The organism is Streptococcus sp. CCUG 71758, assembly GCF_011714815.1.
Lineage (GTDB): Bacteria > Bacillota > Bacilli > Lactobacillales > Streptococcaceae > Streptococcus > Streptococcus halitosis.
Genome location: NZ_RXXO01000002.1, coordinates 288,358 through 346,028, shown reverse-complemented (window position 1 = coordinate 346,028; position 57,671 = coordinate 288,358). Strand labels below are relative to the sequence as shown.

Sequence of the window (57,671 nt, the reverse complement as noted above, 5' to 3'; positions counted from 1 at the left end):
AATCGTCGCTTTCACGCCAAATGAGCGAACCCATGCTTTGACAATCAAGTCTGAAGCTGCCTTTGTTGATGAGTAAGGCGAGCTTGGATTGTACTTGGTTTCAGCTGTAAACTTCTCACCTGGACCTTCTCCATGACCTGGCAAATCTTCACGTAGAGGCAGATCCCCATAGACTTCGTCAGTCGACACATGGTGGAAACGAAGGTCATATTTACGAGCTGCTTCCAATAGAGTGTAGGTCCCAATGAAGTTAGTGTAGATAAAGGGGCTCGGGTCATTGAGCGAGTTGTCATTATGGCTTTCTGCAGCGTAATGAACGATAGCATCCGCTTCAGCCGCTAACTTGTCTACCAAGGCTGCGTCAGCAATATCTCCAACAACCAACTCAACACGATCACCTAAAATTTCTTCAATGTTGGCACGATTCCCCGCATAAGTCAGCTTGTCCAGCACTGTCACATGGACGTCTGGAAAGTTCTTGTAAACATAATGAACAAAGTTAGAACCGATAAAACCAGCCCCACCTGTCACGATAATATTCTTGTATTCAGTCATTTTTATTCCTTAACTTTTTTACAAATCTTCTTTTCTTAGTGGTTTTACATCCTTAAGTAATGGATGATGTTTATCAGCTTCTGAGACTTCTGCTTCTGCTAGATTTTCCCACTGGATTCCCAAAGCTGGGTCTGCATAGTTGACAAAAGCATATTTAGGCTTGAGTTCAAGTGCCCAGTAGTCATTGACCAGATAGCTATAAGAAACTGTATCCGAGAGTACTTGGAAACCATTGGCTACGCCACGAGGGACAAAGATTCCCTTACTTGCATCAATCTCGGTCTGATAAACATTTCCAAAAGTCTCACCTTCACGTAGGTCAACCCAAGAACCCAGAACCTTGCCACCATCTGCTACTGAGATGTACTTGTCCCAAGGTTCAGCATGGAGGCCTCGGAGAACATTTTTGCGAGAAAAGCTGACGTTGTTTTGCAGTTTCCCTTCAGCAAAGAAGCTCTCAGGAAAACCAAGCGGTAGCATCTTTTCCTTCTGGAAATTTTCTTTAAACCAGCCACGATTGTCACCATGAACTGGAATGTCAAACTCTAACAAACCTGGAATGGCATCAATCTTGCGCACTGCAAGTGTTTTGCCGAAAAAATTATCTGTCATCTAGATTTCTCCAATCAAACGAAGCAAGTATTGTCCGTATTCATTCTTCTTGAGAGGTTGCGCCAACTTCAGCACATCTTCGCGGCTGATATAACCCATTCGGTAGGCAATTTCTTCTAGGTTGGCAACCTGAACATTTTGCATCCTTTGAACCGTTTCGATATATTGGGATGCTTCTAACAGACTCTCATGCGTCCCTGTATCCAGCCAGGCAAAACCACGTCCCATAAGCTCAACAGACAAATCCCCACGTTTCAAATAAGCATTGTTAACATCTGTGATTTCCAACTCGCCACGAGCGCTTGGTTGGATATGTTTGGCAATCTCTACAACATCATTATCATAGAAATAAAGACCTGTCACTGCATAGTTAGAGCGAGGATTCTCCGGTTTTTCTTCTATGGAAATGGCATTCATGTCTTCATCAAACTCGACCACACCAAAACGCTCTGGGTCCTTCACTTGATAACCAAAAACAGTCGCACCCTTCTCTTTCTTGGCTGCCTTTTGAAGCATTCTGCTCAAACCAGGTCCATGATAGATATTATCGCCTAAAATCAAGGCAACACTATCGTCACCGATAAATTCTTCACCAATAAGAAAAGCCTGAGCAAGTCCATCTGGACTTGGCTGTTCCGCATAAGAAAGTTTAATCCCAAATTCGGAACCATCCAAGAGCAGATCCTTAAAGCGGGGTAAATCCTGTGGTGTTGAGATGATTAAAATGTCCTTAATCCCAGCCAACATCAAGGTTGACAAAGGATAGTAAATCATGGGTTTATCATAAACCGGCATCAGCTGTTTTGATGCAGCTCGTGTAAGGGGGTACAGTCGGGTACCTGAGCCACCCGCAAGAATAATACCTTTCATAATAGAATAACCTCTCTTCGTTATTTTTCAATTACTAAACTCTTCCTCTACCACATTCAGAGCACGTTCGATTACCACATGCATATCATAGTATTTATAATCTGCTAAACGTCCACAGAAAATCACCTTATCATTCTGTGCCGCTTCTTCTTGATATTTAGCAAATATAGCATTGTTTCTCTCATCATTGATTGGATAATAAGGCTCATCACCTCGCTTCCAGTCAGCAGGATATTCACGCGTAATAACTGTCTTTGGTTGCGCTCCGTATTCGAAGTGCTTGTGTTCAATGATGCGAGTATAAGGAATTTCACGCTCTGTATAGTTAACAACTGCATTTCCTTGATAGTTTTCTTCATATAGAACTTCATGCTCAAAACGAAGACTACGGTATTCTAACTCACCATGCTTATAATCAAAGTATTGGTCAATCATCCCTGTAAAGACAACTTTTTCAGCAGAAGTCTCTAATTCTTGACGATTGGCAAAAAAGTCAACGCCAAGTTCTACTTCTAAATCCTTCAGCATATTTTCGATGATAACGTTGTAACCCCCAATTGGAATCCCTTGATAACGGTCATTAAAATAATTATTATCAAAGGTTAAACGAACTGGCAAGCGTTTAATGATAAATGGTGGGAGGTCTGTTGCAGAACGTCCCCATTGTTTTTCAGTATATCCCTTAATCAACTTTTCATAGATATCCGGACCAATCAACTTAATAGCTTGTTCTTCCAAGTTTTTAGGCTCAACATCTTTCATATGAGCCGTTTGTTCAGCTATCTTATCTTTCACTTCTTGAGGAGTCTTGGTTCCCCACATAGCATAGAAAGTATTCATGTTAAAAGGAAGATTGTAAAGACTGCCCTTGTAATTGGCTATAGGCGAGTTGATATAGTTGTTAAATTCAGCAAATTGATTTACATAATCCCAGACTTTTTTGTTTGAAGTATGGAAAATGTGGGCACCGTACTTGTGAACGTTAATACCTTCAACGTCCTCACAGTAGATATTACCACCAATATGATTACGCTTATCAATCACTTTTACTTTTTTCCCACGCTTGGTCGCTTCATAAGCAAAAATTGCTCCCGACAAACCAGCACCAACGATTAGATAGTCGTACATTTTGTTCTCCTTTTTATAATTTAACAATTCGATTGAAATAAGGGATTTTCATTAACATTCCAACAATAATGAAACTAACACTTAAAGTAAATATAGCAAAAAGTAAATATGCTCCTACAAAACTAAAACCAAATAGTTTTTCCCACAACTTCATAATGTAAGTGTGTATTATAAAAACTCCCATGGTTTGATTAGAAAGAAAAACAATCCATTTGTTGTTATCTTGATTCAATGCAAGTGAGAATATAGTTAGAAAAATTCCTAAACTTACAACTTTTACAAATAGAAGATCATAAAAATATTCAGCAAAAAAATTATGGTAAGTGGTTCTTCCTAAGAAAAATAATATTAAAGGCGAAACCAGGAACAAAAGTACTACGATTATTTTCATCCATCTCTTAAACCTATTTTTGATAGTATCTTTGTCAAATTGAGCTATAAAGCCACCTAAAAGATAATAGAAAAACCAAGTCCATAACCTAAAGGTTTGTATAACATATGTTTGTATTGGCATTTGAAGTACAATATTTGTTAACTCAAAAATCAAGCCAACAACTAGTAATACAGATAGGATGTATAAATAACTTCTTTTTGAATTAAGGAATTTTTTCAAAACAGGCAAACATATATAAATAATTATGAGTGCACCAAAAAACCAAAACTGGAAGAAATACCCCTTTTGTATCAAAGAACCTATAATTTTTTTAATTGGATTAACTGTAAAGTCATGTTTAAAAAGCCAAATGATTACTGACCATGACGATACTGTTATTAGAATCCACTTTACTTTCTGCAGTATATAGGAATAGGTAATCTCTCTCTTTCCTAACAATAAATAACCATTAACCATAAAAAATAAAGGAATAGAATAGGTTCCTAAATAGTATAAATATGTCGAAAAATTCCATGAACCTGTCTCTTTAAATCCACCCATCGCTGTATGGAGTAGAACAACACCAACACATGCAAGTACTTTTAGTAGATCTAAGTTAATATTTCGATATTTGCGCATTCTAATTCTTCCTAATTATTTGTTTTAATTCTTTCACATCTACCACTTTTAGAGATAGAATCGCAAAAAGGTAAATGATTCCACCAATCACAGCAAATGCTAAAACATTTACGATTGGCGAAAAATGTATAACTGTTTTTGAAACTAGTAGGAGGCCATACATAATAGCTGATGCTAGAATGATCTTCATCATCGATCCGATAATCGGAACATCTTTTATATATTTGCGAGTAAAGAACAGTTGAATTGCCCAAACAAAGGCTTCAGTCAAGACCGAGACAATTGCAGCCCCCATATAACCAAGTTTGGGAAGAAACAACAAATTTAATCCCACACTGGTAATTGCGGGAACCGTTGTTGAAATCATAAATTCTTTATTTTTATTATGTGGAATTAAAATCTGAATTCCCATAATATTGGTCCAGCCGATAAAGAACATCCTAAAGATCATGATTGCTATCGCGAAACGTGCATCTTGAAAATCTTGACCAAGGAAAAATTGAACAAAATCGTCATTAACAATCAACATACCTGTCATAATCGGAAAAATAATCAAATTATAAACTAGGAATGAAATCTCATGCATCTTATTGACTTCTTCATGATTGTTTGTTGCTAATAAATTAGCAACTCGAGGCAACATGACGCTCCCCAATGACGTTACCAAGGTTAATAAAATATTCACCAATTTAAGTGCCTGATCATAGATTCCTACATCTTTTGTAGAGGCTAAAACTCCAAGCATCGTACGATCTAAAGTAACGTATAAAGAGATTGCTATCTGAGGAAGAAATAATAAAATAATTGGTTTCAAATGGTACCTAGCGTATTCTAAATCAACATGGGGCTTCCCAATAAACTCTCGGGCCGGCAACCACATACTTAATTGTCCCAATAGCTCAAATATTGTTAATAAGAACACATAAAGGTAAAGGTCGTTAGTAGATTTGACAAACAGGAAAATCGAGATTACCCCAACGAGTTTTACCGTAATATTTCGAACAGTAATTTTACGAAAATCCTCTAACCCTTGAAAAAGCCAGGAAATATCTAAACCTTTAGAAACTAAACTCAATCCCAAAATATAGGCTACTGGGTTTTGCATTGAAGGAAGGTTAACGCAAAAAATACAATATAAGGAGATTGAAAGGATTGTAGCACCTAATTGTAAAAAGTAGATACCCCAAAAGTTTTTATTAATCTCATTACGATGTCCAGAAATCACCTTGGTCCCATAGTTGGCGACACCTAAAGTAGCGAGCAATATAAAGTAAGTTACTATAGAACTATAATATCCATAATCACCTAACTCTTGAGAACTAAAGATTCTAGTAATATAGGGTGTAGTTATTATTGGGAGAACAACTACTAGTATCTGATATGACAAATTATAAACATAATTCTTTAAAATCTTCATCTTTAATTAACTTAGTCTTTCTAGGAGTATTTATAAGGACAGTGCAATAAAACTTAATTAGAAAAGAGGGAATAGCGCCTTGAAAGATTTATTAACAATCTACTTTTATAAATAAACTACTACTTATTAAATAGTTTCTTCTGAATTCTTTGTAAGAATCCTGGTTCTTCTGTTGAAAAAACTGGAAACTCTTTTACAGTTAGTTGTTTCTTACGTACCCATACGTTAATTAAACGTTCAGCAACAAAACCAATCATACGAGTATTGTAACTATCATATCTTGAATAATCAATCTTCTTATCTAGTTCAAAAAGAATCGGAAATAACCAACTGCAATATTCATCCATCATTTCTCTAGACATTATAAACATATTATAACAGTATCCTGTTTTTTCTTTAGAAAACCAATTAAAAGCATCAAGGTAATCTTTATTGTTTTCTGAAATAATCTGTCTACACATTTCCCAAACTTCATGATCGTGATTCTTGTTAAAAAACTCTTCAGCGGTATACCCATTATACTCGTTCATACCCTTTGATGGTAATATTACATCATAATCATTTAATTGTTTTAGAATATCATTCTTTGTTAAAATAGAATTCTGTTTAAAAAAACGCTTGTTTTTCCCAAAATAACGTCTATAATGGCATAAACCAACAATATCATCTTTAGAATTTTTCCAAATCCAATACAATCCTGTTAATTCACAAAATGTAAAGTTTCTATCAGAAATATTATTATCTCCCTGATTATCTCTTAAATAATTCTTTTCTCCAATATTCTTATTCGCGCCCACCAATATAGGGATATATAGGTCCTGGTCTTGAACTTGATTATAAGATTTATGTGTTGCGACGTATAGCTTCACTTCCATTACACTCCCTTAATATAAAACCTTAATTTTCTATAAAGACATTTAAATTTTAATAGAATAGGATTACTTGGCCAAACTCCAAAAAAAGTGTATATTACTGAATAATTTTTAGAGTATTTTTTCAATAACCATTGTATCGCATCAAAATAATTAAGGTTTAAAGATTTCCCATCTGACACATGCCATAACTCACTTGGAAAAACTAATACTGGCAAATTAATTAACTTCATCTGTAATGCATAGTCTGTTCCATATAAATGCCAGGTAGGACCGATTATACTAAATTGATTCGTACTAAAAACTTTTTTCGGAATAATAATCAAACACTCATCAATTGCATCAACTTCAACAGGGGTACTTATAGATTTACTAGCCGCCTTTGTTTTCGGGTCCCCATGGAAGATATTTGAAAAACTGACGACCTTTCCCTCAATATTCTTTACTCCTGCTACTCCTGCTACTCCAAATATGAAATTTCTACAATAAGATTCTAGTTTTGCTAACTCAAAGTCATCTTGAAAACTAATATCTTGATGAACAAAAAATAGATAATCACCTTTTGCTTGTTTGCCTCCAAAATTCAAAGCCTCAGCAGCAGAATTAAATCCATATTTATTGGAATCCACTATAATAAGTTCATATTTAACATCTTTTTGTCTAGATAAAGATGATTTAAGAATTGTATTTAACTTATCGTAATTATTCGATACGCATATAAGTGATATCATCTCCAATTCCCTCTCTTTCATCTAAAAACGTTCTCGCAATTAAAAACAAAAATGGATTAAACCACAATAAAAATAATTGTGGGTCAATACAAGCTCTTACTGACCAAAAAATTAACACAATCAATAAAGTTTTATTTTGATTAATTATAACTTTTCTCATTATAATTGAATAGCTTATTAACATAAGGAAAAAAATTATTGTTCCATAGCTTATAAGTATATTGATGTACGACGAATCTACATAAAAATAAGAATTTGCCGAAGTATCCCATTGAACATGAGTTCCAAATAATCTTAGAGGGTATCTCCTTAAACCTTCTTGACCAAATCTCAACCTTTGACTCAATAAGTTATTTATTAAAGATAATAAACTATTTCTACTATCAAATTTTGCTGTCAGCCAATAAGTCATATACGCCATAATTGGATAAATAAGAGTAAGTAAATATTTCAGAAATTTAAAATTCATATTGATTGATATAAATCTTCTCGAAAACGATATCAAAAGAAGGATAAATACCATAATAAAAGTAAGACGGGTATCTGTGTATTTATAAATAACTATATTTAATAGTACACAAATAAAAAGCTCTTTTATTGTCCAATATTTTTCACCTTTTAAATACACATATTCCAGCAATATACTCAGGAAATAATTCGGAGTAAATGATGTGTAATTAAAACCTAGCCCATACCGTGAGCGGATCACACCTCCTGAATATGTTAAGGTTAGCTCGTTTGGAATAATACCAAGTAAAGAGCTTACTACAACAGTTCCTACAACTCCAATCTGGCAGAACATTGTATTCCTTACCAAATTACGAAAATTAATATCCCTTGAAGAATATATAAGAGTCAAAGTATATGCTACAAAGGAGGCGTTACCATTATCATAACTTACAATAAAACCTATAAGAAGTATAATTGGAGTAATGATTATCGATTTTATCTTAGATTTACCTAACATAAATTTAAGTAACAGAAAAAACAACCCCACATACTCCCAAATTTTTATTATTCCATAAGGATGTATAAAATCTTTATAAAAGGTCGAAGTAAACAGCCATGCTATTAGCCAAGGATAAAAAGCTAATCCAAAAAGAAACTCATTCAATTTTACATCAGTTTTAACTCTTGATGGACTCACTTTGAATCCCCCCTTTACTTTCACTAATACTCTTTAACATTACTAGAATTACTCCTTCATATATAACACTATAAAATCAGTAATATATGACCTGAACGACCAATACAACTTATGATATTTAAATAATTTAAAAAATATAAATACATTCTTTTTCATAAATAGTTCTCTTCGATTTTTTCCCCATAGAATGTAGTCGTTCAAAACACTAATTTGTTCATTTGAAAGTGATAAATTATGTTGTTTACTAAATTTATCTAATCTCTGAAGCAAATCATCATAATAAATAACCTGCTCTTTTCTCCTTAGGAAACTTCTTTCTCTGCTACCAGTCGCGTTGCTATCGTGTCTTCTAAAATCGATAGTAGAGTAGGAGTAAATGTATAACCCATTAAGAAGCGAAGCTAGCCTCCATAACAAGGCATCATGTGCATCTTCGTTACTTCGGATTTCTAAAAAATATGGAATAATCTTTTTGTTCACCGCATAAACACACCCTGGCCTTCTAATATGAAAGAAGTTATCTAAAAAATTTGGTTGATACACTGCCTCACTATTATCCAAATCACTTTTATCCAATTTAATCTTGACACCATCACCAACATAAAAAGGTGTGTAATTAGAGGCTAACAACAAAATCTTATCATTATTTTCCATAATCTTAGACATTTTTTGAATTTTATCTAAATGCCAAATATCATCTTGATCACAAAGAAAAACGATATCTCCTTTCGCCTCCTCTAATAACATGGCAAAATTATTCTTCCATCCTTGATTCTCTTTATTTTTTTTTATAGACCAATTATCCAACTTATATTTAGCAATATAATCTTCAATTATTTGAACAGTATCATCTGTAGATGCATCATCACTAATCAATACTTCCTCAGCAAGGCGGGTTTGATTTCTTAGAGTATCTAACTGTTCAACAATATATTCATCACCATTAAATGTTGATAATACAATTGATATATTCATTGTATTCTTACTCCCCAATCAACTTTTTATACTCATTCTCTAATTTTTTAGCCTCAATTCTGATATCATAGTTTGATTTTTGAGCTAGGTCAATATTTTCTCTAGATTTTTCCAATCTGTTTATATATGAAAAATCTTCAATAGCTTTTATCCAAGTACTTACGTTATCAATTGGTAATTGTTGGATACTATTTGTGAAGATGCACTCATCAGAAATTGTCGTTGAAAGAATAGATTGAATTCCATTAATTTGCCACTCAATAGCAACTAAAGGCAACCCCTCGTATAAACTCGGTAATAGCATTATATCCATAGCAGAGATAAACGATTGCATATCCGAATACCGATTCAAAAAAACAATTGAATTTTCCAATTTTCGTTCTTTTACATATCTCTTAACATCCTCTACTTTTTCTCCTTCACCGACCAAAAACAATTTTACATCCTTCTGCTTACATTTCATTTCATCCATTAAATCCAAAAGAAATGTATGATTTTTTTGAATATTGAATCTACCTACATGTCCTAATGCAAGTGTATTTTCTTTTAATGAATGCGTTGTCCGAAATACTCGGCGAAGATGAGGATTAAAACTATATTTTTCTACATCCCTGGCATTATGTATAACTTTAAATCGTTTATCCTTAAAAAGCCATTCTCCTGCCTTTTCACCACACGCCCAAGATTGAGTATATAAAGTGTAAAAAAAAGGACGTAGCATTCTGTCTAGTAGAATATGATTACACGTTGTATTATGACTATGCGCTATTCTTACAGGAACTCCCATAATTTTTGCTATAAACAATTCAATTGACATAAGAGCACTACTCCCGTGAACGTGTACAACATCGTATTTTCCTACTTTTAAGAGTTCAAGGAATTCTCTCATATATGCCAGTATTGAGGATTTCTTTCTTTCAATTTCTACAATCTGAACACCTAATACTTGAAATTTTAATTTATCTTCTAACAACGGTTTATTAGTAGCTAGAATCGTCACTTCAATTTCACTCAAGTCCATGTATTCGAGGTATGAATATATAAATGTTCCAATCCCATCAGAAAACAAACCTCCTGTTGGAATATGCAAAATTTTCATCAAGTGTCTCCTTCTATGCTCTTCGTCATTTTTACTCAACTAATTCTGCAATCAAATTTGAAAAATGTTGTACAAAACATTCATTATTAGATTTAACGGCAATACTACTAGATGGATTCAGATATTCTCGGATTTTTTTAATATCCTCTATGACTACTAGATCATATCCCTCCTGAACAATCCTATTACAAAAATCTAACTGATGGTCATTCACATGTTCTCCAAATTTTTTTCTTCTCGGAACAACTACTGGTCTTTTCCCCTTAGCAATAACATTCATAAATGTAGCAGGACCACCATGAGTAATAACTATATCCGCTTTTTCCATTAGGTTATTCATCTCATCATATGAAAGAAAACGTTCCCATCTGCAAAATCGAGGTTGATAGTCTGAAAAACCAACTTGGATAAATACATCCGACGTAATGACGCCCTCTTCTTTCAATTCATCAATCTCTTTTATTAGTCTATTAAATTGTTGCTCATGCGTACCGACAGTTACAAAAATCATTAGAAAATTCCTCCCAAATTGATTGCCTTGGGATAGATTTTTTTCATTTCTTCCCATTGGACAATGAATCTATCTGTAACAGGGTATACTATTTTGCCAGTCATTGTCGGAGCGTCTACACGATCAAATACTTCTATGTAAACAGTTTTAGCACCAAAGATTTTACCTAAATAAAAGAACGGTATTGCAACCGCTGCCCCGGATGAAATGATAACATCTGGCCTTTCTTTATATAATATTCTTAAAGCAAGAAATGTATTTTTTATTAGATTTTTTATATTACGATTAGTCGGATAATAGCAATAATGACATTTTTCATTTGATAAAATACTTCGAGCATCTTCTTTATCAAAAGTAACCCATAGTCTATCTTTATCCTGCCAAAATGGTTTCAATAGATAGAGATGATTTAAATGTCCACCGCTAGATCCTACTAGACAAAGTTTTATCTCTTTTTTAGACAAAGTTATGAATTCTCCTATTTTTCTACGTATGGCCCAAAATCAATTTTAATTCGTTTGTGATGATTTCGTTGATTCTCAGGTGGAAGCTGCATATAGTCACCATACATATGTTTTAAGTATGCTTTATAATTCTTCATTCCCCATAATTTTATATCCTCAAAGGAATAACTTTCAACTTCGTCTAACCACACTTTGGGAAAAGTTTCTTTCTTTATTCCATAACTACCATCACTAACCACTACATTATCAGCATTGGTACTCTGCCCTAGTAATATACACTTCTCCTTCATCTTTTTCAAAAAAGATATTGAGAACACATGTGTGGCAAGCTTAGCTAGCTTATACGCTAATCGTTTTTTTCTATCGTTGTCCCCATATCCACATTTTATCCATAATAGATTTCGGAATAACCAAAATCCTTTAAGTTGAATGAATCGTCTAAAAGGCTTAGGACAGATATCATCAATCGGAAAAATATCAATATAAATTCCATCATGAACATTTGCATCTAAAGAAAATTCCTCAGAAACATGTGTATTATTGAGACGTAGTTTCACAAAATTAAATGGATAATTCAAATCTGTTTGATCTGTCTGTAGAAAATATTTTTCCCTATCCAAATCCGAAACACATAATTCTTTAAATCTTTCAAAATCCTCTCTTGGCATACCAAAATCCATATCATCGTCCCACGGGATGAATCCATTATGGCGTATAGCTCCTAGAAAAGTTCCTGCTAGCATCACGATTTTTAAATTATATTTTTCACATATTTTTAACACTTCTGAAGCTAACAAAAGTTCTAAGTTATGTAACTGTTCTAATTCATCTGTCATATAGTTATCTCAAACTCCGTTTTTAATATTCTCTAGTTGCCAATGAATTCTTGATTTCAGTTGTACTGATTTCAGGAGTCCGTGGTAAATAGACCACTTCAACTCCTTCCTTCTCTAAAAAATCAAATTTCCCTTTCCAATCATCTCCCATAACAAAGGTATCTATGTGATATTCATGGACATCTGTCACTTTTTGTTCCCAGGATTCTTCGGGTATTACTAAATCAACATACCTAACAGCCTCTACGAGTGTTTTTCTTTGTTCATATGTAAAATAACATTTTTTTTGTTTTTCATTCCAGTTGAATTCATCAGTTGAAATAACAACAATTAAATAATCGCCTAACGATTTAGCCCTTTTAAGAAGATTAATATGACCATAGTGCAACAAATCAAATGTTCCATATGTTATGACTTTTTTCATTTCTTACTTCGCCCCTTCTCTCATAAATACCACTTTGACGGTCTTTAACAATATTTCAATATCTTTCCAGATGGTCCAATCATCAATGTAGGCAACGTCCAGCTTGACAACATCATCAAAGTCCGTGATTTTACTACGTCCACTCACCTGCCATAGGCCAGTAATTCCTGGCTTAAAACTAAGACGACGTTTCTGTTCAGGAGTATATTTTTCATACTCATCAACTGTTGGGGGACGTGTTCCAACCAAACTCATATCTCCCATTAAAACATTCCAAAACTGAGGGAGCTCATCTAGACTGGTCTTACGGATAAATCTCCCTATCTTTGTTATACGAGGATCATCATCGACTTTAAACATACCACCTTGCATGGTATTTTGTGCAAGGAGCTCTTGTTTCTTTTTCTCAGCATCCACGCACATAGATCTAAATTTATAAAAAGTGAAATGTCGACCATTTTTTCCGATACGAGTTTGAGAAAAAATAGCGGGTCCGCCATCTTTTCGAATCACCGGAACCAAAACAATACTCACCAATCCACAAATAAGTAGTCCGATAATTGAACCTATGATATCAATGAAGCGTTTAGCAATGACATGGCTTGTCTTATAAAATTTTGTAGAAAACGTAATGACATTCAAGCCTGCCATTCCGCGAATCTTTTTATCGCTACCTAGATAGTTATTGAAAGCATTCAGGTTGACTGTCACGTCAATTCCCATTGTTTCAAAAAGAGAGATGAACTCCCCGATGTCGTACTTTTCACTTGGTAAATTGATAAAAACTTCATCAACAACTTCATGGGTAGCAAAGTCTAAGATGTTCTCTGCAGGTACAACGGTTACGGATGCATGCTGAAAATTAGGCTGATCCAAAACACTGACCGCCACCAATTCCCAAAAAATATCTCCCGACTCTATCAGTCTATCTACAACTTTCTCAACTCTGGAAGTAGCTGTTATCAAGAATATCTTTTTACTCCCCTTGAAATTTGGAAAGATACGTCTCCTATAGCGTTTAATGCACAGATTCAACAAATACAACAAAATAGAATGTATTGTCAAAAAATAAATCATGCCTCGTCTAGAGATACTAAAACGATCTTCTAAAAAGAAGTTTGAAATACTGATAGCTAAAGCAAAGAAAACGATATATTTTGTAGTGCTGATAAACTCAGCCAAATAACCCCTTTTAAAAAAATCGCGCTCATAATCACTAATGCTAAAAACAACAAAATGCAGAATGAACAAGATGATAACAGAGGTGTTCACAATCTCTGTTTCTCTTACAAAACTAAGTAAATAAGCTAATATAATGACAAGAAAACTCTGGATTACCGCCAAAGTAATCTTCAATCCTTTTTCTTCCATAATATCTTCCCTAAGCTATCTCTTATTTTTTCCCGTAAGAGCCATAAGCTCCATATGATCCATATTTTTCAACCGAGGTATTCAATTTATTTAATACAATCCCTAAGAATGGTTTACTTGTTTGTTCCAATTGTTCTTTGGCTTTTTGGATATCACGTCGATTTGTTTCACCAGCTGCAGTCACCAAAATCGAAGCATCACATTTCTGAGTGATGATAGCCGCATCAATCACAACCCCGATAGGAGCAGTGTCCACAATGATATAATCGAAGTACTTTCGCAAAGTATCAAGCATAGTCTTAAAATTCTCACTTTGCAACAAAGCTGTTGGATTTGGAGAAACGGAACCAGCTTGAATGACAAACAAGTTTTCAACATTCGTATCACATAACCCTTGTGATAAATCTGTTGTCCCTGATAAGAATTCTGTTAATCCCGTAATCTTTTCACGTGATTTAAAAACACCTGACATGACAGAATTACGGATATCGGCATCAATTAAAAGCGTCTTATATCCAGCACGCGCAAAGGCCCAAGCAATATTGGTAGAAGTAGTTGACTTCCCTTCCCCTGGTTTTACTGATGTAATTGAAATAACTTTTAAGTTATTTCCACTCAATTGTATATTGGTACGAAGCGCATTGTAATACTCCTCTGCTTTTCTTGCCAAATCTAATTTTTTTTGTGCAATTTCTAACGTTGGCATTTTTCTCTCCTATTTCAATTTATCCAAATTTGGAACAACTCCCAATAATGCAATTTGCATAACATCTTCAACGTCTTCTGGTCGTTTAACGCGTGTATCTAAGAGTTCAATAAGGAGAACCGCGACAATCATCACAACCGCTCCAGCGAGAAATCCAATCATGGTATTACGACGAATGTTTGGTGAAGATGGTGAGGTTGCTGGGCGAGCCTCTTCGAGTGTCGTCACATCCGAAACCCGTGTAACACTTATAATCTTTTGAGCTGCAACCTCTCTCAATGAGTTGGCGATACGACTTGCTTCTTCAGGCGCACGATCTGTAACAGAGATCGATACGATACGTGTATCAGCCGGTACGGTCACCTTGATTTTACTAGCCAAACCTTTTGAAGGAAGATCCAGTTTCAAATCCGTTGCGACCTTCTCCAAAACATCTTGTGATAGAATAATTTCGCGATAGTCTTTAACCAAGTAAGATCCTGCTTGCAAATCTTGGTTTGTCAATCCAGGCTTATCTCCCTGATTACGATTAACTACATAGATACGTGTCGTACTGGTATATTCAGGTTTCACGATAAAGCTACTATAGGCAAAGGCTACTACCCCAGTTACGATTGCTACCAGTGCAATTAGAACTTTCCGTTTCCAAAGAATTTTAAGCAATTGAAATACATCAATTTCCATCATATTTTGTTCTTTCATTGTTTCTCCTAAATTAATTGATCCATTATTATTTTTCGTGGGTTATCTTTGAAAAGTTCCTTCGCCTTATCTTCGCCATACTTTTTAGCAATGATATCATAGGCTTCTTCCATATGAGGTGGTCTGCGATCCAAGTTATGCATATCACTAGCGATGACGTGAACTAGATCACGTTCCAAGAAATACTGAGCTCTCTTTTTCATGAATTTGTAGGTTTCTCCAAAGAGTTTTGGTTTCAAGACATGAGAACTATTGACCTGGGTATAGCACCCCATATCAATCAGTTCCTGAACTCGCTTTTCATTATTTTCTAGAGCATCATAACGCTCAATATGGGCAACAACTGGTGTAATCCCTAACATGAGAATATCGCTCAGTCCTTTATGTATATCTCGATAGGGTGTATTCATGCTAAACTCAATCAAAGCATAGTGACTATCATTGAGGGTTGGAATCAATTTCTTTTCCAATTTTTCGACAACATCTGGCGTATAGTATATTTCTGCGCCATAGGCGATGACAAGATCATCTGCCACCTCCTTGGCCATTTCGCGAACTTTCAAAAAGTTAGTTGCTATTTTCTCTTCTGGTGTCTCAAACATCCCTTTCCGACGATGAGAGGTGGAAACAATGGTCCTGACCCCTTGACTATAGGCTTCTCTTAAAAGGTTTTTACTCTCCTCTATCGACTTTGGACCATCATCCACATCAAAAACAATGTGTGAATGGATGTCTATCATGCTACTTGCCCTCCATCACATCTTTGATAGCTGCCTTGGCTGTAGCCAAGCTACTTTCATCAATTTCCATCATATAGAGGTTGCTATCTGGCATAGCGTAGGATGGAAGATCCGTTCTACCAGTTCCTTTTAAGTCTTGGGAATTGACCTTATACTGACCGCCACTATCCAACTGTGTATTAACCAAGTCCATCATGGTTTCCAAAGGCATATTGGTTTGAAGAGAATCTTGCAATCCTTGAATAATGTTGTCATAATTCTTTAAAGCATCCGTTGATGTTAACTTCTGAATGATGGCGACAATGACTTTTTGCTGGTTCCGACCGCGGTCGCGGTCTCCATCCGCTAGAGAGTAGCGTTCGCGGACAAAACCAAGGGCTTTTTCAGAGTCTAGATGGACATTCCCGACAGGAAAATGGTACTGCCCATGCAAAGAAGTGAAATCTTGGTCATTATAAACATCCACACCACCTAGAAGGTCAATCAATTTCAAGAAAGAGGTGAAATTCAAACGAACATAGTAGTTAATATCAACTCCATATAGGTTTTCCAAGGTATGAATCGATGAGTCCACCCCATAAATCCCCGCGTGAGTCAATTTATCCTTTTGATTATTTCCTCCGTCCGCGATCGGAACATAAGAATCTCGAGGTGTTGTGGTGAGAAGGATTTTCTTAGTATCTCGATTTACAGTCATCAAGATGTTGACGTCTGAACGTGAAACTGAACTGATGGGTCCGTAAGTATCAATACCACTGATATAAATATTAAAGGATTGATTTTTAGATACCTTTGGTGCCGCAACATCCTTGGTTAGTTTTTTCGTATAGATTTTCTTAATCTTCGAAGCATAATCTGGATACTCTGCTTCAATGATGTTTTCAAAGACACTGTTCAAGACAATCGCTTTCGCATCACCTGAAATCAAGCTCTTATAGGCTGCTAAGTAAGATACACTTTGTTCAACCGCCAAGTCTTTGCTCTGAGTCGTCTTAATATCCGCTATCAATTTTTGGATATTGTCATTATCCGTTTCAGTCGGACCTGTCACACTCTCCAACTGGGTAACGTTGTTAATTTCACTATCTTTTAAAACCACAACACTCATCGAATACTCTGAGTAGTTTGATGTCGCATTGATGTGATTAGTCAAGCCCACAAATTGGTGCAGAGCAAATAGCGAAACCGAACTAGTCAACACCGCAAGTACCAAAAAGAAAATCGTGAACTTTTCGGCTTTCTTATATACTATTAAAAGTAGAGCTACGACAGCAGATAGTAAAACTAGAACAGTAGCTAAGATATTGAGATGCCTAAAGGCTAGGATATTATGTCTAAAAATTAAGAACAACAAAGAGCCACTCAATAATAAATAAATGGCTAATAAGGCTATATTAATACTTCGCTTCACATTTCCTGAACGATTTCTCTTTGAACGTCTACTCATGGTAATCCCCTATACACGCTAATAATTATAATTATTATATCACAATCATGAAAGAAATTCCATCCATTCCTGCTAATATCAGCGTTTTCATTCATTTTTTCTTAGCTATATTTTGAATTTATGACTTCTATTAACGGAATCCTTGATAAAACAAAAACAAGGCCCCTTATTATGGGGCCCCATTTCTGTTTTTATTTGATATGATTTTCAAACTCTTTCTGGCTCTTTTCGATAGCTTTTTTACTTTCTTCTTCCCACTTAGCCTTGGCTTCATCAAATTGTTTCTTGGTAACAGGGTCTTTTTGTAATCTCATGTACTTATAATTATTTCCGTCACCCTTGATTCCCACTAGGGAGTAGGCACGTGTAAACGGAGTTACTTTGGTTACAGAGGCTGTACCACCATTTGACATAGCAGATATAACTAGAGAATTGTCAATCATCCAAGCTTGAGCTTCAGCGTATTTTTCATAACGCTTAGTGACATCTTTATTCTCAGCATCTGCTTCTTTCAGGAGTTGTGTATAGGTATCGAGCCCTAAACTCTTAATGAGCTCTTGGTCTTCCTTGGCATCAAGACCAAAAATCTTGAGATAGAAGCCAGTTTCAGCATTGAAGGGGTCTAGATAAGTTGATGGATCCTGGTAATCACCAACCCAACCATCAAAGTTTAGGTCGTAGTCACGAGCTGCTGGATTTGGTGCTAGGAAGGCAACATTTCCAAAGTCATCTGTAGAAAGCTGTTGAACATCAATGACGATATTGTCAGAACCTAGTACTGTTTCAAGGGTTTGTTTGACCGAGTTCATACCAGAGACCGCATTTTTATTCGTCTGATCAACAGGGACATCCAAATGGATTGGGAAAGTCACGCCTTGGGCTTCCAATTCCTTTTTAGCTTCCGCAAATTTTGCTTGGGCCTTTTCCTTGTTAAAGTAGGCATCTTGAGCATCTGCCAAATTGATACCTGACCACTCAGTTCCGTAGTTCACAAGCTTAGAAGCTGTTACTTCTCCAAAGGTCTTATCTCCCACCTGGACAAATGTTGGAGGAACTAGAGTATTACGAAGGGTTTTGCTCGCTGCTTCTTCACCGTTAGATTGAGCAGAGTAGGCTGTTCGATCAATACCAAAGTTGATAGCTTGACGGAAATTTTTATTTAAGATAGCTGTTTGAGCTGATTTCTTTTGTTCATCCGTTGTTTTAGCGGTATGATTATAGGTTTTGCGGTTGACGTTAAAGTTAAAGTACCAAGATGTCTTGTCTTGTAAACTATAGACGATATTGTCTTGGTATTTTTCTTTTGTCTTAGCATAGTTCGAACTATTTGGATAGACTCCTGCAATCGAGTAAGCACCACTTTCAAAGTTTCGAATGGTCATCTCCTGATCTGACCCATCAAAGTAAGCTAACTTAACTTTTTCAATGGTCACTTTATCATGGTCATAATAGTGTGGATTCTTCACATATTCGATCGAAGATTTTGATGTGAAATCTTTTAACAGATATGGACCGTTATAAAGGATGCTGTCTGGTGTCAAGGTACCAAAATCTTTATCCTTTGATTTCAAGAACTCTTCGTTGACTGGGAAAAGGATACTATTGGTTGTCTTTGAATTCCAGTACGGTTCTGGTCGAGTCAAAGTGTACTCGACTGTGTAATCATCCAAGGCTTTGACACCGACAGTTGAAAAGTCATTGGTCACACCCGTCACATAGTCATTCAATCCCTTGATTGAATTTTGGATCAGATCCATGGCTTGCCCCTTGTTGTCCGCGGCATATTTGATCCCAGTGACAAAATCCTGAGCTTTAACTGAAGAATATTCCTCACCATCAGCTGTATACCACTTGGCATCTTTTCTAAGCTTGTAGGTATAGGTCAAACCATCTGATGAAACAGACCAATCCTCCGCAAGAGCAGGTACGAGGTTCCCATAGCTGTCATTTTCTAACAAACCATCTACGAGATTGGTAATAACGGCAGTGTTATCTGCATAATAATCTAGAAGATAGTTAAAAGTTGTTGGATTCGCACTAAATGTTGATGAATAAGTGCTAGTATTTGTGTTGAACTGTCCACATGCAGAGAGCAAAATCCCTGTCGCTAAGACAAGACCTGTCCCGATTAGTCTTTTTTTCAGTTTGATCATCATTCACTCCTTTATGTCAGTTTTTATAACATAACCATATTTTATCAAATTTATTCAAAAATGTAAAGTTACTGCCTTTATGACAACTGGTGTCTAAAACAAAAAAGGAAGCACAGTTTCCTGCAACTTCCTTTTCTATTTATAGATTACTTGACGTGTTTTTCAAGTTCTTTTTGGTATTTGGCATTTGTCTCGATTTTTTCTTGTTGCCATTTCTTGAAGGCTTCTTCGTATTCTTTTGCAGTCACAACGTCATTTTGCAACTCCAAACCTTTGAACACAAATGGGTCTCCCTTGATTCCGACTTGAGAGTATGCTTTTGTGAATGGTACAGTACGGCTAACAGTTGGAGAACCACCTGAAGAAGCAACTGGGATTAAAAGTGAACTATCCGATACCCAAGCTTGAGCTTTAGCATATTTTTCGTAACGCTTATTGAGGTCGCTTGTTTCAGCTGCGGCATCATCCAAGAGTTTCTTATATTCGTCTAGACCGACTTGAGCCATCACTTCTGGATCTTTTCCGCGAGTAATCCCCAAGTGTTTAAGGGCAGAACCCTTCTTGGCATCAAGAATATTGAGGTAGGTAGCTGGGTCTTGATAGTCTGGTCCCCAACCAGTTCCGTTCAAGTCATAGTCTTTTTGGGATGGAACTTTGGCTTGAGACGTAATGCTCATTTTTTCATTATCGGTCATTTGAAGAACATCGACAATGACATTTTCAGTACCAAGTGATGATTCGATAGACTGCTTGAGTGAGTTAGTTTGTTGAACCGCGATTACATCTGTTTGTTCAACCGGGATATCTAAATGGATTGGGAAAGTAACCCCCTTGCCCTGCAATTCTTCCTTAGCTTTAGCAAAGGCTGCCTTGGCTTTTTCAGGGCTGTAAATCGTATCCTTGCCATCTGTAAGGGCTACATCTTTCCACTGGTCTCCATATGAAACGAGCTCTGCCTGCGCCAACTCTCCAAAGGTTTTTTCGCCCACTTGAACGTAGTCATGAGGCACTAGGCTGTTACGGATAATCTTGTCTGCACCTTCTTCACCATTCAACTGAGCAGTATAAGAATGACGGTCAAGAGCAAAGTTCAGCGCCTGGCGGAAGTTCTTGTTGAGAAGAGCTTCTTTCGTTGATGTTTTTTGAGTTTCGTCTGTTTTGGCTGTTTTATTGTAAGATTGACGGTTTACGTTAACAGTAAGATAGTAGCTTGTCGCTTCTTGTGGACTGTAAACAATCTTATCGCCATACTCTTTTTTAGTTGACTCAAAGTTTGAGCTTGTTGGGAAGAGACGAGCTGTTGTATAGGCACCTTGTGTAAAGCTACGAATCAAAGATTCTTGGTCAGATCCATCGTAGAAAGTTAATTTGACATTGTCAATCTTAACATTGTCCTTATCCCAGTAATTTGGATTCTTTTCATATTCAATGGCTGATTTTGAAGTCAATGATTTCAAGAAATAAGGACCGTTATAAAGGATGCTTGATGGAGTTGGCGCACCGTAGTCGCCCCCTTTAGAATTCAAAAACTCTTCATTTACTGGAAGCATGGTCGCAGTTGTGACTTTAGAGTTCCAGAAACTTTCTGGCTTGTTGAGCGTATATTCTACCGTGTAATCGTCAACAGCCTTGACTCCTACTGTAGAAAAGTCATTGCTTTCTCCACTGATGTAGGCAGCTAATCCTTTGATAGAATCTTGAATCAAAGTAAGACCATCTGATTTCCCATCAGCTGCGTGTTTTAGACCAGTAACAAAATCCTGAGCCTTGACTTCAGCGTACTCTTCTCCCTCAGAAGTATACCATTTTACACCCTTACGAAGTTTGTAGGTATAGGTCAAGCCATCTTTAGAAACGGACCAGTCTTCTGCAAGCGATGGAATTAAATTTCCATACTTATCATTTTCCAAAAGGCCATCGACGACGTTCGCTATAACGTCAGAAGTTGAACTCTTGCTCGTCACACTATAGTCCAAAGATGATGGATCCATAGCATAGACATAAGAGAATGTCTTGGGTGCATCAGCCTTCTTTTCACTTTGCCCACAAGCAGTTAAAAGAAGGGCTGTGCTCAGGACGGCACCTGCTCCTAAGAGCCACTTTTTCGATCTCATAAGTAATCTCCTTAAAGATAGTGTTTTCACCATTATACCCTATTTTTTCATAAAAGCAAGGGCTTTCGACAGATTTTTTAGAAAATTCTAACAAATATTTTTAAAGACTTTTCTACATATTTTTTTAGTAAAAGAACCTCAAGCATCAAAGACTTGAGGTTCACTTATTTTAATCCGTTAGTTCCACACAGAAAGCATCCCATGGAGCCAAGGTTTGTTTTTCAACTGCTTCTTTAGCAGTAGTGTTTTCAATCAAGATTGACTTAACTCTTCCTTCTACTGAAAAGTTTTGTTTTTCATTGGACAAGTTAGCCACAACTAAGAAACGACGGTCTCTATCTTTACGAATATAGGCAAAGACCTTATCAACCGTATCAAGCAATTCAAAGTCAGCGCGAATCAGCCAACTGTTTTCCTTGCGGATTTGAACGAGTTTTTGATAAATATAGAAAATAGAATCTGGATTTGCCAGTGCTTCTTGAACGTTGATTTCTTCGTAGTTTGGATTAACTGCCAACCACGGTTGACCTGTTGAGAAGCCAGCGTTTTTACTCTCATCCCATTGCATTGGAGTACGGGCATTGTCACGACCGATGACACGGATACTATCCATGATTTCTTCTATCGGAACGCCTTTTTCAAGAGCTTCACGCGCATAGTTGAGGGATTCAATATCTTCTACTTGATCCAGGGTTTCAAACGGATAGTTGGTCATCCCAATCTCCTCACCCTGGTAGATATAAGGAGTCCCTCTCATGAGATGAAGCAAGATTGCAAAGGCTTGGGCGGATTTTTCACGGTATTCTTGGTCATTTCCCCAGATAGAGACGATGCGAGGAAGGTCATGGTTGTTCCAAAAGAGGGAATTCCAGCCGTCTTCAACTCCCAACTCTGTCTGCCATTTGTTAAAAATCTCTTTTAATTTCCCTACATTTAACTCTTTTTGGTAGTGCCACTTAGGTTGCCCTTCCTGATATTGAAGACAGATATGTTCAAACTGGAAGACCATAGACAATTCTTGTCCCTTTGGATCCGAGTAGAGTTTAGCAATCTCTGGCGTTGCTCCCCAAGTTTCTCCCACCGTCAAGAGATCTTTATCCCCAAAAGTTGCCTGATTCATTTCCTTGAGATAGGGATGGAGCATAGGACCATTATTAACTACTTTCTCATCAGGAATTTTTCCAATCATGTCAATAACATCCATACGGAAACCACCAATTCCTTTATCAATCCAGAAGTTCATCATCTCATAAATTTTCTGGCGCAGTTTTTCATTCTCCCAGTTGAGATCAGGCTGTTTCTTACTGAAAAAGTGGAGATAGTATTGACCCGACTTTTCATCGTATTCCCAAGCAGACCCACTAAAGATAGACTCCAAATCATTAGGCTCATCCCGCCAGATATAGTAGTCACGCTCAGGGCTATCAGGATTCTCACAAGCCTCGACAAACCATGCGTGTTCATCTGAGGTATGATTGACCACCAAGTCCATGATAATTCGAATATCACGCTTCTTAGCTTCTGCGATGAGTTGGTCCATGTCCTCCATAGTCCCGAAAATAGCTGCAATTGCTTGATAATCAGCAATATCGTAGCCATTATCATCCATCGGACTGTCATAAACAGGAGAAAGCCAAATAGCTGTAATCCCTAACTTAGCTAGATAGTCCAACTTGCTAGTAATTCCTGGCAAATCACCAATTCCATCTCCGTTGCTGTCCATAAAACTCTTGGGATAGACTTGATAGACTACGGCATTATGCCACCATTTTTCTTGCATCTTCTTACCTCATTATTTTAATAATCTATAGTCTATGATAGCGCTTTTTTAAACTTAGTGCAAGCGTTTGCCTAATCTTTTTGATTTCTTTTTTGACTCCGTAGTTTCCTATCTTCCAATTTTTTATTATAATAGAGGTCAGAGGTAAAAAAATGAAAAAACAAGCTTTTAGTTCTGAACAATATTTGAATCTACAGCGCGACCACATTTTGGAGCGCATCAACCAATTTGACGGCAAACTCTATTTGGAGTTTGGTGGCAAAATGTTAGAAGATTTCCACGCTGCTCGTGTCCTTCCTGGTTATGAGCCTGACAATAAAATCAAGCTCTTGCAAGAATTGAAAGAGCAGGTTGAAGTTGTGATTGCCATTAACGCAAGCAACATCGAGCATTCTAAAGCGCGTGGCGACCTAGGCATTTCTTATGACCAAGAAGTTCTTCGTTTGATTGATAAATTCAATGAATTAGGAATTTTTGTTGGTTCCGTTGTCATCACACAATACGCTGGCCAACCCGCTGCAGATGCCTTCCGCAACCAGTTAGATAAAAACGGGATTGATTCCTATCTTCATTATCCAATTAAAGGATACCCGACGGATATGGACCACATCATTTCTTCTGAAGGTATGGGGAAAAACGACTATATCAAAACCAGTCGCAACTTGATCGTCGTGACGGCTCCTGGACCTGGTTCTGGAAAATTAGCAACTTGTATGTCCAATATGTACCACGACCAACTTAATGGCATCAAGTCTGGTTACGCTAAGTTTGAAACCTTCCCAGTTTGGAACCTGCCCCTTCATCATCCAGTCAATTTGGCCTACGAGGCTGCAACCGCAGACCTTGATGATGTCAATATGATTGACCCTTTCCATCTCCAAACCTACGGAGAAACCACTGTCAACTACAACCGTGATATTGAAATCTTCCCAGTACTTAAACGTATGTTGGAACGTATACTTGGTGAATCTCCATACGCTTCACCAACAGACATGGGTGTCAACATGGTTGGTTTCGCTATTACAGATGATGAAGCTGCTATCGAAGCTTCAAAACAAGAAATCATTCGCCGTTACTATCAAACAGTTCTTGATTTTAAAGCTGAAAAAGTCGGAGAAACTGCTGTCAAGAAGATTGAACTGCTCATGAACGACCTCGGCATCACACCTGCAGACCGTAAGGTTGCTGTCGCAGCACGTCAAAAGGCGGAAGAAACTGGCGGACCTGCCCTAGCACTCGAATTGCCAAATGGGGAAATCGTCACTGGTAAAAACTCAGAACTCTTTGGTCCCACAGCTGCTGCCTTGATCAACGCTATTAAGAAATCAGCTGACATTGCTAAGGAAGTGAAACTCATCGAGCCTGAAGTTGTCAAACCAATTCAAGGTCTTAAAATCAATCATCTAGGTAGCCGCAATCCTCGCCTCCACTCAAATGAAATCCTGATTGCTCTTGCAATCACAGCTATGGAAAATCCTGACGCTGCGCGTGCCATGGAGGAACTTGGGAATCTCAAAGGAAGCGAAGCTCACTCAACCATCATCCTGACCGATGAAGACAAGAATGTCCTTCGCAAACTAGGTATCAACGTAACCTTTGACCCATTCTACCAATACGATCGCTTGTATCGCAAATAAATAAACAAGGCTGGACAAAAACTCCATTTGAAAGAAAAATCCAGTAAATCTTTACATAATAAAAAAATCAAACGCATAATATCAAGTCTTTTGGACACTTGGTATTATGCGTTTTTATGATTTTCCATTCTCATTTATTTCAATGAAATTGTCAACTCGACACAGGCTCCTACTTGGTCTGGATTGAGCAGGGTCAGACGACCACCGTGCAAGAGAGCTACTTGCTTAGAAAAGGCTAAGCCGATTCCATGATGGGGATTAGCTGAATTGCGGCTTTGGTCACTCTGATAAAAGAGCTGTTCTGCTCCCAGCAGCATCTCCTCTGAAAATGCAGGGCCGTTGTTCCAGATAGCAAAAACCAACTGGTCCTGCTGCACTGATACCGTCAGCTTCACTTCCTTTTGGTCCTGATTAGCATGTTCAAGCGCATTCAGTAAGATATTGAGCAAAGCCCGCTTGAGATAGTCCAAATGAATGGACAATCTCAAGCTAAGATCACAATCTTCTTGGAGATAAAAATGATAGCTTTCCTGTTTGCTGAACAGTGTCCAATCGTCCTGGAGATAAGCCAAAAAGTCCCCTAAGGAAAGCTGAATGAACTGATTAGAATCAATCTGAAAAGTCTTAGCGTAATCAATCAAAGAGCCACAATACTCTTCCATCTTGTGACTAGCCTGCAAAATCTCAGCAGCATAGTCTGCCTGTGGATGGCCCAACTGCGCCAATTCCAAGAGCTCAGCGTTCCCTTTAATCACAGTTAGGGGCGTCTTCAAATCGTGCGATGTCGCTGATAGCTGTAAAATCAACTCCTGATTATGCTGCTGCTCTCTTTCTAGAAGACGAGCATTTTCTTGGTGGCTGCTCCGTAAATCGCTATAAACTTCTAGCATTTCCTCAATCCGAAAAAGCTGACTTTGATTTTCTTCTAAAAGCTTCTCGCTCTTTATCATTTTTATTTCCCTGTCAATTTTTCGGAGCAATTTCAAAATATGATAAAAAGTAATCAGCAGCAAGCTCCCCGCCCAAAAGAACAAGGTGAAAATAACGTGATCACTTCCTTGCGTAAATTCATAGCCTATAAGCACAAAAATCAAAATATGGAAAAAGACGATTTTTAAACTGGTTGTCCAGACTAGGCTTTTGAAATTTCGGGTTCTAATTGCCATCTATAGCCTACTCCTCTCACTGTTGAGATTGCTTGCAGCCCTTCTTGTTTGCATTTTTGACGAATCTGATATACGTATTCTGAGATGGAGCGAAGCTGTGTTTCTGAACTTTCTGGGTAAAGCAAGGTATGCAGGCGTTCAGCCGAAAAGGTCTGCTTGGGATTGCTAGCTAGTAAATGCAGTAACTTAAACTCTCGCTCTGAGAATTTCAATACTTTACCAAAACAGATAATTTCATAGCGCTCTGGATAAAATTGACAAGAAGCAATTTCAGAGTATCGCTCCTCCCGTCTTTCCTCCCGCCGAAGATGAGCTCTGACACGCGCCAGCAATTCTTTGGTTCCAAAAGGCTTGACAATATAGTCATCTGCTCCGCGAAAGAGTCCTTCCACCTTGTCCGCCTCCAATTCCTTAGCCGTCAAAAAGATGATCGGACACGAAAGATGAGGACGAATGTAGGAACACAGCTCAAAACCGTTAACAGGCTCCATCATCACATCCAGCAGAATCAAGTCATATCCGACAAAATGCGTCAGCTCTAGGTCTTCTATCCGATCAAGCGTCGTCACATCATAAGCATCTAGCTCTAGGACGTTTTTTACTAGCTTCAAAATGCTCCGGTCGTCATCAACTACCAAAATACGATACTGTCTCATGAGTTCCATTATAGCATACCTCTAGCGAACATCTCGTTTCAAGGTTAAAAATATAGCAGAGCTCCAAACCAAAGCTAACCATAAAAGCTGTATCCCCAGCCCTGAGAGATCTATTGAATGCTGAAGACCTTCATACTCAAAAAGATTTAGCGTAGCTAGATCGGGCAGGTATTTTGCTTCCTTGATGAAAGTTGCCAATAAACGGCTAAGACCAATCAAGAGAGGAAAGAGCACCGACACCGGCACAACCCAAGATTGAAAGAGAAAAGCGAGGCCGGCAGTTAAAAAAGCCAGAAAAATATTGCTGAGAAGACCAAAAGAGCTGTAATAAAGAAATTTCCCTAGTAAGGACCATCTAAAGCTTAGGTCAAAACGAGCCAGCATAACAAGGAAACAACTGCCTATCATGACACTGTAGAGAACCAAGAGCAGCAAGTCCAGAAAAAGGAATTTCCCAGCCAACCAAGCCTTTCTATTTGATACGGTTAGAAAATTCGTTCGCATCCCAGACTTGACAAACTCTTGGGCAAAATAGAGAGAAGTGAAGATGACAATGACAGGCTGCGCCAGATAGAGGGCATGCAAAACCTCGCTCAGAGCCTTCGTCTGACCAACTGCTGTCTGACTATAGTTAAGATTCATCAGGAAAAAAGGAACGACTACCAGAACCACCAAGGCTGCACCAAGAGCGAGATAGTAAGAACGGAACTTAATCCATTCACTTCTAAGCAGAGCTTTTATCATCAGTATCGCCCTCCTAAATCCGTCTTCAAAAAGCGCAGAGAAGCCATGCCGCCGATGACTAGCAACCATGCACCAAGTATCAACAGCCCTTGCAAGGGATTGTTAGCATATTGGGAAGTTGGCGTTGCAACAAATAACTCTCCTGCGGGCTGTGGCAGATAAGCTCCCCAACTCGTATGAGCTGCCAGGTAGTTTCCCAGATTATAGAGCTGGGGCACAAGAAAGAGTAAGGGAAGCAACATCGTCCGCCCAAGCAATCCCAATAAAAAGGACAAGAGACCTAGCAATGCAGTAGCTAGTGCCTTCCATAAAAGATGACTCCAGGCAGCTTGATTAAGTAAAATTGGATGTAGCCCTTCTTTTCCTAAAGCCAAGTGCATGACAATATAGCTCAAATAAATGGATAACAAGCTAATGATGAGTGAAAACAAACCAAAGGTCAATATTTTCCCCATAAGTAGCTTCAAGCGGTTATTACAAGCCAATAGACTGGTTCGCAAGCTATGAGACTGAAATTCTGTTGCTCCCAAAATTCCAGCTAAGATGACTAAAACCATACCACCCATAGAAGCGCCATTAAGACCTAGATATTCAAGCGGATCAATAGCTTCTGCCAGACCGGGAACCGTCTCAGGTGTGGCATCCAAGCCGACAGATAAATACTGACGTCCCTCTAGCCATGACACAACAGGTACCAATAACACCATAAAGACCACACTTACCCTGAAAGCCTTGGTTGATTGGATTTTCAACCACTCTGAATGCAATAAGGACATCGTCTCTTTCATCTTAAACCTCCTCTGTTAAGTCGAAGAAGAGCTCTTCTAAACTATCTGTTCCTTGTAATACATCTTCTAGCGTTCCCTGTTCGATAATTTGCCCATGATGAATCAAGACTACATCATCTGTTACCATTTGTACCTCAGACAGAATATGAGAGGATAGAAGGACGGTTTTCCCTAAATCAGCCTGCTGGCGAATAAACCTTCTAAACCACTTAATCCCACTTGGATCCAGTCCATTGGTCGGCTCATCTAATATTAAAAACTGGGGATCACCTAGTAAAGCTACTGCCAACCCCAGGCGCTGCCCCTCTCCTAGAGACAGGCTTGATAAGAAATCCTTTTTCTTATGAGCGATCCCAGTCATATCCAATACCTCATCAATCCGAAACTTCGGAATAGCATTACTTGCAGCAATAATATGCAGATGGTCGTAAACCTTTCTATTTGGCAGACCTCCAATACCGTCAAAAGCTGCACCTACTGTTTTGAGAGGATAAATCATTGACTGATAGGTTTGCCCATCAAAAGTCGCAGTTCCTGCTGTCGCCCGATCTAAGCCCAAGAGAATCCTCAAGGTCGAGCTTTTTCCTGCACCATTATGTCCTAGAAAAGCCGTAATGCGACCACTCCTAGCTGTAAAAGAAATATCCTTTAAAATTTGCTTGTCTCCATATTTTTTAGAAACACGATCAATTTTTACAATATGTTCCATACTGAACTCCTTTGTCTTTATTTTCTCCAGTATACCCAATCTAGTTCAGAATTAGTTCAGAGATTAAACAGAAATTTCAGAAAAAGTTGATCCAATTTTCAAAATTCACCTTAGTTCCACTAGAAAAACTAAACTTTTCTTTCACAAGGTATTCTTCTCTCCATTCTTTCTTTATAATTCTGAGGTTTATGTATAGAGACTTTATTATCATTCTAGTACCAAAAAGTCATTTATCAAACTCCATCAACAGCACCCTTTATGTTATAATGAAAGAAGAAAACTGAAAGGAACTACCATGTCAAAAGAAGTTATTGTTGAAAGTTTTGAACTTGACCACACCATTGTTAAAGCCCCCTATGTTCGCTTGATTGGGGAAGAAACCGGACCAAAGGGAGATGTCATCTCCAACTTTGATATTCGCTTGGTACAGCCAAATGAGGACTCTATCCCTACCGCTGGCCTTCACACTATCGAACACCTCTTGGCAAAACTCATCCGTACCCGCATTGACGGCATGATTGACTGCTCACCATTTGGTTGCCGCACAGGCTTCCACATGATTATGTGGGGACGCCATACTAGCGCTGAAATTGCGGCCGTTATCAAGGATTCGCTCAAAGAAATTGCTGAAACCACTACTTGGGAAGATGTCCCTGGAACAACCATCGAATCTTGCGGAAACTACAAGGACCACAGCCTCTTTTCTGCCAAAGAATGGGCGAAACTCATCCTGGAACAAGGAATCTCAGACGATGCCTTTGAGCGCCATATCATCTAAACACAAAAGGAACTAGCTTTTTAGCTAGTTCCTTCTTTTTTTATTCTCAAAATCTTGAGTTAGGCTTTTTCACGAATAACCAAAACGCCATCTTCCATATCTGCTTCCAAATGTTTAGCATCTAGATGATCCAAGTGGAAGTCCGTCACCTTATCACGGATTTGTTGTTCAACCACGCGACGGAGCGGACGAACACCCATAACTTCGTCATAGCCTTCTTCTGTGATAAAGTCCTTAGCTGCTTGGCTAACTTCCAAATCAATGTCTTTCTTAGCCAAGGTTTGGTTAACTTCAGCCAACATCAAGTCCACAATCTTAGAAAGGTCTTCCTTATTCAAGTGTGAAAACTCGATAACTGCGTTAAAGCGGTTAAGGAATTCTGGACGGAAGAAGGGTTTCAAACGATCCATCAATTCTGGTTTATCCGCATCTTCTGTCAAGTTAGCTTCATAGCCAAATCCAGCATTTGATGTTGCGATAATGACAGTGTTCTTGAAGTTCACTGTATTTCCTTGACCATCAGTCAAACGACCATCATCCAAAACTTGGAGGAGAAGGGTGATTACTTGAGGATCAGCCTTTTCAATTTCGTCCAAGAGAATGATAGAGTATGGATTACGACGAACACGTTCTGTCAAGGTATTGCTATTGTCATCATACCCAACATAACCAGCTGTTGTACCGATTAACTTAGAAACAGCTGTACGGTCACTATATTCGGACATATCCAAACGAATGATAGCGTCCTTAGTTCCAAACATATCGAGCGCCAATTGCTTAGCAAGTTCTGTCTTACCAACCCCAGTAGGCCCTACAAAGAGGAAGCTACCAATTGGGCGATTGCCTTCATCAAAACCAGCACGGTTACGACGGATGGCACGAGCGACAGCTTCTACCGCCTTATCTTGGCCAATAACCTTGTGTTCCAAGCGATGAGCCATATCTTTCAAACGTTCGATGTCTGATGCTCCCATTTGTGACACTGGAATACCTGTCATTCGTTCCACAGATTCAGCCACATCGTTGACACTTGCAGTCACCTTCATATCTTCTGTGTGGTTTTCGATTTTTTTCTCCAATTCTGCAATGCGTGTTTTGGCATTAAGAGCTGCTTCAAAGTCTTCTGCCTCAACTGCTTTTTCTTGCTTGTCTTTTTCTGCCTCAATTTCACGTTCAACAGCATGCACATCTGTTACAGGATGTTGAGCTGCCAAGTGAGCAGCCGTTACATCGACAAGGTCGATAGCCTTATCTGGCAAGCTACGTTGAGGAATGTATTGGACAGAATAATCAACTGCTGCTTTCAAGACTTCGTCTGGCAAAATGACATTGTGGTGTTGTTGATAGAGATCACGAATCCCTTGAAGGATTTTAAAGGTATCCTCTGCTGAAGGAGCATTGACCTTCACTTCGTTGAAACGACGAGCAAGAGCTGCATTTTTCAAGATGGTGTTACGGTATTCGTCTTGAGTCGTTGCCCCAATAACGATCAACTCACCTCGAGAGAGAGCTGGTTTGAGAATATCTGCAAGCCCTTTAGATCCGCTGTCTCCACCAGTGCTACCAGCACCGAGAATTTGGTGAATTTCATCAAAGAAGAGGATAATATTTCCTGCTTCTTTTACTTCATTGACTAAGTTGTGAACATTTTCTTCAAAGCTACCACGGTATTGAGTACCAGCCTCAAGACCTGAGATATCAATAGAAATAATTTCCTTGTTCTTAATAGCAGCTGGAACATCTCCGTTCACAATGGCTTGTGCTAGACCTTCGACAACGGCTGTCTTACCAACACCTGCATCTCCGACCAGAACAGGATTATTTTTCGTACGACGTGAGAGGATTTCAGCTGTTTCTTGAATTTCCTTGTTTCGTCCGATAACAGGATCCAACTTGCCCTCACGAGCTTCTGCTGTCAAGTTACGACCTAGCTTAGCAAGGACACCGTCTTGTTTCATACCTGAAGCGTGTTGTTGCATTTGTCCATCAACTTCTGCATTTCCCGGCAATTGACCAGTTGCACGATAGTGAGCAAATTCCTCAGGTGTCACTTCGCGTCCATTAATCAAGTAGCGACGGTTCTCAGAACTGTATCCTCGCATACCACCCATCAATTGGTTAAATAAATCATCCATGTTGTTAAAGTTATTAAAGTTGTTGTTCATATTCTTTACCTCGTTTATTCTTAATTAGATGCGATCTCTGATATTGACTATCTTTGACCTTTGTTTTAAAAAATTTGGATTAGCTATCTAGCTACTCTACGTATAATTTCTGGTTTTTCTTTTTTAAATAAGCCTTTTATCATCTTCTTTTCAAAGTCTGTTCGATTCAACACAGGCCTCACCCCTTTCTAGGGTATCTATCGTACATTTTCAAGAAATAGAATCATTGAAAATGAAGTTTTTAAGGAATTCATTTTCCTTATGTTCCTACTATATCACATTAGTCAGTAAAAGTCAATAGTTTTTTGACCAAATTTGACTATTTTTAAAAAAATTTTTTGAAGTACAAAAAAGCCCCTAGAAAACGAATTTTCTAGAGACTTTCTCTATCAAGTTTAAGAGAGAAGTAGAATTCTCACTTACCAAGTTTCATGTTTCTTCTATGAAAGCTTAAGCTTTACGTTTTACGAAGAATACCAATCCACTCAATGCCAAGACTACAAATCCAAGCGCAGAAAGGATAGAGGTTGCTTCACCTGTGTTTGGAAGTTCAGCTTTACCTTTATTCTCAGTAGCTGGGGGTGCTGGTTTCGGATCCTCCTTTTGTCCTGGATCAGTTGGTTCTGTTCCTGGAGTTGGATTTGTTCCTGGATCAGTTGGTTCTGTTCCTGGAGTTGGATTTGTTCCTGGATTATTTGGCGTTGGATCTGGTGTTGTTCCTGGATTATTTGGAGCTGGATTTGGATTTGGTTCTGGTGTTGGTGTTGGAACAGTGTATTTATTTGTAAATACAACTTCTTTACCATCGGCATACGAAACCTTTGCAGTCAAGAGACCTTGATCATCCGCAACTACAGTGACTGTTACGGTATGCTCAGTCTTATCGTATTCAATCCCCTCTTCAGTACCAACTTTTTCAACCAAGGTATAAGTATGAGTACCTGCTTCTTCGAATGAACGAACAAAAGCTACTTTACCTTCAGCAGTATTCTTAGCTTCTGCTACAACGGCGCCTTTCTCTTTCAATTCGAAAGTATAAGCATCAGCCGCAAGTTCTTTACCTTCAAGTTTCTTAGTTGCTTCAATCGTCGCTTCTACCGCTGGTGCTTTGAAGCTATTCTTGAAGACATTACCTGCTGGATATTCAACAGCTGCCTTCAAGGCGTTGGTTGCTGCATCTTTGGTTACTGTTACCTTTGCAGTCTTTTCTGTATCGTAAGTAATACCAGTTGCTCCAGCATTCACTTCTTTTACAGTATAAGTATGAACACCTTCTGCATCATAGTTGATTGTATTAAATGTTACTTTCCCACCTTGGTTTGTTTTTGTATCAATTTTTTGTCCATCTTTGTACAATTCAAATTGGAACTCACCATCAACCAAAGTACGACCAGTCAATTCTTTCGTAAATTCAAGTGTTGCTGATGTAGCTGTTGGCGCCGGTGGAACTGGTGCTGTATAAGTATTTGTGAAGACCCGTTCTGTATCCGCATCTTCTACAGTCGCAACCAATTGGCCTTTACCATCATCCGCAACAGTGACGAACACTTCATACGCATTTTGATCATAAGTGATTGTTTTATCGTCACCAGCTTTTTCAGTAATAGTGTAAGCGTAATCGCCTGCTGCTGAGAAAGTGACGTTGAAGACAACTTCTCCTGAGGCAGTATTCTTAGCCGTTGCTACAAGGTCTGAACCTTCTTTCAGTTCAAATGTGTAAGCATCAGCTTCAAGCGCTTTTCCTTTCAAGACTTTCTTAGCCTTGATTGTAGCCTGCGCAGGTTCCGCTTTATAGTCATTAACGAAAACTGGTGTTTCACTTGTAACTGTCGCGACAAGTTGACCTGAGCCATTATCTTTCACTTCTACAGTTACTGGATGTTCTGTTTTATCATAGGTTACACCAAGTTTATTGCCAACCTTTTCTGTAATAGTATAGTTATATACTCCTGCTGTCGAATAGCTAATTTCAGAAAAACGAATCAATCCGCCAGCAGCATTCTTTGCTGTCGCAACAACCTTGTCACCCTCTTTCAGTTCAAACTCAAACTCATCTATCTCTAGCTCTTTACCATTCAAAACTTTTTTAGCTTCAATAGCAATTTTTGCTGGAGCTACTTTATAAGCGTTGGTGAAGGTTGGGTTGTTACCTGTAACAGCTGCCTCAAGTTGACCTTGACCGTTATCTGTAACGTTTACCTTAACTTCGTGTTTAGCAGTATCGTATGTCACACCTTTTTCACTACCTGCTTTTTCTGAGATAGTGTAAGTGTGGTCGCCTGCTTCATTGTATTCGATTTCTTTGAAAGTAACAGTTCCATCTGCAGCATTTTTAGCTGTCGCAACGACTTTGTCACCTTCTTTTTCTTTAAGTTCGAATTCGTATTTATCAGCTTCAAGAGCTTTACCATTCAAGACTTTAGTAGCCGTGATAGTAGCTGTTGCTGGAGCTGCTTTATAGGTGTTGGTGAAGGTTGGGTTGTTACCTGTAACAGTTGAAACAAGTTGACCTTGGCCGTTATCTGTAACGTTTACCTTAACTTCGTGTTTAGCAGTATCGTATGTCACACCTTTTTCACTACCTGCTTTTTCAGTGATAGTGTAAGTGTATTCACCTGCTGTTTTGAACTCGATTTCTTTGAAAGTAACGGTGCCGTCTGCAGCGTTTTTAGCTGTCGCAACGACTTTGTCACCTTCTTTAAGTTCGAATTCGTATTTATCAGCTTCAAGGTCTTTACCATTCAAGACTTTCTTAGCTGTGATAGTTTCTTTAGCTGGAGTTGCTTTATAGGTATTAGTGAAAGTTGGTTCTGCAGATGTGACAGTTGCTGTTAAAACTCCACTTTGGAAAGTTGCTGCTACAGTAACTTCCTTGGCTTCTGTATCAAATGCAACGCCTGCAACTGCTGTTGAAGTGTCTTCTTTGATGATGTAGTGATAAGTTCCCGCACCTTTTACCTGGAGATTCTCAAAGGTAATAGTCCCATCAGCTTTTGATTTTGCTGTAGCTACAGGATCCTTCAAGTTCTCTGCAGTAAACAGGTTAAAGGTAAACTCATCTGCTTTTGGAAGTTTATCTGTACGTCCTTCTACAACTTTCTTAGCCGTCACATTGAATACAGCTGGAACAGGTTCGTCTTTAAGATGAATAGTAGAACCCGTAGCACCGAGTTTGACTGTATACTCTTTTTCATCTAGTTTATAACCTGCTGGAGCAGTCTTCTCTTTGATCTTAAACGTTTTACCTTCCCATTTCTGATCATAAGTTTTCGTAAGCGCTACTCCTTTTTCATTCGTAGTCACTTCTGTTGTTTCACTTGCATCATCTGCTGCTGTCACAGTATATACCGCACCCGAAACCGGAGCAAGAGTGAAGGCATCAGTCTTATGAATCTTAATTTGGTAAGCAGTAGATGCTACAATCGTACCAGAAATCAAAGATGTCGCCTCAGCTGTCATATCAAGTGCTCCCGGACGACTTGTATTCTGTGCTAATTTAGTCCCGTCAGCCAATGACAGAGCAACCCTATTTCCTACTTTACTTCCATCATTAGGAGTTGTTGTGTTATAAGACACTATATAAGAGGTCGTTCCATCTTTAAAAATGATATCGAATGAAGTATAGTTTTCGTTCCACGAAACGGTATAGTCTTGTCCCTCCGTTAACAATACTGCATCATCTGGAACAGCAGAAGTCCCAACAGTGATATTTGCCTTATACACTTCTAGAGTCTCAGGAATATACTGTGCAGGAGTGTAACTAGTATCATCATTTGGTATAGTATCATGTAATACAATATTTTGTCCTAAGTCTTGTTTCTCTGTATTTACACGTACACGCCAGGTAGACCATGCATCTCCCTTGCTAACCGAACCAATCTCAGCCAGTTTTGGAGAGTTCCAATTTTCAAGGGCAGCACGACCCCCAATTTTAGCATAATTTTCAGTACCAACTTTGGGACCATCGATTGTTTTTGATGAATAAATGTGAGTCACTTCTTGCTTCAATGAGGATGAATTAAAATTAATGCGGGTTTTATTCTGATCCTTTAAGAATCTAAAAGTAACAGAAAAATTCCCTGACACATCCTTTACCTTATCTCCACCAGTTTTAGCCAAGTATTTATCCAGGTTCTTCAAGGTTATCTTTGCCTTGCCACCTTGGTCATTACCATTTGATGTGACTACTGCCTCTCCTATAGCTACTTGAGTAACCGGATCAATTAAATCCTGACTCCCTTCATAAACTGCCATAGGAGCAGGTATATCAAAGGTAAAATAATCTCCATTATTCAAATGTTCATTATACTGTTTGAGATCAAAGGTCACGCGAAGCTTATATGCTAAATTCGTACGAAGCGAGAAATCTCCTTCTGAACTCACATTTTGCTTAGTATCTGAAGCATCTAACAGATCAATACCTGTAATGACTTGTGTCAATTCTTTTGAAACAGGATTATCTGCTTTAACAATCCCTACCAAAACAGATGCTAGAGCTAAAATAGCAAAAGCTAACGCAGAAAATTTAGAAAGCATGTTTAACGCTTTGCTTTTCGACATCTCTTCTCCTCTTTTCTATATGAAATTTTTATTTCTAATCTCCCTAAGAGATTACATCATACCATTTTGACAACCCCTATCACTAACTAGAGTTTATCCATTATATTATAACATCTCAATACAATCTATTCAAGTTTAATAACTAGAAAATATATTTTTATAAGATTTTATTATATTATTCTCTCGAATTTCAACACATTGTCACCAGAATTAACAAAATCTCTTAGTATTTTTCATATGATATGTCGAAAATTTATCTTTTAGATATAGAAAAAAGCCAGTCCTATAGACTAGCTTTTTTTCCATTCTAATTGAATCTTAGCTCAATGCGTCATCCATTGAAAGAACTTCGTGGAAGACACGTTGTGTCAATTCAGTTTTTTGTTCTGGAGTGAGGTATTTAGTGTTTACACAGTATCCTGAGATACGAACGATGACATCTTCGCCATTCATAATCTTGTCATAAACATCTTTCAAGTCCATTACGTTCAAGTTACAGTGTTGTCCACCGTTTTCGAAGTAACCATCAAGGATTGTTACCAAGTTGTCCACTTGTTCGTCACGAGTTTTACCAAGAGCACGTGGAGAAACTTGAGTTGTCAATGAGATACCGTCAGCTGCGTAACCAAAGTCTAGGCTAGCAAGTGAGTTCAAGTTTTGCAACCATCCACCTTTAGCTTTGTTAGATGGGTTAGCACCTGGTGAGAAGAATTCAAGTTTAGACAAGTTCACAGAACCATCTTCGTTGAGGTATACGCCTTTGTGGACTGGTGAGTTACCAGTTTGTTTAGAGTAAGCAACGTTAGATGTGATGGTCAAAAGTGATACTGTGGCTTCTGCGTTCTTGTAGAGTTTGTGGCTACGTAGACGAGTTGTGTAAGCTTCGATCAACCATTCTGCCAATTCGTTTGAGCGTGGGTCATCTTCACCCCAACGTGGGTATTCACCGATTGTTTCGTAATCGTAGATGTAGCCATCCTCATCACGGATTGGTTTAACGGTAGCGTATTTGATTGCTGACAATGTATCAACAGTGTTGGCAAATCCACAGATACCGAATCCCATGTTTGCACGTTGTTTAGTTGGCAAGAAGGCCATTTGAACAGCTTCGTAGTTGTACTTATCAGTCATGTAGTGGATGATGTTCAAAGCATCTACGTAAGTGTCAGTCAACCAGTCAAGAGATTTTTCAAAGTTAGCTTTAACTGATTCGAATTCAAGAACTTCGTCACGGATTGGTTCGATGTCAAATACCTTGTAGTCTTTGTGAACATCGTCGTAACCACCGTTCAAACCAGTAAGAAGGGCTTTCAATACGTTAACACGAGCACCGAAGTACTGGATGTTGTGACGTTGTTCTTCATTTTCTGGGTCAAGTGGAGATACACAACATGAGATACAGCTCATTTCACCGTATCCGTCTTTAGCCATTGTTGTAACACCTTCATATTGGATTGAAGAGTGTTTGTGGCTCATGTGCATACAGTAACGACGGAAGCTATAAGGTAATTTGTCAGTCCAAAGAACTGTCAAGTTTGGTTCTGGAGAGTTACCGATATTGTCAAGAGTATTCAAGAAACGGTAGTCCATCTTAGTAACACGGTGACGACCGTCGTTACCCATACCAGCCATAGAAGTTGTGATGAAGGTTGGGTCACCTGAGTACAATTGGTCATAAGCTTTTGTACGAGCAAATTTAACTGTACGAAGTTTCATAACGAAATCATCAACGAATTCTTGGATTTCTGATTCAGTAAATGTACCACGAGCAAGGTCACGTTCTGCAAAGATATCGAGTACGATTGGCACACGTCCTAGAGATGTTGCAGCACCATTGATAACACGGCAGACAGCCATGAAGGCGATGTTCACCCATTGGATCGCTTCTTTGACGTTCATCGCTGGTTTGCGAACGTCAACACCGTAAAGGTCACCCAAGCGAACAACTTGTTGCAATGCTTGGTATTGAAGGTTTACTTCTTCGCGAAGACGGATTGTTTCTTCATCAATTTCTTTAATTGCATTCCAATCGTTTACTTTTTCTTGCATCAAATAATCTGCACCGTAAAGAGCAAGACGTGCGTAAACACCAATGATACGTCCACGAGAGTAGGCATCTGGAAGACCAGTTACAGTGTGAGCGTGACGAGCACGACGGATGTTTGAAGTGTAAGCACGGAAAATACCGTCGTTAACTGTTGTTACGTATTTTGTGAAGATTTCGTGAACAGCTGGATCTGGTTCGTATCCATTTTCTTTTAAAGTAGTTTCAGCCATACGGATACCACCTTTTGGCATGAAGTTCAATTTGAAGAGTTCATCGTTTTGGATACCAAAAATCAATTCGTTTTCTTTGTCGATAAATCCAGCAGGAATATCAGCAATAGATGTTGGACGAGTGTCCATTGGGAAACGAGTTTCTTCGTAATGTGCTTTTGTTTCTTCTACGATTTTTTTGATGTGAAGTGAACGTTCTGTTGGTCCAGCAAGGAAACTTTCATCTCCATCGTAAGGTGTGTAGTTAGCTTGAACGAAGCGAGAAATACTTGCTTTTTCTTTCCAATCTACGCCTTTGAAGCCTTCCCAAGCTTTATCAAAAATATCTTGCGCTTCAACAACTGTCTTAACAACCATGTTAATGTCCTCATTTTTCTTTCTAGTAACAACTATCTGTTACATTCATAAATCAAGTATACCACACAGTAACCGATTTCAACAAGAAGAAAACAGCCTTTTTAGCGCTTTCTTTTATAATACAGGCTGCTTTTTGATATTATCTGTATTATATTTTTGAAAGTTAGACTACTCTTTTCCATTTTTTCAGAAAAAACGGTATAATGAGAAAGAAAATACGGCTAGAAAGGAAGCTAAATGCTTATATTTCCATTGATTAATGATTTGTCTAGAAAAATCATCCATATCGACATGGATGCCTTTTTTGCTGCGGTGGAAATCAGAGATAATCCTAAGTTAAAGGGCAAACCTGTCATCATCGGGAGTGACCCCAGACAAACAGGTGGACGTGGTGTCGTTTCTACCTGTAGCTATGAGGCGCGAGCTTTTGGTGTTCATTCAGCCATGAGCTCTAAAGAAGCTTATGAGCGCTGTCCCCAAGCTATCTTTATCTCAGGAAATTATGAAAAGTATAAGACTGTGGGACTTGAGATTCGTGCTATTTTTAAACGCTACACTGATTTGATTGAACCTATGAGTATTGACGAGGCATACTTGGATGTAACGGAAAATAAACTCGGTATCAAGTCAGCTGTCAAAATAGCCCGTCTCATCCAACAAGATATCTGGCAGGAGCTACATCTGACTGCTTCTGCAGGCGTCTCTTATAACAAATTTTTAGCTAAAATGGCTAGTGACTATCAAAAGCCACATGGTTTGACAGTCATCCTCCCAGATCAGGCTGAGGATTTTCTCAAACAAATGGACATTGCTAAATTTCACGGTGTGGGCAAAAAAACAGTTGAACGGCTTCATGAAATGGGCATTTATACTGGTGAAGACTTATTGGACGTCTCAGAAGTCACTTTAATCGATCGGTTCGGCAGACTCGGTTTTGACCTTTATCGAAAGGCAAGGGGCATTCATAACTCACCGGTCAAGGCCAATCGTATTCGTAAGTCCATTGGCAAGGAAAAAACCTACGGAAAAATCCTGCAAGTAGAAGAAGACATCAAAAAAGAGCTGACTCTTCTCTCAGAAAAGGTAGCTCACAATCTCAGCACGCAGGAAAAAGCTGGAAAAATCATTATCCTTAAAATACGATATGCTGACTTCTCTACTCTAACTAGACGAAAAAGCCTCCCACAAGCAACACAGGACGCTAGTCAGATTTCTCAAACTGCCCTTCAACTCTACGAAGAACTAGCTGAAAAAGAAAAAGGCGTTCGTCTACTAGGAATTACAGTAACAGGATTTTAAAAAGCTTGAAGGAAGATTCCCTCAAGCTTTTTCTTATACAAATAAACGCACAAAACTATAGAGCAACAAGACACTACCGAGTACGATACGGTATTTACCAAAGAGTGTAAAGTCGTGCTTCTTCACATAGCTGGTCAAGAAGCGAATAGCAACCATGCTGACCGCGAAGGCTACTCCCATAGCAACCAAAAGCAAGAACAGTTGTCCAAAACTCAAGAGTTGACCTGCTTTTATAAATTTGAAAATTTTTAAAGCACTAGCCCCAAACATAACAGGAATTCCGAGGTAGAAGGTAAACTCTGTTACGACTGAGCGACTCGTTCCATTTAACAAACCACCGACAATCGTCGCACCTGAACGGCTCGTTCCTGGGAAGAGGGCGAGGACTTGGAAAAGTCCGATATAGAGAGCTGTCTTGTAGGGAAGCTTTTCAAGTTCTGTAACTGTTGGTTCAATAGCTTGTGCCTTGTTCCGTTTTTCAAGATAGATAAAGGCAACCCCATAAATAATCAACATGATCGCAACTGATACCATATTGTGAAAATGAGTATCAAACCAATCATCCAGCTTAAAAACTAGCAATAAAGGCAAGGTCGCAACGAGGACTTTTGACCACAATTGCCAAGTTCGACGGACTTCTGCCTTATTTTTACCAGGTTTGAAGGGATTGAGCTTGTTAAAGTAAATCACCATAACCGCTAAGATAGCACCGAGCTGAATAACAACATTAAACATGGACATGAAGGCTTCATTTTGGTCCTTGTATTGTACAAATTCTTCAACCAAGATCAAGTGACCCGTACTTGAAATGGGCAACCATTCTGTAATTCCTTCAACAATCCCAAAAAAGATCGACTTCAAAATTTCAATAAGATACATGTATTACTCCTTTTTCTGTCCTCTATTATAGCATAATTTCGGATTCTGCGATAGATTTTTTCTAGAAGGCGCCGATGCTACCACCGCCTCCGCCTCCTGAGAATCCTCCACCCGAAGAACCACTTCCAGAAGATACGGAGTAATTGCTTGCTGTATTTGCAATACTAGCATAGTGGCTCATTTGAGCAGTTGAATGGTAAAACATATTGTGCCAGCCATAAGCTACATAAAGATTGATATCTGGGTTCTCGACCTGAATCTGATAAGATCTCATCAAATGGCTCACCTTGTCCGCATAACCAAATAAAGTAGCATAAACAAGGAGACGATTCCAAACAACAATACTTTCTAATACTGCCTTGTCTAGATGGGCGATATCGCGAAGCATGTTTTCAAAACTAGTCCAGAGATAGTATGCTTCTAGTCCATCTTCATTTAAAACACCATCACGAGTATCAAATCGGGTCGTCCAATAATAGACGGCAGCTAACATCAAGCCCACAAACCCAAGGATAGGAAGTGGCAGAGAAAGATACCCGTGAGCATCCAAACTATACAAGAACCAGCCAAAACCAACGAAAGCAGGTAAAATCGTAAAGACACCTATCGTCAATCGCAGGATTTTTTCTCCATTACTCAGTGAACGATAATAATCTGGAAGTTGCAAAGAGGAAACCCGCTTTCTCACTCCATCCTGCATCTGCTTCAGAGCTTGCTCAAAAGACGACTTAAGTTTACGTCCTGTTTTCTGAATTCGTTTTTCATCAGCTGCTTTTGCACCTTGGTAAAGACTAGTTGACACTTGGTAATCTGCAAACAAATCTGAAACAAGCACTTCTTCTCTTCCTGAAAAGGCCAAATTAAGGCAATCCTTTTCAAAACTTGCCAATCCCTTTTCTTTTACGGCTTTTAAACGAACTTCATCTCCATTTGAGATGATTGAAACATTTCCACGGTCGATCACATCCAATAAAGTTGCCTGAACGAGTTGGTCAAAGGTGAACTTCCCTCCTCCTTTGGTCAAGGGACTGACTTCCTCTAAAGAAGTGGAGTAAACAGCTTCCGATAAAACCATCGGTTCTAAGTCCATTGGCGGTTCATAGAGACGGTGATTTTTGGCATATTTCTTCGATGGGGAGGTTTTTCTTCTATAAATGCAGTAGAAAATAACACTAAAGACTAAAGAAAGCGAGAGTAGCAAAGGGATGACCCACGTAACCAGAGCTTTACTCTGAGCTTTTTCAGCAGTAATGGATTCCTCTATTTTTTCAAATTCTGCTAAACGATTGCCCTTCAATCCCTGATCCAAAGCAGTTTCAAAATCTTTTCTAGGCCAATAGGCATGCAATTCAACTCCACGCTGACGAGGTAGGTTCTGCAAATGAACACGATAACCACCACCTGTCTTCTCTACCTTGCCCTCTGTAAAGAGTTTCCCTGTATGAAAGAAAAGTTTTTCAGCTCCATTAAAGCCCGTTACCCGAAACTCAAAATTTTCGATAGGTTCTGAACTATCCGTCAAGGGTTGCCAATTAAGTTCCGCGATATCATCATATAGAAATAGGAGGTTTTTTAGTTGCCATGTGATTACCACTTCAACGGTATCCCCTTCTTGGCCTGGATTATACACTTTTACAGTATAACCTTCCGATTCTTCTATCACTTCACTATTGACATTCTCAATGGCGCTAGCATTTTTCCATACCTGAACCTTCGGACTGGGATCTATTTCAAAGCCCTTTGGCATCTTACCAGAACGGCCAAGTCCTACTAGTTGTCCATTAAAGTCTTCATTAAAATAATAGACTACTTTCTCCCTAAATTCTGCCGTATTATCTGCATGAATATTCAAATCACCCTGATAGGATAAGATATCAAAGTCTACTGCAAAAACTAGGCTCGGTATAAATAATAAACAAGCAAATACCAAAGTCACCAACCATCTTTTTTTCATAATTGATTCCCTTTCAATCTTTTCACCATTATATCATTTTTTATAAGTAAAGGCTTACTTGTATTGAAAATCTCACCATTTTTAGATACAATAGAGAGAAGTCATTTTTAGACTAGAAATAGGAGAAAACATGAAAAAATTATGCTTATCTATTCTTGCTAGCCTAGCCCTTACATTAGGACTAGCTAGCCAAGTCCAAGCCGACGAATATTTACGCATCGGAATGGAGGCAGCTTACGCTCCCTTTAACTGGACCCAAGACGACGATAGTAATGGTGCTGTTAAAATCGACGGTACCAATCAATATGCCAATGGCTACGATGTCCAAATCGCTAAAAAGATTGCCAAAGACTTAGGTAAGGAGCCTTTGGTCGTTAAAACCAAGTGGGAAGGACTTGTCCCAGCCCTTACTTCTGGCAAAATCGATATGATTATTGCAGGTATGAGCCCAACGGCTGAACGCAAACAAGAAATTGCCTTTTCAAGCAGTTACTATACCAGTGAACCTGTCCTATTGGTCAAAAAGGACTCTGCCTATGCGAATGCCAAATCTTTGGAAGACTTTAGTGGAGCAAAAATCACGTCTCAACAAGGTGTTTATCTTTATGACCTGATTTCCCAAATTCCAGGTGCCAAAAAAGAAACAGCTATGGGTGACTTCGCCCAAATGCGTCAAGCTCTGGAGGCTGGTGTTATTGATGCCTATGTTTCTGAACGACCTGAAGCAATGACCGCTGAGTCTGCTAACGCTAAGTTCAAAATGATCCAACCTCAACCAGGTTTCAAAACTGGCGAAGAAGATACAGCTATTGCCATTGGACTTCGTAAAGATGACAGCCGTATCAACCAAATCAATGCGAGCATCGAAACCATCTCAAAGGATGAGCAAGTAGCCCTCATGGATCGTATGATCAAAGAGCAACCTGTGGAGTCTACAACAACAGAGGAAGAAAGTAGTTTCTTTAGCCAAGTCGCTAAGATCCTTTCTGAAAACTGGCAACAACTCTTGCGTGGTGCTGGTATCACACTCTTAATCTCCATTATCGGAACCATCATAGGTCTCCTTATCGGACTTGCAATCGGGGTCTTCCGTACTGCTCCACTATCTGAGAATAAGGCAATGTACGCCCTACAGAAACTAGTCGGTTGGATTCTCAATGTCTATATTGAAATCTTCCGTGGTACACCGATGATTGTTCAATCCATGGTTATCTACTATGGAACTGCTCAAGCTTTTGGTATTAACCTTGACCGGACACTAGCTGCTATCTTCATCGTCTCAATCAATACGGGTGCCTACATGACAGAAATCGTCCGTGGTGGTATACTGGCAGTTGACAAGGGACAATTTGAAGCCGCAACCGCTCTTGGTATGACCCACAATCAAACCATGCGTAAGATTGTCCTACCTCAGGTTGTCCGTAATATTCTACCTGCTACTGGTAATGAGTTTGTCATCAATATCAAAGATACCTCTGTATTGAACGTTATTTCAGTTGTTGAGCTTTATTTCTCAGGAAATACTGTAGCAACACAAACCTATCAATACTTCCAGACCTTTACCATCATCGCCGTGATTTACTTTGTCCTCACCTTTACTGTGACCCGTATCCTACGCTTCATCGAACGTCGTATGGACATGGATACTTACACTACAGGTGCTAACCAAATGCAAACGGAGGATTTGAAAAAATGACACAACCAATTCTTGAAATCAAACACCTCAAAAAATCCTATGGGCAAAACGAAGTGCTAAAAGACATTTCTCTCACCGTCCATAAAGGAGAGGTTATTTCCATCATCGGGAGCTCAGGAAGTGGAAAATCAACCTTCCTTCGTTCGATTAATTTACTAGAAACACCTACAGAGGGTGAGATTCTCTATCGAGGAGAAAATGTCTTAGAAAAAGGCTATAACCTCACCCATTATCGTGAAAAGCTCGGTATGGTTTTCCAATCTTTCAATCTCTTTGAAAATCTGAATGTCCTCGAAAATACCATCGTCGCCCAAACGACAGTACTCAAACGTGACCACTCTGAAGCTGAAAAAATTGCCAAAGAGAATCTTGAAAAAGTTGGTATGGGAGAACGTTACTGGCAAGCCAAGCCGAAGCAACTTTCAGGTGGACAAAAGCAACGTGTAGCTATCGCTCGTGCACTCTCCATGAATCCTGACGCCATTCTCTTCGACGAACCAACATCTGCCCTTGACCCCGAAATGGTCGGAGAAGTCCTCAAAATTATGCAGGACCTAGCTCAAGAAGGCTTGACCATGATTGTTGTAACCCACGAAATGGAATTTGCTCGCGACGTCTCCCATCGTGTCATCTTCATGGACAAGGGAATCATTGCAGAAGAAGGTAAACCTGAAGAACTCTTCACGAACCCTAAAGAAGAAAGGACAAAAGAATTCCTTCAGCGTTATCTCAATTAATAAATAAAGACTGCATACAGAATGCAGTCTTTTTAGTTTGTAATTGTAAAGAAAAGGCAGACTCGATTCAGGAATCTGCCTGTAACCACAGTTCAATCTTCAAATTTTTCATGATTTTTTTCATAGAAATCGATTAAACTAAGAGCTGTTTCAAATGAAATATTTTTAACTTTTGCGCGTCCTTGTGCTAGAGCAATGATAGACATTTCACGCGCATTCGTTTCTTTAGAGATACGGTAACCTGTGATCTTCTTATCACGGACCCAGCCAACAACTGCTTCTACCTTTTCAAAGTTTGACTTAACCATGTTCTTCTCCTGAATTATTCTTTACAATTCTTAATTGTATACGTTTTTATTTCATCTGTCAATAAAAAAACATATATTCGTCACAACTATATTATTCTGCATATTTTTATTTGGCTTTTAAAGCCGATAATATATGAGTTCTTATATCTTCAACTCCATTAGGATTTGCTGGTAGGAAGATTGTATTATTTCCTTCTTTTTCTGCAAAATTATTCAATGTGTCTAAATACTGGTTCGTTAATAGGATAGACATGATTTGTTCTTCAGTCAGCTCAACATTAGCTCCCTTTAACTCTTTGATAGAATCAGCTAGTCCGTCAACAATTGCTTTACGCTGCTCTGCAATCCCTACACCATGTAGGCGATCTTTTTCTGCTTCTGCTTCTGCTGCGGTCACGATTTTAATCTTATCTGCTTCAGCAAGTTCTTGCGCTGCAACTCTCTTACGTTGAGCTGCGTTAATTTCATTCATGGATTGTTTTACTTCAGCATCAGGTTCAACCTTAGTAATCAGCGTTTTGACAATGATATACCCATACGTAGACATTTCTTCAGCCACTTGTTTTTGAACTTCTAAGGCGATTTCATCCTTCTTCTCAAACAACTCATCTAGGGTTAGCTTTGGTACAGATGAACGCAAAGCATCTTCAATATAGGATTTAATTTGGGCTTCTGGACGCATCAATTTATAATAGGCATCTGTGACGTTGTTTTCATTTACTCGATACTGAGTTGCTACATTCATCGTTACAAATACATTATCTTGCGTCTTTGTCTCTACAACAATCTCACTTTGCAACAAGCGTAGTTGAACTCTTGCCGCAATCCTATCAATCCCAAAGGGAGCCCGCAAATGAATACCACTATTGCTCAACTTTTGGTATTTACCAAAGCGTTCTATGATAGCGACAGATTGTTGTCGAACCACATATACAGAACTAATCGTAATCACTGATGCAATCACCACTAAAAACAATAAAACAAGTAAAATTTGTAAAACCATGGGAATCTCCCCCTTTCATCACCCTCATTATAACACCATCGTTATCATTACGCAAATAATATGATAATAATTTTATTTTAGTTTAAACTAACATGTTATACAATGTTTCGTTTCCATTCAAATTAATATAAGACGGGTCAAACTTTTCCATACGATGAATCAATCCAGCATAATCATGCTTATTGGCAAGAGCAATCCCAATCAATACAGGGCCTGTCCCCTTGCTTGCTCGTTTGATATATTCAAAACGAGTGATGTCATCATTTGGCCCCAAAATGTCATTTACAAACTCTCGGAGAGCTCCTGGACGCTGTGGGAAATTCACTACAAAGTAATGCTTGATTCCATCGTAAATCAAGGCACGTTCTTCCATCTCTGGCATGCGGTTGATATCGTTATTTCCTCCAGAAATAATACAACAAATCGTCTTGCCTTTGATATAGTCTGATAAAACTTCCAAGGCTGCAACGCTGGCAGCTCCGGCTGGTTCTGCTACAATACCTTGTTTGGAATAAAGATCAATCAAGGTTTCAGAAATCAATCCCTCGTCCACCCCAATCAGCGTTTCAACATTCTTTCGGGTCGCTTCATAGGTCAACTGTCCAACTTTCTGTACAGCTATCCCATCAGCAAACTTATCAATTTCTTTGAGTTTAACTGGTCCCCCAGCCTCAAAGGCAGCTTTCATAGAGCGGGCTCCATTGGCTTCTACCCCAATCACTTCAATAGTCGGGTTGGTTTCCTTGATGTAAGTTGAAACACCGGCAATCAATCCACCACCGCCTACTGGTACAAGTACTGTATCAAAATCAATAGACTCTTTACGGGCTTCTTCAAGAATCTCATAAGCGACAGTCCCTTGACCAGCCTGAACATGCGCATCATCAAAAGGATCAATGAAGGTGCGGTTTTCAGAAACTGTAAATTCTTGTGCTGCCTTAGCAGAAGCATCAAAGGTATCCCCAACTAACTTAATTGTCACAAAATCACCACCAAAAAAGCGGACCTGTCCAATCTTTTGTTGCGGTGTTGTGATGGGCATAAAGATGGTTGCAGGAATTTTCATCTCATTACAAGTATAGGCGACACCTTGGGCGTGATTTCCTGCAGAGGCACAGACTACACCACGCTCACGTTCTTCTTTTGATAGTTGAGAGATGGCATAATAGGCTCCGCGAATCTTAAAGGAACGAACACGCTGGGCATTCTCCTTCTTCAAATAAATCTTAGCACCATACTTCTCCGATAAATAATGATCATAATCAAGCGGAGTATTGACTACTACACCACTCAATACTTTGTGGGCTTTCACCACGTCTTTTGCACTTAGCATTGTCTCCTCCTCAAATACTTTTTAAGATAAAAAGCGAGTTAGGTACCCCCAACTCGCCTTCTGTTTTTCTTCACAAGAATTAGTTGTAGATTTTGAATGCGTCGTCGTCATTTTTACCAACGAATGGCATTGCTTTACGCAATTCAGCACCAACTTTTTCAATTTCAAGGTTAGCTGCTTGTTCACGGTAAGCAGTCAATTTTGGACGTCCAGCCTTGTAGTCATTTACAAAGTCATTTGCAAATTTACCATTTTGGATATCTGCCAAGACAGCTTTCATGTTTTCTTTAACTTGCTCAGTAATCACACGTGGACCTGATACATAGTCACCGTATTCAGCAGTGTTAGAAATTGATTGACGCATTTTCTTGAATCCACCTTCATAGATCAAGTCAACGATCAATTTCATTTCATGAAGAACTTCAAAGTAAGCCAATTCTGGGGCGTATCCTGCTTCTGTCAAGACTTCAAAACCTGCTTCGATAAGGGCAGTCAAACCACCACAAAGTACAGCTTGTTCACCAAACAAATCTTCTTCAGTTTCTTCTTTGTAAGTTGTTTCAAGCAAACCAACACGAGCTGCTCCAACACCTTTACACCAGTCCATAGCAATATTTTTCGCATTTCCTGTAGCGTCTTGGTATACTGCATAAAGAGCTGGAACACCAAAACCTTCTTCGTAAGTACGACGTACCAAGTGTCCTGGTCCTTTAGGAGCACACATGAAGACATCTACATCTGCAGGAACTTTGATAAATTCAAAGTGGATGTTGAAACCATGGGCAAATCCAACTGCATTTCCTGCTTCCAAGTTTGGAGCGATTTCTGCTTCGTACAATTCTTGTTGGATTTCATCTGGTGCCAAGATCATGATAACGTCAGCCAATTTAGTTGCTTCTGCTACTGTGTAAGTGTCAAAACCATCTTCTTTTGCTTTGTCAAAAGATTTACCTGGGCGCACACCGATGATGACATCACGACCTGAATCACGCAAGTTTTGCGCATGCGCATGTCCTTGTGAACCATAACCGATTACGGCGATTTTTTTACCGTCAAGCGCTGCTACTTTAACATCTTTTTCGTATTCCATTTGAACTGCCATAGTTTTTCTCTCTTTTCTATTATTTATTGTCTTTTAGGCTAGTTTAACAAATTTATGCTGGATTTTATACTCAATAAAAATCAAAGAGTATTAGTCGCGGGTAAATCCAGTTGCACCCGTACGAGCGATATTTTTGATACCATATGGTCGAATCACTCGCAATAAAGCTTCACTCTTTTCAGCATTTCCAGTCATCTGAATAGTGATGGAGCTTGGAGCCACATCTACTACCGTTGCACGGAAAGGTTGGATAATGGCCAAGATTTCTGCACGCTTTTCAGCAGGAGCAGATACCTTCACCAAGATAACTTCTCTTTCCAAGTGTGGTTTATCTGTGATATCTCGAATGCGAATCACATCAATCTGACGATTCAGTTGTTTAATGATTTGCTCTACTTCATCGTGTGAAGCTACATCGATAATGATGGTAATCCGTGATACATCAGGATTCTCTGTCGCACCAACTGAGATACTCTCAATATTGACTTGACGACGTGAAAGGACACCTGTAAAACGATTGAGGACTCCTGAACGATTTTGTAGTTTTGCTGTTAACATTCTACGCATGGAACTTCACCCCCAACATCTCATGATTGCTCTTACCAGCTGGTACCATCGGTAAAACCTGTTCCTTACGAGAAATATCCACCTCGATAAACATGGGCACATCCTCCAGAATGACTGCTAGATCCTTCTCTAGCGTCTCCGGATTATCAAATTTATAGTTTTTGATGCCGTAAGCCTGTGCCATCAGCTGGAAGTCAGGAAGTGTATCAAAGACCGACTCGGAAGTTCTACCCTCATAGAAGGATTCCTGCCACTGACGAACCATTCCTAGGGAGTGGTTATTCAACATGACAACCTTAATCGGTACCTTGTAGATGTTTAGGATTGCTAGCTCTTGGTTGGTCATTTGGAAACCACCATCACCGACAAAAAGGATAACTTCTTTTTCCGGATTGGCAATCTTAGCTCCGATAGCTGCAGGAACTCCGAATCCCATGGTACCCAAACCACCTGAAGTGACTAACTGGCGCTCATTTTGGTAAGGATAATACTGAGCCGTCCACATTTGGTGTTGACCAACGTCAGTTACAACAATGGCATCTCCATTCGTCAACTCACCGATGCGTTCAATAACGGCCTGCGGTTGAACCACACGTTCTTTCTTATCATAAGAACGAACTCGATTCTTGTCCTTGGTGACTTTTTCAATCCATTTCTCAGTATTGTTATGAACAGTTGGTTCTGCTAAAAGCATCTGCAAGGCTTTCTTAGCATCGCCCACCACAGGAATATCTGCTCTGATAATCTTGCCAATCTCAGCTGGGTCAATATCAATGTGGGCAACCTTAGCATTCTTCGCAAAGGTCTTAGGATTTCCAGTCAAGCGGTCATCGAAACGGCAACCAATACTAATCATAAAATCGGCTTCCGTCATTGCAATGTTGGCTGCGAAAGACCCGTGCATCCCCCCCATTCCTAGGAAGAGCGGATGACTCGTTGCAATCGTACCTTGTCCTAAAAGACTGGTCACGACTGGAATTTGGTAGCGTTCTGCAAACTCATTGAGTTCTGTAGCTGCTTCTGCATAACTAACTCCACCACCTGCTAATAAAACAGGTTTCTTGGCTTTTGACAATTGCTTCAAGATTTTCTTGATTTGCATGTCATTTGGCTCCAGAGTCGGCTGATAGCTTGGCAAATTCACTTCGGGTGAATAGATGAAATCTGTCTCTAAGGCAGATACGTCTTTTGGTAGGTCAATCACGACAGGCCCTGGACGACCTGTCGTTGCGATATGAACAGCTTCTGTAATGATGCGAGGAATATCTGCCGTCTCACGAACTTGGTAATTGTACTTAGTGATTGGCATGGTAATTCCCACGATGTCCGCCTCCTGAAAGGCATCTTTCCCAATCCCTGCTCGCGCCACCTGACCCGTAAAGACCAAAAGGGGAACGCTATCGCTCATGGCATCTGCAATCCCTGTAATGGCATTTGTAGCTCCCGGTCCACTCGTGACGACAGCAACACCCAACTTTCCAGTTGATTTGGCATATCCTTCAGCTTCGTGCAAACAACCTTGCTCATGGCGTCCTAAAATGTGACGAATACCTTTAAAATTGTATATCGCATCATACAAAGGTAAGACTGCACCACCAGGATAGCCAAATATGGTATCAATTCCTAAATCACGAAGTGTTTCCAAAACTAGATCCGACCCCGTCTTAGGAGATTCTAAACTGATTTTCTCCATTGTTCCCCTTTCTCTTCTCTTAAAAATAGCTTGTTACTATCATACCATTTTTTCAAAAATTTTCAAGACAAAAGAAGCAATTTTCTGAATTTTCTATCTAAAAGTGTATTTATGAACTTTTTTATCATTTTTATTAACATATCATCAAAATAAGGAACTTTTCCTTACTTTCATTTATTAAATCAGTCTAATTTCTTCCTACATGGGATGGAAGTTGGCAAGATTTTCATTTAATTCCTAAATTTCCATAATATATTCAGCAAATCTGTGTGAAATAAAGGTAATAAAAAAGGAAGCCACTATGTGACTTCCTTCTATTGCGAAGACAGATTATTCTTCACCTTTGTTTTTCTTAATGATTTCTTCTTGTACTGACTTAGGTACATCTTCATAGTGGTCAAATACCATCATGAATGTACCACGTCCTTGAGATGCAGAACGAAGAACTGTTGCGTAACCGAACATTTCAGCAAGTGGAACGTAAGCACGAACGATTTGGCTGTTACCGTGTGCTTCCATACCATCTACACGTCCACGACGAGCAGTTACGTGACCCATAACATCACCAAGGTTTTCTTCTGGAACAGTGATTGTTACAAGCATCATTGGTTCAAGGATAGCTGGTTGTGCAGTCTTAGCAGCTTCTTTAAGTGCAAGAGATGCAGCAATCTTGAAGGCAGTTTCAGATGAGTCGACATCGTGGTATGAACCATCGTAAAGTTTAGCTTTAACGTCAACAATTGGGTAACCTGCAAGAACACCGTTAGCCATTGCTTCTACAAGACCTTTTTCAACCGCTGGGATAAATTCACGAGGAACCACACCACCGACGATTGCGTTTTCGAATTCGAATCCTTTACCTTCTTCGTTTGGAGTAAATTCAATCCATACATCACCGAATTGACCTTTACCACCAGACTGACGTTTGAAGAATCCACGTGCTTGAGTAGAAGCGCGGAATGTTTCACGGTAAGATACTTGAGGAGCACCTACGTTCGCTTCAACTTTAAACTCACGACGCATACGGTCAACAAGGACGTCAAGGTGAAGCTCACCCATACCAGAGATAACTGTTTCACCAGTTTCAACGTTTGTTTCAACGCGGAATGTTGGATCTTCTTCAGCCAATTTTTGAAGAGCGATACCCATCTTGTCTTGGTCTGCTTTAGATTTTGGCTCAACCATCAATTGGATAACTGGTTCTGGAACGTCGATTGATTCAAGGATGATTTTAGCTTTTTCATCAGTCAATGAGTCACCAGTTGTCGTATCTTTCAAACCAACGGCAGCAGCGATATCACCTGAGTAAACAGTGTCGATTTCTTTACGGCTGTTAGCGTGCATTTGAAGGATACGTCCGATACGTTCACGTTTACCTTTAGAAGTATTCAATACGTATGAACCTGATTGAAGAACACCTGAGTAAACACGGAAGAATGTCAAACGACCTACGAATGGGTCTGTCATGATCTTGAAGGCAAGAGCTGCAAATGGCTCTTCATCAGATGCTGGACGAGTTTCTTCTTCATCTGTATCTGGGTTAACACCTTTGATTGCTGGGATATCAAGTGGGCTTGGAAGGTAGTCGATAACCGCATCAAGCATCAATTGAACACCTTTGTTCTTGAAGGCAGAACCACACAATACTGGGAAGAATTCAACGTTGATAGTTGCTTTACGGATAGCAGCTTTCAATTCTTCGTTAGTGATTTCTTCACCTTCAAGGTATTTCATCATCAAGTCTTCATCAGTTTCAGCAACTGCTTCAACCAATTTTTCACGGTATTCTTGAGCTTGGTCAAGGTATTCAGCTGGAATATCTTCTTCAAGGATATCTGTACCAAGGTCGTTAGCATAGATTTCAGCTTTCATCTTGATCAAGTCGATGATACCACGGAAGTCATCTTCAGCACCGATTGGCAATTGGATTGGGTGTGCGTTTGCTTGAAGACGGTCGTGAAGTGTGCTTACTGAGTAAAGGAAGTCAGCACCGATTTTGTCCATTTTGTTAGCAAATACGATACGTGGAACTCCGTACTCAGTTGCTTGACGCCAAACTGTTTCAGTTTGAGGCTCAACACCTGATTGTGAGTCAAGAACAGTAACCGCACCGTCCAATACACGAAGAGAACGTTGTACTTCGATAGTGAAGTCCACGTGTCCTGGTGTGTCGATGATGTTTACGCGGTGGTTGTTCCATTGAGCTGTTGTCGCAGCAGATGTGATAGTGATACCACGTTCTTGCTCTTGCTCCATCCAGTCCATTTGTGACGCACCTTCGTGAGTTTCACCGATTTTGTGGATTTTACCAGTGTAGTAAAGAATACGCTCAGTAGTTGTTGTTTTACCGGCATCGACGTGAGCCATGATACCGATATTACGAGTTTTTTCAAGTGAAAATTCGCGTGCCATGAGGTTTGTTTCTCCTATTTATTTTAATTTCTATTCTATTATAACACGATTTTAATAAAAACGGATAGGCAGGACCTACCCGTTCTCAATGTTTATCTTGTTTTTGTTGGTTTCAACTTGTAGACAAGTTGAATTGAACTCGGGCTAAAGTTAATTAGCCTATTTGAGCCGGAACGGGATGCTGTGTGAAAAAGATAAACTTCCTTGTATTCGTCGAATACTGCGTCAGTTTCCTATTTTCACCTTGCATCCTTACCGTTCCTAGCATCATGATTTTACCAACGGAAGTGTGCGAAGGCACGGTTAGCTTCAGCCATACGGTGAGTGTCTTCACGTTTCTTAACTGCTGCACCAGTGTTGTTAGCAGCATCCAAGATTTCTTTTGCAAGACGGTCTTGCATTGTGTGTTCACCACGAAGGCGAGCGATGGTTACCAACCAACGAAGTCCAAGTGTTGTACGGCGTTCTGGACGAACTTCAACTGGGACTTGGTAGTTAGATCCACCAACACGACGTGCACGTACTTCAAGTACAGGCATGATGTTTTCCATTGCTGTTTCAAATACTTCAAGTGCATCGTTGCCAGTAGCTTCTTTGATTTGCTCAAAAGCACCGTAAACGATTGAAGCAGCTGTACCACGTTTACCATCAAGCATAACGCGGTTGATAAGACGAGTAACTAGTTGTGAATTGTAAAGCGGATCTGGCAATACGTCACGTTTTGGAGCTCTATTTTTACGACTCATTTCTCTTTATCCCCTTTCCTTATGCTTTTGGACGTTTAGTACCGTATTTAGAACGGCCTTGTTTACGATCGTTAACACCTGCAGTATCAAGTGCACCACGGACGATATGGTAACGTACCCCTGGAAGGTCTTTTACACGTCCACCACGAAGAAGCACCACGCTGTGCTCTTGCAAGTTGTGTCCGATACCTGGGATGTAGGCAGTAACTTCGATAAGGTTGCTCAAACGTACACGAGCAAATTTACGAAGGGCAGAGTTAGGTTTTTTAGGTGTCATTGTTCCAACACGAGTTGCAACACCACGTTTTTGTGGTGAAGAAACGTTTGTTTGAACTTTTTTATGACTGTTGTAACCAACGTTCAAAGCTGGTGATTTAGATTTTTCTACTTTTGATTTACGCGGTTTGCGAACCAATTGGTTAATTGTAGGCATCTACATTCTCCTGTGTTTTTTATTTTTGGTGATGATACACTTGGTGACAGCTACCATCTGTGTGTACTTTTGCAACATTTGTCAGCACGTCCCTGTACACTTTTGAGAGACCAAAAGTAAAAAGTACCGTCTATTATTGTAACACAATTTTTCCTTCATTGTCAAGATATTTTTCATTTTTATTCTGATCTTTTAACTCTTTGACACTAGCTTTCACCGCTTTTCTAAACCAGAAAAGGAGGCGATTTACCTCCTCCTTTCTAGTATGGATTTCCTTTGATTCAAGTTATCGTTTCGGAATTTTTTAACCCTTCTTATCAAAGCCAACCAGATTCTTTTGCAATGTTGGCTGCCTCTGTTCGATTACCAGCATCTAGTTTCGAAAGAATATTGGTGACATAGTTTCGGACGGTTCCATTTGATAGATAAAGCTGGTCTGCAATCTCTTGATTGGATAAGCCCTGAGCAATTCCCTTTAAAACAGCGATTTCTTGCTCTGTTAACGGGTTAGGATGCGTCATCACCACTTCCATCAATTCAGGCGAATATTCCTTGCGTCCTTCGAGAACAGTGTGCAAGGTTTGCATGAGGTCTGCAATGCTTCTTTCTTTCAAGACATAAGCATCCACTCCAGCCTTGACCGCACGTTCAAAATATCCGGGACGTTTGAAGGTCGTCACCACAACCACCTTTGTTTCTAGCTTTTCTGCTCGTATCCACTCCAAGACTTCGAGGCCTGTCTTAACAGGCATTTCTACGTCAAGAATGGCGATATCTATAGACTCCTTTTCTAAGAGTTGGATTGCTTCTTGGCCATCCTTGGCTTGTAGGACAGACTCTACATCTGGTTGAAAGGTAAGCAACTGGCACATAGCATCTCGCAACATACTTTGATCTTCTGCAACAAGTAATTTCATCTTAATTTCTCTCCTTATAAGGTAGCCGAACCTGCACTTCAGTCGGATGTTTCTGAATGATCACCTTTACTTCTCCTGAAAAAGGAAGGACACGGTCTCGAACGGTATGGAGTTCATCTCCTTTTAGTGAAGCAAAGCCACAGCCATCATCTCTCACTGTTAGGATGAGTTCTTTCTCAGTTCGTTCTAATTTCAAGTAAGCTTTCGATGCTTTAGCATGCTTGATGATGTTGGTCACTAACTCAAGCAAAATCATGGAGGCCGTTGATTCTAATTCCTGAGTTAGGCTAGCTGTATCTAGTTGGTGATTGATTTCCGTTTCAATTCCTGCAATTTCCAGCATTTTTTTAACAGTCGCAAACTCGGAAGCAAGGGTTCTTGTTTTAAGATTTTCGATAATTGTACGGACTTCATTCATGGATTCTTTACTGATTTGATGAATTTCTTTTAATTCTTTTTCCACTTGAGGATAGGCCTGCATTTGAAGAAGCTGGAGGGCAAGGTCCGTCTTCACACTCAACATGGCAAAGGTATGACCTAGGCTGTCATGGAGATCCTGACCGATACGACTGCGTTCGTTTTCAGCCAAGAAAAGATTGAGCTTGGCATTTTGTTTCATCTTTTCTTCTTTTAGCTCTTCTGTTATCCGAATTCGATAGAGACCAAGGGTCATTGCATCGGAAAAGATAAAGGTCACCAAGAAAAAGAGTAGCTGCCAGGGACTAACATGATTGACCATATAGATTCCGGTCAGAATAAATGGTTGCAGGACAATAAAACTGACAAAACGCCAAGAGTGAAAAGAAATCTCATCCAGCTCATAAATAAGGAGATTGGATAAATAAAAGATAAACCATGTGAAACCTGAACTTAGCCAAACAGATGTATAAAAAATGTAGACAAGCATGGACCACCATGCTAGCCACTGCACGGTGCGATTCTGACTGATTAAAACCGAATAGAAGGCAAGTACAAATAGTAGGGTCCATAGCAAGGTTAAAAGCGGGTAATCTCCAACGATGACACCCGCTATAGGAAAGATGATAAACACAATTGAAATATGAAACATATAATGAATGTTTTTAAATT

The 57,671-nt window shown here is 39.1% G+C and carries 49 protein-coding genes (2 of these 49 only partly in view); 5 read left to right on the top strand and 44 right to left on the bottom strand.

Annotated elements, in window-relative coordinates; genetic code table 11:
* From rfbB to EKB01_RS05080, 23 genes are all read right to left on the bottom strand, one after another.
* Positions 1-555, bottom strand: the 5' portion of a protein-coding gene (rfbB, locus tag EKB01_RS05190) for a dTDP-glucose 4,6-dehydratase (RefSeq protein WP_084852695.1). Its footprint begins 492 nt before the window's first position; the window shows 555 of its 1,047 coding nt (coding positions 1-555); the start codon lies at positions 553-555; the stop codon falls past the left edge of the window.
* A gap of 18 nt (positions 556-573) precedes the next feature.
* Positions 574-1,167, bottom strand: coding sequence for a dTDP-4-dehydrorhamnose 3,5-epimerase family protein (locus EKB01_RS05185; protein WP_084852696.1), 594 nt, complete (start codon positions 1,165-1,167; stop codon positions 574-576).
* Positions 1,168-2,037 carry a glucose-1-phosphate thymidylyltransferase RfbA gene (gene rfbA, locus EKB01_RS05180; RefSeq protein ID WP_084852697.1) on the bottom strand — a complete coding sequence of 290 codons (870 nt, stop codon included), beginning with the start codon at positions 2,035-2,037 and terminating at the stop codon, positions 1,168-1,170.
* A gap of 27 nt (positions 2,038-2,064) precedes the next feature.
* The gene (glf, locus tag EKB01_RS05175; RefSeq protein ID WP_084852698.1) at positions 2,065-3,165 is read right to left on the bottom strand and encodes a UDP-galactopyranose mutase; all 1,101 of its coding nucleotides are present in this window, start codon (positions 3,163-3,165) and stop codon (positions 2,065-2,067) included.
* A gap of 13 nt (positions 3,166-3,178) precedes the next feature.
* Positions 3,179-4,177, bottom strand: coding sequence for an acyltransferase family protein (locus tag EKB01_RS05170; RefSeq protein ID WP_109289649.1), 999 nt, complete (start codon positions 4,175-4,177; stop codon positions 3,179-3,181).
* 1 nt (position 4,178) lies between these two features.
* Positions 4,179-5,594: a flippase gene (locus EKB01_RS05165; RefSeq protein WP_061598024.1), complete on the bottom strand. Its 1,416-nt coding sequence runs from the start codon at positions 5,592-5,594 to the stop codon at positions 4,179-4,181.
* Positions 5,595-5,713: 119 nt separating this feature from the next.
* Positions 5,714-6,469, bottom strand: a complete 756-nt coding sequence (locus EKB01_RS05160; RefSeq protein ID WP_109289648.1) for a DUF4422 domain-containing protein — start codon at positions 6,467-6,469, stop codon at positions 5,714-5,716.
* Entirely contained in the window at positions 6,469-7,197 is a 729-nt protein-coding gene (locus tag EKB01_RS05155; RefSeq protein ID WP_061598025.1) for a glycosyltransferase family A protein, read from the bottom strand. Before EKB01_RS05155 ends, EKB01_RS05160 begins: the two co-directional genes overlap by 1 nt.
* Positions 7,169-8,344 carry a hypothetical protein gene (locus EKB01_RS05150; protein ID WP_125080837.1) on the bottom strand — a complete coding sequence of 392 codons (1,176 nt, stop codon included), beginning with the start codon at positions 8,342-8,344 and terminating at the stop codon, positions 7,169-7,171. The genes EKB01_RS05155 and EKB01_RS05150 overlap by 29 nt, the downstream gene beginning before the upstream one ends.
* A gap of 48 nt (positions 8,345-8,392) precedes the next feature.
* Positions 8,393-9,319 carry a glycosyltransferase gene (locus EKB01_RS05145; protein ID WP_084853497.1) on the bottom strand — a complete coding sequence of 309 codons (927 nt, stop codon included), beginning with the start codon at positions 9,317-9,319 and terminating at the stop codon, positions 8,393-8,395.
* Between the two features lie 7 nt (positions 9,320-9,326).
* Positions 9,327-10,418 (bottom strand): glycosyltransferase family 1 protein, encoded by a 1,092-nt coding sequence (locus EKB01_RS05140; protein ID WP_049479870.1) that lies wholly within the window; start codon positions 10,416-10,418, stop codon positions 9,327-9,329.
* Between the two features lie 31 nt (positions 10,419-10,449).
* A complete protein-coding gene (locus EKB01_RS05135; protein ID WP_061598026.1) occupies positions 10,450-10,929 on the bottom strand; it encodes a glycosyltransferase in 480 nt (159 codons plus the stop codon).
* Positions 10,929-11,378, bottom strand: a complete 450-nt coding sequence (locus EKB01_RS05130; RefSeq protein WP_025172328.1) for a UDP-N-acetylglucosamine--LPS N-acetylglucosamine transferase — start codon at positions 11,376-11,378, stop codon at positions 10,929-10,931. The genes EKB01_RS05135 and EKB01_RS05130 overlap by 1 nt, the downstream gene beginning before the upstream one ends.
* A gap of 29 nt (positions 11,379-11,407) precedes the next feature.
* The gene (locus tag EKB01_RS05125; RefSeq protein ID WP_084852704.1) at positions 11,408-12,229 is read right to left on the bottom strand and encodes a LicD family protein; all 822 of its coding nucleotides are present in this window, start codon (positions 12,227-12,229) and stop codon (positions 11,408-11,410) included.
* A 22-nt stretch (positions 12,230-12,251) separates the two neighbouring features.
* Positions 12,252-12,653, bottom strand: coding sequence for a glycerol-3-phosphate cytidylyltransferase (gene tagD, locus EKB01_RS05120; RefSeq protein WP_000756020.1), 402 nt, complete (start codon positions 12,651-12,653; stop codon positions 12,252-12,254).
* A gap of 3 nt (positions 12,654-12,656) precedes the next feature.
* Positions 12,657-14,024 (bottom strand): sugar transferase, encoded by a 1,368-nt coding sequence (locus EKB01_RS05115; RefSeq protein WP_142357876.1) that lies wholly within the window; start codon positions 14,022-14,024, stop codon positions 12,657-12,659.
* Positions 14,025-14,046: 22 nt separating this feature from the next.
* Positions 14,047-14,730 (bottom strand): tyrosine-protein kinase, encoded by a 684-nt coding sequence (locus EKB01_RS05110; protein ID WP_001142501.1) that lies wholly within the window; start codon positions 14,728-14,730, stop codon positions 14,047-14,049.
* Positions 14,731-14,739: 9 nt separating this feature from the next.
* Positions 14,740-15,432: a capsular polysaccharide biosynthesis protein CpsC gene (gene cpsC / locus EKB01_RS05105; protein ID WP_000664132.1), complete on the bottom strand. Its 693-nt coding sequence runs from the start codon at positions 15,430-15,432 to the stop codon at positions 14,740-14,742.
* Between the two features lie 8 nt (positions 15,433-15,440).
* Positions 15,441-16,172, bottom strand: a complete 732-nt coding sequence (gene cps4B, locus EKB01_RS05100; protein ID WP_000565337.1) for a capsular polysaccharide biosynthesis protein Cps4B — start codon at positions 16,170-16,172, stop codon at positions 15,441-15,443.
* A 1-nt stretch (position 16,173) separates the two neighbouring features.
* Positions 16,174-17,619: an LCP family protein gene (locus EKB01_RS05095; RefSeq protein ID WP_167265921.1), complete on the bottom strand. Its 1,446-nt coding sequence runs from the start codon at positions 17,617-17,619 to the stop codon at positions 16,174-16,176.
* A 191-nt stretch (positions 17,620-17,810) separates the two neighbouring features.
* The gene (locus EKB01_RS05090) at positions 17,811-19,772 is read right to left on the bottom strand and encodes a peptide ABC transporter substrate-binding protein (protein ID WP_167265918.1); all 1,962 of its coding nucleotides are present in this window, start codon (positions 19,770-19,772) and stop codon (positions 17,811-17,813) included.
* A gap of 146 nt (positions 19,773-19,918) precedes the next feature.
* Positions 19,919-21,886 carry a peptide ABC transporter substrate-binding protein gene (locus tag EKB01_RS05085; RefSeq protein ID WP_167265916.1) on the bottom strand — a complete coding sequence of 656 codons (1,968 nt, stop codon included), beginning with the start codon at positions 21,884-21,886 and terminating at the stop codon, positions 19,919-19,921.
* A gap of 169 nt (positions 21,887-22,055) precedes the next feature.
* Positions 22,056-23,666: an alpha-glucosidase gene (locus tag EKB01_RS05080; RefSeq protein ID WP_167265913.1), complete on the bottom strand. Its 1,611-nt coding sequence runs from the start codon at positions 23,664-23,666 to the stop codon at positions 22,056-22,058.
* A 152-nt stretch (positions 23,667-23,818) separates the two neighbouring features.
* On the opposite strand from EKB01_RS05080, the gene EKB01_RS05075 reads away from it, so the two are divergent.
* Complete coding sequence (locus EKB01_RS05075) at positions 23,819-25,303, top strand: DUF1846 domain-containing protein (protein ID WP_167265910.1); 1,485 nt, start codon at positions 23,819-23,821, stop codon at positions 25,301-25,303.
* Positions 25,304-25,437: 134 nt separating this feature from the next.
* On the opposite strand, the gene EKB01_RS05070 is transcribed toward EKB01_RS05075, so the two are convergent.
* From EKB01_RS05070 to EKB01_RS05050, 5 genes are read right to left on the bottom strand one after another with little or no spacing between them, the layout of a single operon-like run.
* On the bottom strand, positions 25,438-26,469 hold the full coding sequence (locus EKB01_RS05070; RefSeq protein ID WP_167265906.1) for a HAMP domain-containing sensor histidine kinase: 1,032 nt from the start codon (positions 26,467-26,469) through the stop codon (positions 25,438-25,440).
* Complete coding sequence (locus tag EKB01_RS05065; protein ID WP_167265903.1) at positions 26,436-27,134, bottom strand: response regulator transcription factor; 699 nt, start codon at positions 27,132-27,134, stop codon at positions 26,436-26,438. The genes EKB01_RS05070 and EKB01_RS05065 overlap by 34 nt, the downstream gene beginning before the upstream one ends.
* Positions 27,135-27,146: 12 nt before the next feature.
* Positions 27,147-27,869 (bottom strand): lantibiotic ABC transporter permease, encoded by a 723-nt coding sequence (locus EKB01_RS05060; protein WP_167265900.1) that lies wholly within the window; start codon positions 27,867-27,869, stop codon positions 27,147-27,149.
* On the bottom strand, positions 27,869-28,657 hold the full coding sequence (locus EKB01_RS05055) for a lantibiotic ABC transporter permease (protein ID WP_167265897.1): 789 nt from the start codon (positions 28,655-28,657) through the stop codon (positions 27,869-27,871). The genes EKB01_RS05060 and EKB01_RS05055 overlap by 1 nt, the downstream gene beginning before the upstream one ends.
* A gap of 1 nt (position 28,658) precedes the next feature.
* Positions 28,659-29,366: an ATP-binding cassette domain-containing protein gene (locus EKB01_RS05050; RefSeq protein ID WP_000400162.1), complete on the bottom strand. Its 708-nt coding sequence runs from the start codon at positions 29,364-29,366 to the stop codon at positions 28,659-28,661.
* A 295-nt stretch (positions 29,367-29,661) separates the two neighbouring features.
* On the opposite strand from EKB01_RS05050, the gene EKB01_RS05045 reads away from it, so the two are divergent.
* Positions 29,662-30,144, top strand: coding sequence for an S-ribosylhomocysteine lyase (locus tag EKB01_RS05045; RefSeq protein ID WP_000032556.1), 483 nt, complete (start codon positions 29,662-29,664; stop codon positions 30,142-30,144).
* Between the two features lie 59 nt (positions 30,145-30,203).
* Here the strand turns inward: EKB01_RS05045 and EKB01_RS05040 are convergent, their stop codons facing one another.
* From EKB01_RS05040 to pflB, 3 genes are all read right to left on the bottom strand, one after another.
* The gene (locus EKB01_RS05040) at positions 30,204-32,309 is read right to left on the bottom strand and encodes an ATP-dependent Clp protease ATP-binding subunit (RefSeq protein ID WP_167265893.1); all 2,106 of its coding nucleotides are present in this window, start codon (positions 32,307-32,309) and stop codon (positions 30,204-30,206) included.
* 450 nt (positions 32,310-32,759) lie between these two features.
* The gene (locus tag EKB01_RS05035; RefSeq protein WP_167265890.1) at positions 32,760-36,869 is read right to left on the bottom strand and encodes an FctA domain-containing protein; all 4,110 of its coding nucleotides are present in this window, start codon (positions 36,867-36,869) and stop codon (positions 32,760-32,762) included.
* 318 nt (positions 36,870-37,187) lie between these two features.
* Positions 37,188-39,503, bottom strand: a complete 2,316-nt coding sequence (pflB, locus tag EKB01_RS05030) for a formate C-acetyltransferase (protein ID WP_033583856.1) — start codon at positions 39,501-39,503, stop codon at positions 37,188-37,190.
* 237 nt (positions 39,504-39,740) lie between these two features.
* Between pflB and dinB the strand changes: the two genes are divergently transcribed.
* Positions 39,741-40,802 carry a DNA polymerase IV gene (gene dinB / locus EKB01_RS05025; RefSeq protein WP_167265887.1) on the top strand — a complete coding sequence of 354 codons (1,062 nt, stop codon included), beginning with the start codon at positions 39,741-39,743 and terminating at the stop codon, positions 40,800-40,802.
* A 33-nt stretch (positions 40,803-40,835) separates the two neighbouring features.
* Here dinB and EKB01_RS05020 read toward each other — a convergent pair whose 3' ends face one another.
* A complete protein-coding gene (locus tag EKB01_RS05020) occupies positions 40,836-41,681 on the bottom strand; it encodes an undecaprenyl-diphosphate phosphatase (RefSeq protein ID WP_033583860.1) in 846 nt (281 codons plus the stop codon).
* A 61-nt stretch (positions 41,682-41,742) separates the two neighbouring features.
* Entirely contained in the window at positions 41,743-43,635 is a 1,893-nt protein-coding gene (locus EKB01_RS05015; RefSeq protein ID WP_109289635.1) for a DUF2207 domain-containing protein, read from the bottom strand.
* A 130-nt stretch (positions 43,636-43,765) separates the two neighbouring features.
* Here EKB01_RS05015 and EKB01_RS05010 point away from each other — a divergent pair, with 130 nt between their 5' ends.
* Together EKB01_RS05010 and EKB01_RS05005 are read left to right on the top strand one after the other, a co-directional pair.
* Complete coding sequence (locus tag EKB01_RS05010) at positions 43,766-45,331, top strand: ABC transporter substrate-binding protein/permease (RefSeq protein ID WP_167265872.1); 1,566 nt, start codon at positions 43,766-43,768, stop codon at positions 45,329-45,331.
* Positions 45,328-46,068 (top strand): amino acid ABC transporter ATP-binding protein, encoded by a 741-nt coding sequence (locus EKB01_RS05005; protein ID WP_167265870.1) that lies wholly within the window; start codon positions 45,328-45,330, stop codon positions 46,066-46,068. Before EKB01_RS05010 ends, EKB01_RS05005 begins: the two co-directional genes overlap by 4 nt.
* A 92-nt stretch (positions 46,069-46,160) precedes the next feature.
* On the opposite strand, the gene EKB01_RS05000 is transcribed toward EKB01_RS05005, so the two are convergent.
* The 11 genes from EKB01_RS05000 to EKB01_RS04950 form a co-directional block, all read right to left on the bottom strand.
* On the bottom strand, positions 46,161-46,376 hold the full coding sequence (locus EKB01_RS05000) for a hypothetical protein (protein ID WP_000241003.1): 216 nt from the start codon (positions 46,374-46,376) through the stop codon (positions 46,161-46,163).
* Positions 46,377-46,482: 106 nt separating this feature from the next.
* Positions 46,483-47,379, bottom strand: a complete 897-nt coding sequence (locus EKB01_RS04995) for an SPFH domain-containing protein (RefSeq protein ID WP_000244063.1) — start codon at positions 47,377-47,379, stop codon at positions 46,483-46,485.
* An 82-nt stretch (positions 47,380-47,461) separates the two neighbouring features.
* On the bottom strand, positions 47,462-48,712 hold the full coding sequence (gene ilvA / locus EKB01_RS04990; protein WP_084853482.1) for a threonine ammonia-lyase IlvA: 1,251 nt from the start codon (positions 48,710-48,712) through the stop codon (positions 47,462-47,464).
* A gap of 79 nt (positions 48,713-48,791) precedes the next feature.
* On the bottom strand, positions 48,792-49,814 hold the full coding sequence (gene ilvC / locus EKB01_RS04985; RefSeq protein WP_000290683.1) for a ketol-acid reductoisomerase: 1,023 nt from the start codon (positions 49,812-49,814) through the stop codon (positions 48,792-48,794).
* A gap of 90 nt (positions 49,815-49,904) precedes the next feature.
* Entirely contained in the window at positions 49,905-50,381 is a 477-nt protein-coding gene (gene ilvN, locus EKB01_RS04980) for an acetolactate synthase small subunit (protein ID WP_001253806.1), read from the bottom strand.
* Positions 50,374-52,074: an acetolactate synthase large subunit gene (locus EKB01_RS04975; protein ID WP_167265860.1), complete on the bottom strand. Its 1,701-nt coding sequence runs from the start codon at positions 52,072-52,074 to the stop codon at positions 50,374-50,376. Before EKB01_RS04975 ends, ilvN begins: the two co-directional genes overlap by 8 nt.
* Positions 52,075-52,404: 330 nt before the next feature.
* On the bottom strand, positions 52,405-54,486 hold the full coding sequence (fusA, locus tag EKB01_RS04970; protein ID WP_167265858.1) for an elongation factor G: 2,082 nt from the start codon (positions 54,484-54,486) through the stop codon (positions 52,405-52,407).
* A 275-nt stretch (positions 54,487-54,761) separates the two neighbouring features.
* On the bottom strand, positions 54,762-55,232 hold the full coding sequence (gene rpsG, locus EKB01_RS04965; protein WP_000087873.1) for a 30S ribosomal protein S7: 471 nt from the start codon (positions 55,230-55,232) through the stop codon (positions 54,762-54,764).
* Positions 55,233-55,251: 19 nt separating this feature from the next.
* Positions 55,252-55,665, bottom strand: coding sequence for a 30S ribosomal protein S12 (gene rpsL / locus EKB01_RS04960; RefSeq protein ID WP_001142332.1), 414 nt, complete (start codon positions 55,663-55,665; stop codon positions 55,252-55,254).
* 317 nt (positions 55,666-55,982) lie between these two features.
* A complete protein-coding gene (locus tag EKB01_RS04955) occupies positions 55,983-56,582 on the bottom strand; it encodes a response regulator transcription factor (protein ID WP_000772064.1) in 600 nt (199 codons plus the stop codon).
* 1 nt (position 56,583) lies between these two features.
* A protein-coding gene (locus EKB01_RS04950; protein ID WP_167265856.1) for a sensor histidine kinase crosses the window boundary here: on the bottom strand, positions 56,584-57,671 show its 3' portion. The gene runs 10 nt beyond the window's last position; the window shows 1,088 of its 1,098 coding nt (coding positions 11-1,098); its start codon lies off the right edge, out of view; the stop codon is at positions 56,584-56,586.

Excerpts from the sequence above, each read along its gene's own strand:
- EKB01_RS05185 (WP_084852696.1), bottom strand. The coding sequence starts at position 1,167 with ATGACAGATAATTTTTTCGGCAAAACACTTGCAGTGCGCAAGATTGAT.
- rfbA (WP_084852697.1), bottom strand. The coding sequence starts at position 2,037 with ATGAAAGGTATTATTCTTGCGGGTGGCTCAGGTACCCGACTGTACCCC.
- glf (WP_084852698.1), bottom strand. The coding sequence starts at position 3,165 with ATGTACGACTATCTAATCGTTGGTGCTGGTTTGTCGGGAGCAATTTTT.
- EKB01_RS05170 (WP_109289649.1), bottom strand. The coding sequence starts at position 4,177 with ATGCGCAAATATCGAAATATTAACTTAGATCTACTAAAAGTACTTGCA.
- EKB01_RS05165 (WP_061598024.1), bottom strand. The coding sequence starts at position 5,594 with ATGAAGATTTTAAAGAATTATGTTTATAATTTGTCATATCAGATACTA.
- EKB01_RS05160 (WP_109289648.1), bottom strand. The coding sequence starts at position 6,469 with ATGGAAGTGAAGCTATACGTCGCAACACATAAATCTTATAATCAAGTT.
- EKB01_RS05155 (WP_061598025.1), bottom strand. The coding sequence starts at position 7,197 with ATGATATCACTTATATGCGTATCGAATAATTACGATAAGTTAAATACA.
- EKB01_RS05145 (WP_084853497.1), bottom strand. The coding sequence starts at position 9,319 with ATGAATATATCAATTGTATTATCAACATTTAATGGTGATGAATATATT.
- EKB01_RS05140 (WP_049479870.1), bottom strand. The coding sequence starts at position 10,418 with ATGAAAATTTTGCATATTCCAACAGGAGGTTTGTTTTCTGATGGGATT.
- EKB01_RS05135 (WP_061598026.1), bottom strand. The coding sequence starts at position 10,929 with ATGATTTTTGTAACTGTCGGTACGCATGAGCAACAATTTAATAGACTA.
- EKB01_RS05125 (WP_084852704.1), bottom strand. The coding sequence starts at position 12,229 with ATGACAGATGAATTAGAACAGTTACATAACTTAGAACTTTTGTTAGCT.
- tagD (WP_000756020.1), bottom strand. The coding sequence starts at position 12,653 with ATGAAAAAAGTCATAACATATGGAACATTTGATTTGTTGCACTATGGT.
- EKB01_RS05115 (WP_142357876.1), bottom strand. The coding sequence starts at position 14,024 with ATGGAAGAAAAAGGATTGAAGATTACTTTGGCGGTAATCCAGAGTTTT.
- EKB01_RS05110 (WP_001142501.1), bottom strand. The coding sequence starts at position 14,730 with ATGCCAACGTTAGAAATTGCACAAAAAAAATTAGATTTGGCAAGAAAA.
- cpsC (WP_000664132.1), bottom strand. The coding sequence starts at position 15,432 with ATGAAAGAACAAAATATGATGGAAATTGATGTATTTCAATTGCTTAAA.
- cps4B (WP_000565337.1), bottom strand. The coding sequence starts at position 16,172 with ATGATAGACATCCATTCACACATTGTTTTTGATGTGGATGATGGTCCA.
- EKB01_RS05095 (WP_167265921.1), bottom strand. The coding sequence starts at position 17,619 with ATGAGTAGACGTTCAAAGAGAAATCGTTCAGGAAATGTGAAGCGAAGT.
- EKB01_RS05090 (WP_167265918.1), bottom strand. The coding sequence starts at position 19,772 with ATGATCAAACTGAAAAAAAGACTAATCGGGACAGGTCTTGTCTTAGCG.
- EKB01_RS05085 (WP_167265916.1), bottom strand. The coding sequence starts at position 21,886 with ATGAGATCGAAAAAGTGGCTCTTAGGAGCAGGTGCCGTCCTGAGCACA.
- EKB01_RS05080 (WP_167265913.1), bottom strand. The coding sequence starts at position 23,666 with ATGCAAGAAAAATGGTGGCATAATGCCGTAGTCTATCAAGTCTATCCC.
- EKB01_RS05075 (WP_167265910.1), top strand. The coding sequence starts at position 23,819 with ATGAAAAAACAAGCTTTTAGTTCTGAACAATATTTGAATCTACAGCGC.
- EKB01_RS05070 (WP_167265906.1), bottom strand. The coding sequence starts at position 26,469 with ATGGCAATTAGAACCCGAAATTTCAAAAGCCTAGTCTGGACAACCAGT.
- EKB01_RS05065 (WP_167265903.1), bottom strand. The coding sequence starts at position 27,134 with ATGGAACTCATGAGACAGTATCGTATTTTGGTAGTTGATGACGACCGG.
- EKB01_RS05060 (WP_167265900.1), bottom strand. The coding sequence starts at position 27,869 with ATGATAAAAGCTCTGCTTAGAAGTGAATGGATTAAGTTCCGTTCTTAC.
- EKB01_RS05055 (WP_167265897.1), bottom strand. The coding sequence starts at position 28,657 with ATGAAAGAGACGATGTCCTTATTGCATTCAGAGTGGTTGAAAATCCAA.
- EKB01_RS05050 (WP_000400162.1), bottom strand. The coding sequence starts at position 29,366 with ATGGAACATATTGTAAAAATTGATCGTGTTTCTAAAAAATATGGAGAC.
- EKB01_RS05045 (WP_000032556.1), top strand. The coding sequence starts at position 29,662 with ATGTCAAAAGAAGTTATTGTTGAAAGTTTTGAACTTGACCACACCATT.
- EKB01_RS05040 (WP_167265893.1), bottom strand. The coding sequence starts at position 32,309 with ATGAACAACAACTTTAATAACTTTAACAACATGGATGATTTATTTAAC.
- EKB01_RS05035 (WP_167265890.1), bottom strand. The coding sequence starts at position 36,869 with ATGTCGAAAAGCAAAGCGTTAAACATGCTTTCTAAATTTTCTGCGTTA.
- pflB (WP_033583856.1), bottom strand. The coding sequence starts at position 39,503 with ATGGTTGTTAAGACAGTTGTTGAAGCGCAAGATATTTTTGATAAAGCT.
- dinB (WP_167265887.1), top strand. The coding sequence starts at position 39,741 with ATGCTTATATTTCCATTGATTAATGATTTGTCTAGAAAAATCATCCAT.
- EKB01_RS05020 (WP_033583860.1), bottom strand. The coding sequence starts at position 41,681 with ATGTATCTTATTGAAATTTTGAAGTCGATCTTTTTTGGGATTGTTGAA.
- EKB01_RS05015 (WP_109289635.1), bottom strand. The coding sequence starts at position 43,635 with ATGAAAAAAAGATGGTTGGTGACTTTGGTATTTGCTTGTTTATTATTT.
- EKB01_RS05010 (WP_167265872.1), top strand. The coding sequence starts at position 43,766 with ATGAAAAAATTATGCTTATCTATTCTTGCTAGCCTAGCCCTTACATTA.
- EKB01_RS05005 (WP_167265870.1), top strand. The coding sequence starts at position 45,328 with ATGACACAACCAATTCTTGAAATCAAACACCTCAAAAAATCCTATGGG.
- EKB01_RS05000 (WP_000241003.1), bottom strand. The coding sequence starts at position 46,376 with ATGGTTAAGTCAAACTTTGAAAAGGTAGAAGCAGTTGTTGGCTGGGTC.
- EKB01_RS04995 (WP_000244063.1), bottom strand. The coding sequence starts at position 47,379 with ATGGTTTTACAAATTTTACTTGTTTTATTGTTTTTAGTGGTGATTGCA.
- ilvA (WP_084853482.1), bottom strand. The coding sequence starts at position 48,712 with ATGCTAAGTGCAAAAGACGTGGTGAAAGCCCACAAAGTATTGAGTGGT.
- ilvC (WP_000290683.1), bottom strand. The coding sequence starts at position 49,814 with ATGGCAGTTCAAATGGAATACGAAAAAGATGTTAAAGTAGCAGCGCTT.
- ilvN (WP_001253806.1), bottom strand. The coding sequence starts at position 50,381 with ATGCGTAGAATGTTAACAGCAAAACTACAAAATCGTTCAGGAGTCCTC.
- EKB01_RS04975 (WP_167265860.1), bottom strand. The coding sequence starts at position 52,074 with ATGGAGAAAATCAGTTTAGAATCTCCTAAGACGGGGTCGGATCTAGTT.
- fusA (WP_167265858.1), bottom strand. The coding sequence starts at position 54,486 with ATGGCACGCGAATTTTCACTTGAAAAAACTCGTAATATCGGTATCATG.
- rpsG (WP_000087873.1), bottom strand. The coding sequence starts at position 55,232 with ATGAGTCGTAAAAATAGAGCTCCAAAACGTGACGTATTGCCAGATCCG.
- rpsL (WP_001142332.1), bottom strand. The coding sequence starts at position 55,665 with ATGCCTACAATTAACCAATTGGTTCGCAAACCGCGTAAATCAAAAGTA.
- EKB01_RS04955 (WP_000772064.1), bottom strand. The coding sequence starts at position 56,582 with ATGAAATTACTTGTTGCAGAAGATCAAAGTATGTTGCGAGATGCTATG.